The organism is Robertmurraya sp., from assembly GCF_036676585.1.
GTDB lineage: Bacteria > Bacillota > Bacilli > Bacillales > Cytobacillaceae > Robertmurraya_A.
In genome coordinates this window covers 1-56,988 of the sequence record NZ_JAKFCQ010000004.1, presented here as the reverse complement: position 1 = coordinate 56,988, position 56,988 = coordinate 1, and the positions used below count along the sequence as shown (strand labels likewise).

The window sequence follows — 56,988 nt, the reverse complement described above, 5'->3', positions numbered from 1 at the left end:
ACGCAAAGTACTTAACTTAATATTCGTTATATTTAAATTTTAACAATCATGAAAAGGAATGAGAACATGTTTTCAAAAAGTATTACCCATCAAGAAGACTTACAAAAAGCTTTTTCCATTAGAGAAAAGGTTTTTGTTGAGGAACAAGGTGTGCCACTAGAAGAAGAGTTTGATCAGTATGATACTTTAGAGGCAAATTGTGAACATATTTTAGTCTATTATCAAGAAGAGGCCGTAGGTACTGGACGCGTAAGATTTGTCGATCACTTTGGCAAATTAGAAAGAATTTGTATATTAGAAGATTACCGGAAATATGGACTAGGAAAAATAATTATTTCAGCACTGGAAGAGATCGCCCTTGAAAAAGGCATGACACACGCAAAATTGCACGGACAAACACAAGCGGAAGGCTTTTATAAAAAACTGGGCTATCACACCGCCTCCGATGTTTTTATGGAAGCAGACATTCCTCATGTTTTAATGATAAAAAATTTAACAAAATAATTACTTTCAACAAGGAAAAAGCGTATTGCAGTGGTCTAAGCAATACGCTTTCTTATTGACGAGGGGCGAATAAGATAATGGAAGCACCTAGTAAGCAGATTGCAGCGCCTACCCAATCATATAAATCAGGTGTTTTTTTATCCACTCCCCATCCCCACAAAACGGAAAGGACGATAAACACACCTCCATAAGCGGCGTAGACTCTTCCAAAGGACGGGAAAGATTGAAATGCGGCAATCACACCATAAAGAGCTAATGCGATTCCACCAGCTATCCCCCAATACGCAGGTTTCCCCTCTCGTAGCCAAAGCCAGATTAAGTAGCCACCGCCTATTTCAGCTACTCCTGCACATATAAACAAAATGATTGCACTGATGATTGAAACCACTTCCTGTTATCAAGTTAAGAATTAAAAGCAAGTTTAATTGATAATAGTATATCAATTACAACTACGTATTAATAAACACTATGTTTTACTTGTAGTCATTTATGGTTCATTAATCCCTATTAAGTTGAATATAAAGTTATAAAAATAAACTAATAACACTTCTCCCCCTAAATTCATGGTCCCTCGAGTCATAACCACCTCTTTATGACTCCTGTACCTTTAGTTTAGTGAGATTTGGTGTCATAAAATACTTTTTATGACACCTAAACCCTAATTTCAGGAACTATTAAGCTATAAAAACTTTGATACAGGATAAAACTACTCTACCGGAACATACCCCGATCTCTCAACAATTTCCTGCCCCTGCTCTGATTGTATCCATTGAATAAAGTCTCCAAGATGAGGGTTTTGGCTGTTACCTGTAATAGCGAAGAAATTGGCGACAATTGGATACGTTTCGTTCTTAATATTTTCTTTTGTTGGCAGCACTCCATTAACGGCAATATTCTTTATTTTCCCATTCTGCACCATCTCCTCAGAAAAATGTCTGAAAGAGTAACCGATAGCGTTCGGACGGTTTTGATAATTACTCGTTTCCCGAATGATGCCTCCCATACCTGAGACGATATCCTTTGATGGCGGATCCATGATGGGCGTGTCCCCCATAAAATTGATTAACGCTGATTGACTGCCACTTCCTTCTGGCCGTTGGAAGGCTCGGATTTCTTCGTCTTTCCCTCCTACTTCCTTCCAATTGGTGATTTCTCCTGCATAAATTCCTCGAATCTCCTCAACAGATAGCTCTTCCACTGGATTGTCTTTGTGAACGAAAAACACAAATGCTTCTCTTCCAATCGGTGTTAGAGTTAGTTCTACTCCTTGAAGTCTAGCATATTCCATTTGTTCCTCAGACGGGTGAGCCATAAAAACCATATCAACCTTATCATTAACTAAACGCTCGAACGCATAACTCGTTTGAGTTGAAACAACTTCACTTTCATCTAATGAATAATCTTTTTCCGGGTAAACGGCTTGAACAAATCCCGCATAAACCGGATAAAGAGCTGTCGCCCCATCAAGTGTTGGAAGATTTTCCTCAATTTGAAACGTGGAAGCTTCATCTAACGTTACAACCTTTGAATTTTCAACAAACGGAAGAAATTGAGATAAATCTACATCTTGCGTACTTACCACTTCCAGACTTTTTAAATAATATTGATATCCTTCAAAACCGCTCATCGCACATATAGCCAGAGCCAGAAATCCGATTGAGATTCGTTTTACTACCTTTTTCTTCAATTGATCATAAATACCGAGTATCGAGATAACGATCAAACCAAGTACCACAATCGGTGTAAAAATAGGATAAAATTCAGAAGATCTTGAAATTGTTAGAATAATGGTTCCATAGAATCCAATAAATCCAAAAACGAATACAACTACAATCGCTCCAAATAACCTCATAATTCCCTCCAGATTAACAAATAGTGTATTTTTACACTTATTATAACTATATTTCCAATTAAGGGGAAGTGAATTTGGAAAATTTTATAAAAAAATTAAAGACCTTCCAACTAATTGCTGTTGGAAGGTCTTTTACTCCACAATTTTCTTTCTTAAAAGAACTTTAATCTCCTCTGCTGGAAGTGGCTTACTAAAGAAATATCCTTGTGCTAAAAAACAGTTATTTTCTTTTAAGAAGGACATTTGTTGTTCATGTTCTACTCCTTCAGCAATGACTTGAAAACGTAACCGATTGCCAAGCTCGATAATCGTTTTTACAATCTCTTCTCCGTCTTTATTCTGATTGATTTCATCAATGAACGATTTATCAATTTTCAATTTATGAATCGGAAAATGTCTTAAGTAGTTCAGAGAAGAATACCCTGTCCCAAAGTCATCTATTGCAAAATTTACACCTATTTCTTTAATTTCTTTCATAATGCTTAACGCCTGATCAACATTGCTAGTTACACTTTCGGTAATTTCCAGTTCGAGATATTTCGGGGGTAGGTCCGACTCCTCTAGTATCTGATTGACAGAAGCAACAAAGTTTTTCTCTCGAAATTGTAAGGGAGACACATTTACGGCTACACTATCAATCGGTAAACCCATGTCAATCCATTGCTTACACTGAGTACATGCCGTTTTTAATACCCACTTTCCAATCGAGAAAATGAGGCCTGTCTCTTCAGCAAGTGGAATGAATTCTGCAGGAGAGATAAAACCATAATCAGGGTGCTTCCATCGAATCAATGCTTCTAATCCTATGATTTGATTAGATACAAGGTCTACCTGAGGCTGATAATGAAGGCTCAATTCATTATTGGTAATAGCATTTCGCAGCCCAGTTTCTAATTCCATTCTCCATCGATGACTAAGATTCAGAGAAGATGTGTAATATTGATAATTATTTTTTCCATTTTCCTTTGCATTGTACATAGCAATATCCGAATTTTGGATAAGTGCCTCTACATTTTCTCCATCCTTTGGATAAATACTTATTCCGATACTTGTTGATATGAACATTTGTCGGTCTTTAATGACAAAGGGAGAAGCTAACATAAAGATGATTTTTTCTGCTGTTTCAGACACTTTTGACCGTTTATCCGTTTCAAGGACAATAATAAATTCGTCTCCTCCATAACGGAAGATTTTCCCTTCCTCACCAATAGAGTTCGTTAGTCTGGTAGAAACTTTCTGCAATAATAGATCCCCAAAACTATGTCCATACGTATCATTGATCATCTTAAACCGGTCTAAATCCAAAAACATAACAGCAAAGGTTTGCCCTCTCTTTTCGTTTCTTGTTACCGCTTCGCTTAAATGCTCATAAAGAAGATTGCGGTTGGCGATTCCGGTTAATGAATCATAGTATGCTAATAATTCAACTTGTTCCTCTGCCTTTTTTCGCTTCGAAATATCTCTTATGATGACCTGAACGGCTTCTTCCCCTTCATATGTCGTTATAAATGCCATAATATCTGTAAAAATTACTGTTCCATCTAGTTTAAGGATACGATATTCACTAATTTCCGATATGCCCTTTCTCACTTGTTTCATTTTTTCAATAGCCTGGTTTATATCCTCAGGATATATAAAATCTAGGACATCTCTCCCGATGACTTGCTCAGAGTTATGAGCTCCAATTAACTCTACGCCTGCTTGATTCACATAAATGATTTCTCTATTTATATGAATCAATGTTGTTTCAGGAGAAAATTCTACTAGTTTCCGGTACCGTTCTTCACTTTCTAATAAATCTCTTTCGGCTCTATCACGTTCGGTAATGTCTTGAACAATAACGATATAACGGCCTGTATCCTTTTCGTCAGCGATGGACACACCTTTTCCTGCAAGAAGAATGGTTCTACCACTTTTGTTCTTTATTTTAAATTTTATTGGTACATTTTGATTTTTTTGTATATAGCTGTACCTTAATTTTGTTATCTCTTCTTGGCTGAATATTTCTTTTACTGTTTTTCCTATGTAATCCTGTGGGTGATAGCCAACAATAGATTGGAACGATGGAGAAATGTACTCCAATTTACCCTTCCTATCAATCACCAATATTAAATCAGAAGCATTTTCAACAATTAGCCTGTAATATCGCTCATCTTTAATAATATCTTTAATCATTTTTTTCAATAAATTATAAAAAACAAAACCGCTTAAAATGATAAAAACCAAGCCTTTTGACGTATTCATCCATTCAGGAATATAACTTAGGTTCCTTGTGAAAATATAATCGGATAATGAAACCCACAAGGAGCTTATGGTGATATACAAAATGACAAAGTGTAATGCTGCTTTCTTTGCTACTCCCCAATCCTTCCACATGCAGACACCATTTCCCTTCACAAAACCACAACGTATATTTTCTATTATTTGTATTATCTATTTAATAATGCAAAAAACTGGATAGACCTATATAAGGTCCATCCAGCTATAAATTACTTCATCAAAGATTCTGTAAGTTCACTTAATACATTAGCTTCCTCTTCTGTAAACGCTTTGCCACTCTGTGCTTTTACTTGGTTCATAAATGCTTGAAGCTGACCGTTATGAGCAGAGGTGTTTCCTTTTGCTTCTGATTGTTTAGCAGCCATTAATTTTGATTCAAAGGAGTTTAGGTCTTCCGTGCTGCCATTCGCTGTTAGGAATTGACCGGTCAAGCTTGTTAATCGATCATAATCAACAATCACCACAATGTTGATGGATTGATTCGAACGATTTCCAGCTACATCCACTGCTTCTGCAGAGAACGAATAAGAACCTAGTCCAAGCTCATAGGCAGGTTTTGAGATTTTTACATCAGTAAAAGTATCGACTCCTGATAAAGCGTCTTCTGCTTTAGAAGTGATTTCTACCATTTCGTCTACTCCAATTTCGGCTCCGTCCTCAACAGAGAATGTAATGTCTGGACCTGTTTGATCAAGGTTAATCTTAATGGTCTTCTTATCTTCCACATTGCCAGCCTTATCCTTGCTCCAATAGCTAAGAATATGCTTTCCGTCTGTTTCAATAGTTGCTGTGTTCCCTACTTGTGCTTCACCGTCATTGATCGAATAGTATGTGGCTTCCACACCTGATTTGTTATCCTCGGACGTGAACTGTACTGTAACTGGTTTGTTATACCATTCATTTGTTGTGGTCCCTTCCACTTCTGCCGTGGTTTCAGGTGCGATCTTATCCGCTACTTCCACAATACTAATGCTTGGTGCTGGTGGAGTCTTCATTCCATCACCAAGGAAAAAGCTTGTGTGAGGAGGCTGATTGTAACCAACATTCTGCCATGCCACAGATAATCGATATTGTGGATCATGCATAAGCGTGAAAATTCGATGATTCGTTTTTTCCGTTGTCATATACACTCGTAAGGCACTACTGTCATCTGTTCGCCAGATGATTTCTTCACGCCAGTCACCAAATAAATCGGCTTGAAGGGTTGGATTTCCTTTTGTACTGTTATTGGACTGAGTTCCTTCAGCAGTTAACAAATTGACTAATTTATTTTCTTTGTAATCCCATTTATCAATCGTTCCTACGCCTGTCGAAGTTTCCTGATTCCAGCTATGGTCCGCTAATTCACGAAGTAGATCTCCATCCCACCAGATCGCAAAGTTCGAGCTTGGGATATTGTCAGAGATCTTCTCCCCTGTAGATGTATGAAGTCCACCTTCTCTACTATTCCATGCACCGGAAATCGCCCATGCTTCTGTACCGCTGTGTCTAGGATCAATATCGGCAGCAAGTCCTCTACCTGTATCCTGACCTGTTTTAACACCCCAGAGGATTTCTCCTGTTTCAGCATCACGCATATCATAGCCGTACGGGCCGTCTTTATGTTCTTGTACAGCAAATGCTTCAAGACCTGGTCGATCAGGGATTAAATCGCTGACATGTAGCGCATCACCATGCCCTAACCCTGTATTGTATAAGCCTTTACCGTCATCATCGATAACAATTTGACCGTAGACTATTTCATCTTTACCATCTCGGTCCACATCATTGACACTCAGGCTATGATACCCTTGACCAACATAGTTTCGATACTCTTCTTGATTTGTATCAAACGTCCATTGCTTAGTTAATTTTCCGTCTTTAAAGCTGTACGCGGAGAGAACCGTTCTTGTATAATAACCTCTTGCCATCACAATGCTTGGTGTTTCACCATCTAAATAGGCAACAGCTGCAAGGAAACGGTCCACACGGTTACCGTAACTATCTCCCCAAGAAGCCACATCTCCACGAGGTGGTTCATATTCTGTTGTAACAAGTGCCTTCCCTGTTTGCCCTTCAAATACGGTTAAATATTCCGAACCTTGAAGCACATATCCTGTGCTATTTCTGTGGTCAGCATCTGCTCTTCCAATCACATTGCCAACGCCATCAATCGTTCCATCCGCTGTTTTAAAAGCAATTTCAGCCTTACTGTCACCATCAAAGTCATACACTAAAAATGGTGAGTAGTGAGCACCTGCACGGATGTTTTTGCCCAGATCAATTCTCCAAAGTAGCGTTCCATCCAGTTTATAAGCATCCATGTACACATTGCCTGTATAGCCAGCTTGAGAATTATCCTTCGAGTTGGTTGGATCCCACTTTAGAACCAACTCATATTCGCCATCACCATCTAAGTCACCTACACTTGCATCATTTGCACGATACGAATACGGATCTCCAAGTGGTGTTACACCATCTGCTGGTTTTTTCAGAGGAATATCAAAATAGTTATTGCTCCATACTTTGATGTTTCCAGCTACTTTCTTTTCTTTTCCATCAATAACCGATCGGATTTCGTACTTTGAATCGACCGTTCCGTCTTTATCAACCACATTCGTACTAGTCGAAATTGGCTCTTTCGTAATTTTCTTTCCATCTCTGTATACGTTAAAGCTGATCTCTTCTGGATCTGTGCCGAGCATTCTCCAGCTAACAAGAACACCGTCCTCTGTTTTCACGGCTGCCGGAGCACGATCTAAATCTTCCATTTGTCTTTTTAGCTTTGTAACAGCTGGTGTCTCAATGCTTTCAGATAGCTTAGACACTCCACCTGCGTTTACTGCTGCTACTTTATAAAAATAAGGGATGGTTGTTAACACCGTCTCATCTTTAAAAGAATTCTGTTTTGTCTTACCAATAAATTCAAACGTGCCATCTTGTTTCTTTGAACGATAAACATTATAAGAAACCGCACCGTCTGATTGATCCCAGCTAATAGTAAGATCGTTTTTATTCACTTCCCCTACCTTTAGGTTGGCAGGAGCATGTGGCACAGGTTGATTCGGATCAATCATTGACACTTTTAATGGCGTCGAAGGAACCGTTTCCACATTCGCATGATCCACTGTTGTCACTGTGTAGTGATACTCCATTCCAACATCCACTGATTGATCAGTATACGTATTCGTGTTGGAGCTTCCTAATTTTACATAGTCAGCTGCCCCTTCTGTTTTTCGATAAATACTATATTCCTTCGCTTCTTCAACTGTATTCCAAGTGAGTGACACTGAAGGTTGCTCTGGATCAAGGGAAAGTTCGGATACCTTCACTCCTGATGGTGCAGCCAGAATCGGAGTGATTTCAAGTCCATTCACAATTCCTGTTGAACCAGCAAACGAAAAGTTCATTTGGCCGTCTTTAACCGACACTTCAGGCACAATTTTTGTAGTGTAGTTATTTCTAGACGCAGAGATTGATCCATAATCTTGACCTTCTACCGCTAGAGTTGTTCTAGCACTACCTAGCATATCTCCAACATAGACTTTCACAGAGTAAAGTCCATTCGGCACATCCACATTAAATTTCCACCCAACATTAAAATACCCTAGCCAGTCACGAATGAGATCACCGCCTGATGAGCGGTCTCTACCAATCATTCCAGTAGAATCAACAATCCCGTATCCTCTTTCTGGTGTATAAAGGGTAGAAAGGTTAACTCCTGTATATCCTTCGGCAATTACACTTCCAGCAAGACCAAAATCGTACTTCATTGTAGCCGATTTTGTCTTTATGTCTACGCTTTCGGATCTTTCTGACTCACCTTTTCCATTGACAGCAGAAACAACTACTTGATATGTTTTTCCTTCTTCCATCCCAGAAATATTTAAGCTTGATAGAGTAGAAGTTCCAACTAGAAAATAGTCACTATCACCAGCCAGTCTTCTATAAACCTTATAAATATCAGCACCTTCTACTTTATCCCATGTGATTTTCGCTCCCGCATTACTAATGCTGCTAGCGGTTACCCCAGTTGGTTTTTGTGGAACTTCAGCAGGCGGTGCAATGTCTTGGACATACGATGACAATGGAAGATTTAATTCTTTGATTCCACCAGAGACAAGTCGTGCAAGCTGAATGGCCCCGTACTCTTGAAAATGCGTATTATCCTGTGAGCCATTTGGGAATGCTTGATAGATGCCAGGTTCCGTATGTAGGAATACTGATAATGTTCCCTCCGGTCCAATTGAATCATAGTAAGCCACACTTAATGTACTCAAATCTACTAAAGCAACTTCCAATTCCTCTGCAACTTCTTTCATTCCTTGTACATACTCCGGAAAGCTTACATTAAATTTCCCTGTTTGTGCATTAAAATCACGACGGCCTACAGGCGTGATAAGAATTGGAGTCGCTCCACGCTGACGAGCTCCGTTAATATACGTTTTTAAATAGTTTTTATAATCAGGAACCGATGCATAGCGCTCTGGAATACTGATGGTTGCATCGTTGTGTCCAAATTGAACAAGGAAATAATCATCTGGTTTTATTTCCTGAAAGATGGTGTCCAATCTTCCTTCGTTAATAAAAGATTTCGTACTTCTACCTCCGATGGCATGGTTTTTGAACGTCACATCGCTGCTAAAAAAGCGGGAAATCATCTGTCCCCAACCAGCTTCAGGCTTCCAATATTCGTCATAGGTTTGAACCGTTGAATCACCTGCAATGTAGACAGTTGGTACCTCTGCTGCTGTTCGTTTTGGTAGCTTGGAAATAACCATTGCATTTATTTTTGGGTTATCCCCCGTAAGTTCAAAGCTTATTTGGTTATCAACCAATGCAAGGTTAAAGGTACGCTCAATATACTCACCTTTTGCCACGCTCGTATTTTGCACCTTTTGAATATTTTCAGCTTTTACACCCACACTTGTTGCCTCCTCAGAATCTCCAGCAATAACCGTAATGCTGTAGTCTCCTGGCTCGAGGTCCACTTGAAAGGAGGTTCCAATCGCTGAAATAAAATCAGACTTTAATTCATCCGATGTGTTTCGATTCGTTGCGGTTACTTTCGTGACATCTGAAAACCCGAACGTTAATTCCGTTGTATAAGCCGTTTCAGGCGTCACCTGAGTATAACCGCTCAATGTGGGACTGTCCTTCGTACCAAAATCAAATTTCTTCACAATCGATGAATCCTCTTCAGCGGCACTGGTTCCTTGAGGATTAAAAGGAAAACTGCAAATCACCATTAACACACTTAAAACAATAGAAATAATTCCTTTTCCCTTACGCTTTGTAATCAATAAGCTTCCTCCTTCATTTTTCTTATTGATTCTGTCAATCTAGGATGGTTATTTTTCACCTCCACACCAATCTGAAATCGCTTACACGTAGAATTGTATTTATTTTCAGAAAATTATTGTAGCGAAAAAACAGTTCTCTTTGTTTAAAAAACAGATTTCCACATCTTAACCAATAAAAAAGGTAGGTTACAGAAATGTAAAATATACATTTCATTTTATTTGTTCTTCTTGCGAACCTATATGACTGCATTTACCCAATATCGATTGTAAATACTATATGTGGAGGTGAAAATATTGAGTAAAAAGACTGGTAAAAAGATTCATTTTATCCTACTACTAATTGTTTTTGCTGTGTTAATTTGGTCTGCCATTAAACCTATTGGATATGGAATATGGACAATGGAGGTACTCCCTGCGGTTCTTGGTCTCCTTGTTGTGATAGCTATCTATAAAAAATTTCAACTCACGACCCTTTCCTATTTAATCATTGCTATTCTATCCATTTACACGTTTATAGGAGGTCACTATACCTACTCTGAAGTCCCCCTTTTTAATTGGATAAAAGATGATTTTCATTTTGAGAGGAATCACTATGATCGGTTCGGTCATTTCCTTAAGGGACTTTTGATCATTGTTATTAGAGAACTCTTACTCCGAACTTCACCACTATCAAAAGGAAAATGGCTAACTTTTCTAACCTTAAGTGTAGCCCTTGCTATAGCGGCCTTATATGAAATCATTGAATGGCTCGTTTCAGTCATCACGCATGGTGGAAAAGCATCGAAGGATTTTTTAGGTACTCAAGGTGATATATGGGATTCGCAGTGGGATATGTCTCTTACCCTTGCAGGCTCAATCGTTGCTTTGGTTCTCCTTACTAGTATCCATAACAAATACTTGAGGAAAAAGTCGGATGGGTAAATACTCATCTATTTTTTTCCTTTGGTTAAACTATCTAAAGTAAGGAGGACATGAGATGAAGAATAAATTAGAGATGAATATCTTGAAAACTTTACTAGTCATCAGTCTGGGATTGTTCATTAATTTAATAAGAAAACCCCCGATTAAAGATTGGTTACTGGTATTTTTAATTAAGAGTTATTTCGCAACCTTTATTGATAATCTACTTGTAAGAAAAGGATTTCTAAAATATCCGGTGAATCTAATCAGCGGGTTTGATATCAGTGTTTTATTTAGTTATATTCTATTTCCGATTTCATGCGTGTATTTTAACCAAATCACGAAGTCTTCTAGCGTATTTGACATAATAAAAAAATGCCTTTATTTTAGTGTTCCATCCGCCATAGTTGAACACTTTCTTGAAAGAAATACAAAATTAATATCCTATAAAAAATCTTGGAATTCTTTTTATAGTTTTCTGTCTATCGCCTTTAGTTTTCTTATTGTTCGCGGGTTAATGGGGATGATTAGAAATTTATCTAGATCTCAAACGCCTCATGAAAAACTTTAAAATAATTTTAATACTCTTGGAAAAGGAGAAGATATTTATGAAAAAATACTTACTAATCATCATCGTCGTGTTGATGGCCCTTTCTACTTCCTTATTTAGTTCTGAGGTGATAGCAAAGGGAACTGAGAGCAGGCAGAATCAGTGTTATAGTCCTGCATCAGTTAAATTAAAAGAAGATTTACGGAGACTCTGGATTGACCATACAATATGGACAAGAGACTATATAAAAAGTGCCGTAGATAACCTTGAGGATAAGGATAAGGTACTAGCTAGGCTATTGAAAAATCAACAAGATATAGGAAATAGTATAAAACCCTATTATGGGGAGGAAGCAGGAAATAAGCTCGCTGAATTGCTAACAGATCACATTGTCATCGCAGGGAAAATAGTAGACGCAGTAAAGAGCGGGAATGAAACAAATACTAAGAAATACAACGCAGAGTGGTATAAAAACGCAGATGATATTGCCGAGTTTTTAAGTAAAGCAAATCCTAATTGGTCTGTTAAAGAGTTAAGAGATATGTTGTATATGCATTTGAAATTAGTTGCTGATACACTTCAGGCAAGAATGAATAAAAATTGGGATGCTGACATTATTGCTTTTGATAAAGGAGAAGATCATATCATTAAAATGGCTGATGCACTAACTGAAGGCATCATAAAGCAGTTCCCAGATAAGTTTTAACCAAAATCGAGAGGTTTAGGATTACTAAACCTCTTTTTTCATGTGTTTAATAACAGCGACCACTGCATAGTCCAACCGTGATGATGTCTGATTATGTTTAAATACAGAGCAATCTTTGCCCTCGATTTGAAAAAAATTATAGGGTAACAACAATATAAACAGCTGTTCCCCACATGACGATTGCTGAGATTTTATTTAAAACCAATAAGAAGCGACCTGATTGATCAAGCCTTCCTGTCATTCTTCCGACAATTCCTAAGCTAAGGAACCACAACCATGAGACAAGTATACACGAAATGGCAAATGCTATTTTTTCCACACCTAAATAGGCTAAGGAGCTTGTTCCAATCACTCCAATTGTATCTAAAATAGCATGAGGATTTAGTAAAGATACCGACATAGCAAAAATAACTTGTTTTTTCGGAGAAAACGATATTCTACTCTCTCCTTCATTCATAGCTGCTTTACTATTCCAAGTAACAAATCCCATATAAATGAGAAATATAATGCCTGCAATAAGTAAAATCATTCTTAGCCAATCATAGTCCAGAACCACAACGGATACTCCTAAGACGGCTAAAGAAATAAGTAACGTATCACAAATTGCGGCAGTAATAATGACTGGTAACGCCCCTAAAAATCGAGGCTGTGTGGCCCCTTGGTTAAATACAAAAACATTTTGAACACCTAAAGGCAAGATTAATCCAAATGCTAAAATAAAACCATGAATAATTGCTTCAAACATGAAAACTCCTCCTGCTGCTATTTCTTATAGTTTATAAGAAATAGTTGGAAGAGTCTCTACTAAATGGAAAAGTCGAATTCCTAGAATTAAGGAATTCGACTTTTCCATTTTTACTTATTCACATTCTTCAATGCCTTCAACGCTTTTCTTTCCAACCCATTTTCAGACGAAAATTCTACATCCGCTTTAGGTAAAGCATTTTTATTATTCTTAAATTGCTTATCCTTATTTTTCGCCATCTTGTCACCTTCCTTATCTTTGATTGGGAATACGGTTTTAGTTTACTTATTTTTTCCGTACGTATTCTCCTTTGAATAGAAGTGTAAATTTTGTATAAAATATCTTTGTTTAAAGGGAGGTGTTACTATGCCAAATCGTAATGATAACAAGACAAGAAAGATTGAGTCTGAGAGTGCAAAGCGAGGAATGTCGCAAGAGGAATATGCTGCAGAATTAACAAGTAATAAAATGAAGAGCCAGCAGAAAAAGCAAAAGTAACACAAAAAGGCAGGATTTGGTTTCCTGCCTTTTTGCATTATTACAATTTATTAAGCTTAAAATACTTTTAGATTTTCTCTTTCACCCATAAACCGTCGCGCGTACAATAAGCAAATAATTTCCCACGAGTTATTCTTGGTATTCGTATTTCTGCATTTTGTTCTGGATATAATTTTACGAACAAGACTCTATCAAAAGAAACACAGGCAAGAAAGGAAATATAATGGTCCTTGCTCATTTCGTGTTGAATGGTAATGTAATAATCATTTTCAATTTCTTCTATCTTTAACTCATGTGCTTCATCTTCAGGTCTGGCCACTAATGGCTCTATTTTTCTGCCGCAACACGAAACTTCCAATTGTCCTGTACTGTTCATAACGTTCGCGCAATTAGAACACACATAAAATTTAATATGTTTCATATTTCCGACGTTTGGCAAGCTCGGATTTAAATCACCAGTTAATATATTTTCAATTTTTACACCGAAAAGATTTGATAAATCTTCTAGCAATGACACATCCGGGCAACCTAATCCACGCTCCCACTTCGAGATGGTTTTGTCACTAATATTTAAGGCATCAGCAACCTCTTTTTGAGTCATTTCTTTTTCTGTGCGAAGGGTTAATATCAACCTTCCTACTTTTGTACAATCCATTTGATTCACCTCATCTATAAGAATAATTTCAAGCAGAAGAGATATCAATAAACGCTCCGTAGAGTAAAGATCTCCCAATTAATAACATCATTATTTCGAATGGACTTCAATGTAAGCGTGATATAATGTTAGAATACTATACATACAAATACTGGGGTCTTTTCTATGAAATGTTTCTCTACTAAATCCTTGCTTGTGTTTATCTTCGGTCTTTTCGCTTTTATGTATCATCAGCAAATTACTTATGCTTCAAATAGTATTATTGTTATTCCCTCACAGATAAAAGAATTAAATGTGTCAGATATGTTAACTGTTTTTATTGATCAAGAACACTTATCTGAACAAGACATACTAGGTAAACAAAACAAGTTTATTCCGATCGATCAGGCGAAAGTATCCGGGGATATGTCAGATGCCACTTATTGGTTAAAGCTAACCATATCTAGTTCTTCTGCTTTCAATAAAGATCTTTTATTAGAATTGAAAAAACCACATTTAAGCACTGTAACTTTATATTCCTTGGAAAATAAAAAGCTTATGGAAGAAGAAACGATCGGATATAGCCTACCTTATGATAATAGAACGATTAAACATCATAATCTTGTCTTTCCACTTCGTTTATAACCTGAGACGTCTTCAACCTATTTACTCAAAATACAATCAGATAGCTTTTTTCAAGCTCCTGTATCTATTTGGGATCCGAATGCTTTTTCTGCCAGTAATTATGAAATGCAAACACTTCATGGTATTTTCTACGGAATCATGTTGGCCATGATTATTTACAATAGCTTTTTATTTCTCTCTTTAAGAGAAAAAAGTTATTTGTATTATATTTTATTCATTATTGGATTTACCCTGATGCAGTCTATCTGGGATGGATTTGCCTTTCAATGGCTTTGGGGAGATTATCCATGGTGGGCGATGAGGTCGAATTCCTTTTTTATCGTTTGGACATCGCTATTCTCTTTGCAGTTTGCGAAGCACTTTCTTATGCTAAAAACGGACGCACCATTATTATACAAAGTAGTTTCTACTTTTATTATTTTTTGTGCCGTAGCCCTCGTACTTCCTTTTGTACTTAACATTAGAACGGCAACGATGGTTAGTACGATTCTAGCGAGCATAGCGATTATTTTCATTTTGGCAATTGCTTTGAAAGTTAGATTCACTTCTAGAGAATCAAAATATTTCGTTGCTGCATGGTCTCTTTTACTCGTGGGTGTTTTATTAAATATTTGTGCTGCTTATCAGCTTTTACCTTTAAATGCAGTTACGTTGTATGCACCAAAAATAGGGATTTTAGTAGAAGTAATGGTCCTTTCACTAGGGTTAGCTGATAAAATAAAACGCATTACTTTAGAAAAAGAACAAGAAACTAGAAACGTTCAAACTTTTAAGCAATCAGCCATGTATGACCATTTAACCAACTTACTAAATCGTAAGTATTTTTTAGAATCATCCCAAGAAACACTGTCTCTTGCCAAAGGATCCAATCAACAAGTATCACTAATGTTAATAGATATTGATCACTTTAAAAATATTAATGATACGTATGGTCATACCATTGGAGATCAAGCCATTGTATTTGTTGCTAATCAAATTCAAAAAGTTTGTAATAACTGCGGGATCGTCGGTCGATACGGTGGAGAGGAATTTATTGTCTTTTTAAACCAATTAGATCTTCATAGCGCTTCACAAATCGCTGAGGAACTAATTGAGCTTCATCGTAGAGTTCCTTTTATGTTAGAAAACGGTCATTCCATATATTTAACGCTTAGTATCGGTTTATGTAGCAATGATTTTCAAGAGTATAAGAATGTGAATGAAATGATTTTACATGCTGATCATTCGCTGTATTATGCAAAGAATAACGGTAGAGATCAAGTGGCTATTTATGGGTAGAAACTATATGTACGCAAGAGGGATAATCCCCTCTTGCTATTTTTTATTTTGCAAATCTATGATTTCCAATCGTAATCGTTGTTTCACGTGAGAACACCCAGTTACTTGCCGCTGTTTGTGGATTATAAAAGTATAATGAACCTTGTCCCTGTCCTTGGAACGCTAACGCCTCATCAACTGCACGTTTTGATTCTTCATCTGCCGCTTGGTTAATGGTTCCATTTTGAACCGGTGTAAACGCATAATAACCTTGGTCGATTTGATAAACAACCTCACTTACTGTGTTTGGAAAATCTGGGTGGTTCACACGATTTAAAATAACTGTCGCAACAGCTACTTTCCCCGCATAAGATTCCCCTTTTGCTTCCGCACTTACGAGCCTAGCTAATAGATCCTTATCAGCTGCTGATAAAGTAGTTGCCGGAATCACTAGCTTTTCACCTGGATATAAAAGTGATGTCGTTTTGTTATTTTGCTTCATTAACTTAAGAACAGATACACCATACTTAGAACCAATATTCCAGAACGTGTCTCCTTTTTGTACCACATGTGTTTGAGTAGCAGCACCTGCTGCTGTTCCGAATCCAACTAATGTAAATGATAGAGTAGAGATGACTAGTAATTTTTTTAGCATTTTCATAGCTTATACCTCCAATTGCTGTTTTCTCGAACAACTAGTAGATTACCAGATGTAACATACCGTTTCATGAACCAAATTTTCCCTACAACTAGTTATTTTTTCCAACAACAATGGTATCAACGGTTCACAAGCTTTGAAAAGGGTCAAATTTCCAGCATATTTTTATCATTTTTTTCTTGTTTAGTGTGATATTACAAACATATTACTGAATTATGACAAGCTTTTTTGTAAAAAAACACCTGATCCACTCCATTTTGACCTCAAATTTACCTCCAAAAATAAAAAAAGTAGAGCCGACTGACTCTACCTAATTGATATCCTTTAATACCTTCATGATCGCTGCCCAATCTAAGTCTCCCCAGCCTTTTTCAATCGCATAACTGTAGTGAGATTGCGCGAGGGTTGCAATTGGCAACTCCGTTGATACCTCATTTGCTGCATCAATCATTAAATTCACATCCTTTAACCCTAGCTTCAGCTTAAAGCCAGCAGGATCAAACTGTTCATTTACAATCATTTTTCCATATGTATTATAAACTGGTGATGCAAACAGAGAATTAATAATTTCTAAAAACTGCTTTGGTTCAACTCCGTGCTTCTCCACCATAACCAATATTTCTGATAAGGATTCTAACATGGACACAAGTAAGAAGTTATTTCCCAGCTTAGCCACATTCGATAAATACGCTTGATCACCAACAGTGAAAACATCTTGTCCTAACATTTGCAGGATAGGCAATACTTTCTTCCTAGCCTCTTCTGGACCGGCAACAATAAAGCGTAAAGCAGCGGCTGCAGCTGCCTCAGGACGACCTAAAACGGTGGAAGAAACAAAATGTTGACGGGCATGTTCATGATCAGCCGATAGTTTCTTTGCCAAATGCACGCTGATGGTACTGATAGACACATGAATGCCGCCTGGTTGTAACCCTTCAAGTATTCCTTCATCACCAAACACGACGTTCTCCACAGCTGTATCGTCAGAAAGTATGGTAAAGACGATGTCAGTATGACTGGCTGCTTCAGCAGGAGTGTTTGCTATAATGGCTCCTTTTGTGGTTAATTCTTGGCATTTGCTTTTCGTCCGATTGTAAACCACTATTTCATAGCCATTTTTCAAAAGATTTTCTGCCATCGGTAACCCCATACTACCCAAGCCAATAAATCCAACCTTCAATGTCATCACTCCTTATTTTAAAAATTTATTTACTCTTTGAATTAGTTCTTCGATTTCATTTGATGATACGGGCCGGCTGAAATAGTACCCTTGGCCTTCCGAACAGCCTTTATCTAATAAAAAGTCGAACTGTTCCTTCGTCTCAATTCCTTCTGCAATAACATCCATATGTAACTCACGCGCTAATGTAATAACAGCAGAAACGATGGCCGCTTCATTTACATCATGTGGAAGAGAGCTGATAAAAGAACGATCAATTTTTATTTTATTTGCACGAAATTGTTTTAAATACGTCATTGAAGCATAACCTGTCCCAAAATCATCAATTGACACTTTCACTCCAATTTCTTGAAGCTTGCTGACTGCATTTTGAATTAAATATTCATGTTTACTTAACACACTTTCTGTAATTTCAATCTCAATGGATTCGGATGGGAGATCAAATTCTGCGAGTATTGCCTCCACCAAACTAGGGATATCGTTTAAAACAAATTGTCTCACAGATATATTTACTGCAACAGGTAAATGAGTGAGGTTCGACTCCCTCCACTTCTTTAGCTGTAAACACACTTCCCGAAGAACCCATTCTCCTAGCGCACCAATAAATCCACTTTCCTCTGCAAGAGGTATAAATGTGTCAGGACTGATAATCCCCTTCTCTGGATGCTTCCATCTGATGAGTGCTTCTAGTCCAGTGAATTTACCTGTTGCCAACTGAATTTTCGGTTGATATTGTATGAAAAATTGATTTTGCTTGATTGCTTCGCGGAGTTCTCCTTGTAACATAAATAATTCTGTACCGTGCTTCGTGAGGGAATCATTGAACATCTGGATGGATTGTCCATCCTCCCCTTTTACACTATACATCGCGACATCTGCATTCCTAATTAATATGTCCCCTGTATGACCATGGAACGGATACATACTTATCCCAATACTAGCTGATACATAAAACTCTCGGTCATTAATAACAATCGGTTCTTTTATTGCTTGTAATATTTGTTCTGCCACTTCTTTGGGTTGTTTCTCATTCTTCATCTTTTTCAAAAGAATGACAAATTCATCACCACCCATACGGGTTACAATCCCTTTGTTCGGGATATTTGAATGAATCCGCCTTGCTACTTCACTTAAAACCTTATCGCCTACCGCATGTCCGAAAGTATCATTAATAGGCTTAAATCGGTCTAAATCAATAAATAAAATCGCAAACTCATCTTGTCTAGTAATTAATCGGTCGATAACATCCTTTAAAAATCGGATATTCGGAAGATTCGTTAACGTATCATGAGAAGCCAAGTATTGGATTTCCTTTACTTGATTATCCCTTTCAATCGCTAAACCTGTTAAGTAACTGAATACTTTAAGTAATTCGATTTCATAAGATTTTGGTTTCCGTACGTCAGGATGATAGATCGCAAATGTACCGAATAATTCTCCTTTCGACGATAAGATCGGAATGGACCAACAGGAATGCAATTGATAGCTCAAAGGGATCGTCTTCCAGTTGGACCAAGATGGGTCAGTTTCTATATCCGAGACAATAGCTATCTCTTTCGTAAAAGCTGCATGTCCACAAGATGCAAAGTTCAAGCCAACTGGAAATCGGTCGATTTTCTTTAAAAAGCTTTCTGGAAAACTATGTGAATACCCATTACGTAACCAATTCTCACTCTCTTCATAAAACATAATGGAGCAAATACTCTTACTAGATAGTGCCTCCACAGCATTCACAATATTCAAAAAAACATCTGTTAACGGTTCACCTGACGCAATCATTTGTAGGGCCTTATACTGTTTATCACTAATGGCTTGGTATTTTTCTTGCTCAGTAATATTTCTACCTACTACAACTAAACTATCTGCATGTCCGTTCTCATCGTACAGAGGAATCTTTCTCACATGGAACGTATAGTCATTCCCATCCATCCGAAACGATTCTTTTAATTGAAATTCATTTTTACTTAACCACGCTTGATTGTCTGAATGAACACAAATAGGACCATAATTCTCAAACTTTTTGTATTTCTGTGCCAGCTGTTCATCCGTTTTCCCTATATATGCCCCTTCCTCAATTTCAAATAGTTGTAGGGTCTTTTGATTTGCTTCGATCCATCGTCCATTCACATCTTTTACAATTAAATAATCACTACTTGTATGAAACACTTTCTCCAATAAATCGAATTTTTGGTTGCTCATGACATTACCTTCTTCTTTTATATTTCTTTTGAAATGTTAAAGGGGTATGGTCCATACTTTGTGAAATACAGAAAAGACCTACACCCAAAGGGATATAGGTCTTCTGATTATTCCCTTGGCAACTCAGCCATCATAGTTCCTTTAGAACCGTAGATCTGTAGCTTTGCGTCCCCACCTTTCAATGGGTTTGCCTTTTTCAATTATATTTTTTATTTTAGCAAACCCATTATAGAAGATTTGTCGAAAACAGTCGATAAGTATGATAAAAGTCACTGTTTTTTATCAAAAATCATTCTTTATCCCTATTAATTATCTGATTAATATTTTTGCTTAAAAAACATGTTTATCAAATACATTTTAAGGGTATAAATTTTTGGGGAATTGTAAAAGGGGGAACATCTCTTGGAATTTACATATCAAGCTTCTTTTGACTTAAAACACTTTATTGAAGAAAATAAAGATAGATTTAAGAACTCACTTCTTATAGAGGCTGTAAATGTAAAAGGTCGGATAGATGAAATACTAAGAATCGGTAATATCAATTTAGTTTCGAATGCTCAAAAGCTAGTAATCGACATTATCGATGGCAATGAGGATGAACTGAAAGCTTTCGCCAAAAAAGAAGGAATTGTATGGGCTACCCATTCAATTGAATTATCCTTCAAACTGGAATGGGTTCAAGCGATACGACGAACACTTTGGATGTTTATTCAATCGTTTAACACTCTTTCCAACAAATATGAGTTAGATGACTTCTTTCAGCTCGAGCTACAAATCAATAACCGAGTCGACCAGTTTCTGAACACTTTCTTTATAAGTTATTCAAAATACAAAGATTCCCTGATTGTTGCACAAAGACAACTAGTTGAAAATCTATCAGTACCTATTATTCCAATCACTTCTTCTGTATGTATTTTACCTTTAATTGGGACGGTAGACTCCTTCCGAACTGCAATATTAGAAGAAAAGGTTCTAACAGAGATTGGAAGACTTCGTATTCAAACGTTAATCATTGATTTATCCGGAATTGGCGATATGGAACCTGACGTTATCGATCATCTTATGAAGATTATCGACGGTACTTCTATGATGGGTTGCAACTCGATTATCACCGGTTTACGTGCAGAAGTTGTGAAAAAAATGATTCATTTAGATGTTTCAGCATTCTTTAAGAAGACAAAAACATTAGGAACATTGCAACAAGCATTAAGGCAATATTTTGTTCAGTAAAAAAACCAGGGAGTTTATTCCCTGGTTTCTAAATCGCAAATCGATGGTTACCAATTGTTTCAGTCACTTGTCTTGTTAAAATCCATGTATCCGTTGCAATTTCAGGATTATAAAAATATATAGCCTCTGAATCATTCTCCTTGTCAACCAAAGCTTCTTCTACAGCTTCCATTGATTCCTCATCCGCCGGCTTGTTAATCTCACCATTTTGAACAGGAGAAAATGCATACGTACCAGATACCTGCTCGTATACAACTTCTTTTACAGTATCAGGGAATTCCTCATGCTCTACACGGTTAATAATAACCTCTGCAACAGCCACTTTCCCTTCGTACGGCTCACCTTTTGCTTCCGCAGTTACAAGTCGGGCCATCAATTCCTTTTCCTGATCTGTAACATCAATTTCCTTTTCATATAATGTTGGAAATTTATCATGATTTTCTTTCATTAATTCAAGAGCAGAATTATCAGTTTTACTTACTACCTTCCAAGATGTTTCTCCACTTTTCACTGAAAGAGTTTGTTCAGCTGCGCTCGAAGTAGTTTCGAACCCAACCAATGTGAACGATAGAGTAGAGAGAACAAGTAGTTTTTTTAGAATGTTCATAAAAAATACCTCCTTGCTTTCGATAACAAGAAGGTTACCAGATGTAATATACCTGTGCATGTTCCAATTATTGGACAAATTATTTTTGTTGACACAATATATTGATAGACCGGGCTTTAACCACCAATATGATGGGTAGAATTACCAGGTTTACTTAAGAAAATAATGATTGCTTTTTTGTTTATTACATATATTTCAGGAATGTAACATAGGATTTTTCCACCTAAACAATACTCTTAAATCCATTTCCGACGACCTCACTCATATTATGTACACTAATAAAAGCTCGTTTGTCGATTTCATTAATATATTTTTTCAGTGAATGAAACTCGCTTCGTTTTAGAACGATCGTGATGACTTCCTTTTGCTCGTTGCTAAAGGCTCCTTTTGCTTCATGCACGGTGGCGCTACGGCCTAGATTTTCAATAATAAAGTTCTTTATTAAATCGCATTTATAGCTAATAATGACAACTTCCTTCGTTAAGCTAAACTGTTGAATCAAATAGTCAATAACGACGCCTCTTAACACAATTCCAAACAGTGCATATAATCCATTTTCCACACCAAAGGCAACAATCGACAGCAGCACGATGATCATATCGGAAAACAACACGGCTTTACCTATATCAATCGAAAAATACTTATTGAATATCATGCCGATAAGGTCCATTCCTCCGGTTGAAGCTCCCTCTTTCATCACGATGACCAATCCAAGTGCAGCAATTAATACACCGACCATCAGTTGAATCAGCTTATCTTCACTTAGTGGTTCTGCCATTGGAGCAACTTCCCCAAACAACCAAACCATAAACGATAACATAAAGCTGGAGTAAATCGTTTTTAGACCAAAGCTAAAACCGAGAAACATGAAACCTAATCCAAACAGCACCACATTAAAACATAACATTAATAAACCGATCGAAACGTTAGGAAAAAAATGATGCATCACAATCGTCAAACCACCTAAACCTCCGGCAGCGAATTGATTAGGAGCTAGAAAAAAGTGAATATTTATCGCTACTAAAGCAATCCCAACATGTAAATTAAATAAATGATAGGCTTGTTTCACTCTTCTTGACCCCATTCAACGGATAGATCATACGAAATCGGTGTTTCCATCATTTCTTTCACCTGAGACAGATCGTCCGTTTGACCTAAGGACCACATTAGTTTCGGTACGATTGCTTCTTTATTCATATCTCCGGAGACGACCACATTGTACTGACTTACTTTCCGTCCGACTTCATATAAATACAGGTCTCCACCTTCTTCTAAACACTGTGTAGAGATGAGAACCGCAACACCACCTTCTGTTAGTTCTTTTATCTTCGGTAACAAGCTTCGTTCTTCGAAAGGAACTCCACCGTTTCCATAGCTTTCGATAATAATTCCCTTATACAACCCTTTTAAACAATCAAAAATTTCAGGCTTCGTACCAGGATGTAACGTAAGAACGAACACATCTGGGCAAAGACTAACGTCTAGCTTTAATGACTGTATCGTTTGCTCTGGTCTCCAGTAAAATGTTACCTTGTTCTCTCTTACCTGAGCTACGTAAGGATGATTAATACTTTCGAACGCATCAAAGCTTTTCGTTCTCATTTTCACCGCTCTTGTCCCAATAATCACTCGTCCATCAAACACGACATAAACTCCACCTACGTTTTCACAAGCAAAGCAGATGGCGTCGTTGAGATTTTTAATCGCATCTGTTCTTTTGAAACTAATCGGAACTTGAGACCCTGTTACTACAACAGGTTTATTTAAGCCCTGTAGCATATAGGATAAAGCAGAGGATGTATAACCGAGTGTATCAGTTCCATGCGTAATAACAAATCCATCATATTGATCGTAGTTATCTGCAATTTTAGACGCCATTTCAATCCAGTGCTCCGGCTGCATATTCGTGCTGTCTCTATTCATTAAAATTTCACAAGTCACATCAGCAGCTAAGGATACATCCGAAGAATAGCTTAAAAGATCCACTGGGGCTAGTCCTGGAACCAAACCGTCCTTTCCCTCTAACGATGCAATGGTCCCACCAGTTGCGAGCAGTAATATTTTTTTCATGGTATCTCTTCTCCTCTACGTATATGTACGCGAATTGCAATTTATTATAAGCTTATTATAATTAAATCATTAAATAAAGCAATATATGTTTTCAATTCGCGTACATTTTTGTATTCTTGTAATTACTAACATGCTATAATGAACAAAACAAACAGTCACTGGAGGAAGATGAACCGTGTTATCTCGTTTAGTAACTTTGAGGAAAAGTAGAAAGTGGTCGATGCAGGAAACGGCAGATCGTCTAGAAATCGCAAAAAGTACATACGCGGGATATGAGTATGGATATAGAGAGCCATCTTTGCAGGCGTTGTCTGATTTCGCCGATTTATTTGAAACAAGTGTGGACCATATTCTTGGACGAAGTGAGCAATCGTTAGAGTTAACCAAACTAATTGAAAAGGAATCAATCGCACTCACGCTTGACGGAGAATCATTATCGAAGGAAGAACTAATAGATTTTATTGTTTTTACACGTATGAAAAGGGAGATTTCAACAAAGGAAACTTTCATAAAAAAAGAAGCCTGAATCCCCACATTCACGCTTCTCTTCTTATTACACTATTATTTAAAAAAGAATCCTTTAAAAGCAAACGCAATGTTTTGCGGTCTTTCCGCCAAACGACGCATAAAGTAGCCGAACCAATCATCCCCAAACGGAACATACACACGAACTTTGTAGCCTTCCTTTACGAGACTTTGCTGAAGTTCGTTACGAAAACCGTATAAAAATTGGAATTCAAATTGAGTGGTAGGAATGTTTTCTTGTTTGGTAAATTCCTTCACCTTCGCAATGATGTTGTGGTCATGGCTGGCAATCGCCGTGTAGCTTCCACTTTTCAAATGCTCTTTAATGATCGCTATATAGTTCTTGTCCACGTCAGTCTTGTCCTGATAAGCGACTTCTGCAGACTCTTTGTACGCTCCTTTAACAAGACGAAGTGGAACTCCCGCTAATTCTTTCACGTCTTGCTCAGATCGATACAAATACGCTTGAATAACCGTTCCGACATTGTCATACTCTTTGCGTAATTCCTTTAAAATATCAAGTGTAATTTGAGTACGTGTTGAATCCTCCATGTCAATACGAACGAAGTTGTTGTATTGTTTTGCCGTGGAGACGATTTTTCTCATATTGTCTAAGCAAAATTGCTGATCGATGTCTAAGCCTAATTGTGTCATTTTTACTGAGAGATTGCCATCTACTTTTGCAGATGCCATTGCATGTAAAGTTCGAACACAATAATCAGTTGCTTCACTAGCTTCTGCTTTGTTCGATACAAACTCACCAAGATGATCCAGTGTGGCAACGATTCCATTTTGATTTAACTTTTTTACGGCTGCAATCGCTGTTTCAATCGTTTCTCCAGCAACCACCTGGCTTGCCCCAAAGCGAAGACCCCATTTTCGAGCAGCTTTATTCATCGACTTGTTTTGCGACACTTTTAAAAAGAAATTTTTTGAAATCGCCTCTATCATTCTCTTTCTCCCCCATAAACCCTGAGGCTGCACATATGGTTTGTGCAGCCCGAGATAAAATTCGATTAGAACATTTCAGACGTTGTTTTCGCTTGCATGTGTAATACCAGGTAGTCTGGTCCTCCTGCTTTTGAGTCAGTACCTGACATATTGAATCCACCAAATGGCTGATAACCAACGATGGCTCCTGTACACGTACGGTTGAAGTAAAGATTTCCTACGTGGAACTCTTTTCTCGCTCTCTCGATATGGGCACGGTTATTAGAAATAAGAGCCCCTGTTAAACCGTAGTCTGTGTTATTTGCAATCTCCATCATATGGTCGAAGTCACGAGCTTTACAGAACGCCACTACAGGTCCAAAAATCTCTTCTTGCATCAGACGGTCCTTTTCGTTAACATCCGCTACAATGGTTGGTTCGATGAAGTATCCTTTCGAATCATCACCACTTCCACCAGCAGCAATGCGACCTTCTTCTTTTCCTACTGCAATATAGCTCATAATTTTATCGTAAGCTGCTTTATCGATTACTGGTCCCATGTATGTGTTCACATCTTCAGGATTTCCAAGTGATAAAGTCTTTGTTAAAGCAACTGCTTTCTCTAAAACGACGTCGTATACATCCTCATGGATAACGGCACGTGAACCTGCTGAACATTTTTGACCTGAGAAACCAAACGCAGAGTACACGATGGATGTTGCAGCTAAATCTAGATCAGCATCTTTATCTACAACAACTGTGTCTTTTCCACCCATCTCTGCAATCACACGCTTTAACCAAATTTGACCTGGTTGTACTTTAGCAGCACGCTCATAAATACGGCAACCTACTTCACGTGAACCTGTGAAGGAAACGAAACGAGTTTTTGGATGGTCCACTAGGTAGTCACCAATTTCTGCTCCACTTCCGGGAACGAAGTTAAGAACCCCTTCAGGTAGTCCTGCTTCTTCCATTAATTCAACAAACTTAGCTGCCACTACAGGCGTGTTATTAGCTGGCTTTAATAAAACAGAGTTTCCTGCAACGATTGCCGCTACGGTTGTACCAGCCATGATTGCTAATGGGAAGTTAAATGGAGAAATAATGACACCTACACCAAGTGGAATATAATTGTATTGGTTAAATTCTCCGTCACGGCTTTGAACTGGTACACCAGCAGAAAGCTGATTCATTTGTCTTCCGTAAAACTCTAAGAAATCGATTGCTTCAGCTGTATCAGCATCCGCTTCTTTCCACGGCTTTCCTGCTTCTTTTACTAAATAAGCAGAAAATTCATGCTTACGTCGACGCATGATGTTAGCAGCACGGAATAAAACATTGGCACGAGTGGCTGGCTCTACATTCTTCCAAGATTCAAACGCTGTTAACGCCGCTTGCATGGCTTCCTCAGCGATTTCCTTGTTAGCTTTTGATACAATCCCAACTACTTCTTCTTTGTTTGCTGGGTTATACGAAGTGATTTTTGACTCTGTTGTGATCTTCTTTCCGCCAATTGTTAGGGGATATTCTTTTCCCAACTGTGAATTAACTAATTCTAAAGCTTTTTTAAAAGCTTGTTGGTTGTCCTCAAGTGAAAAATTTGTAAATGGTTCATGTTTGTAACTATACATAAACATCCTCCTCTTTGTTTGTATATCATTTTATATGCAAGTAGCGTGCCAACTTGAAAATGTACGAATATGTGAAAATTATGTGTACAGACCATTTACAACATTGTAAAATATGTGTAAAGTCTTTACAGTTTTGTAAACCAAATTAACAGTAGTAAAGGTGATTGTATGATAAATAAAAATATTTTGCTTCATACTCTTTCCCAACCGATTGACGGAGCTATTTATATAGAAGAAATGCAAACCTTTCCCCTTCATGCTCGTTTGTCAGATATTCAAGTTTTAGAAGATATCCTTTTAGTAGATGATACTGGTGCTCCAGCCTCTGTTGTTCCGAAGTCAGCACTTTTCGAAGTTATTTTTCAAGAATGGAAAAACTTGGCCAATGTGTACGAAACACTATTAAAGGCGGTCGATGATGCCATTACAATCGTCGATCATTCGGGGCAGGTAGTCGCCTGGAATCCAAAGGCAGAAGAACTTTATGAAACAGCTGCTGAAGCCATCATCGGATACCCCATTACGAACTTTTTCCAAAAAGAATCGGTCGTATTAATGAAGACATTAACCGACGGTTCTACAGTTACTCGACAATACAACCAACCAAAACAAGATGTACACGTGCTTATTAACTCACTTCCTTTGATGAGTAACGGAGAGATTGTCGGTGGAATTTCGGTAGAACGTAATATTACCGACATCGTAAAACTGAGTGATGAATTAACAACCACTGCTGCGTATATTCAGGATTTGGAAAGTCAAATTGAGCCGAGTGAAATCGACGACCCTTTTTATAAAATTAAAGGTCGCAGTCAAGCCCTGAATACGTCAATAACCCTTGCGAAAAAAGTAGCACGCACAGACGCAACCGTCATGATTACAGGGGAAAGTGGTGTTGGGAAAGAGTTATTTGCACAAGCCATTCATAAAGCGAGTACACGTGCTGAGGGACCCTTTGTGGACTTGAACTGTGGAGCGATCCCTGCTGCCCTTTTTGAAAGTGAACTGTTTGGATATGAAAAAGGAGCATTTACGGGCGCTGTGAAGGAAGGGAAACTTGGAAAAATTGGAGCTGCGAAGAATGGAACATTGTTTTTAGATGAAATTGGCGAGCTCCCACTTGAGTTGCAAGTGAAACTACTTCGCGTATTACAAGAAAAGCAATACTATCGAGTGGGTGGGAATGAACCTATCCCCATTGATGTAAGAATTATCGCTGCGACCAATCGAGATTTAGAGAAGATGGTGGAAGAAGGATTGTTCCGAGAAGATCTGTATTACCGATTAAATGTCGTTGTCGTGCCTCTCCCTCCTTTACGCGAGCGGATCGAGGATTTACCAGAGCTCGTTCAATTATTTTTAAAAGAGTTCTCCGCTAAATACGACAAGCCTGTTCCCGTTGTTGCGCCAGAAGTAATGGTCACATTCATGCATTATCCATGGAACGGGAATATTCGTCAGCTCAAAAACACGGTGGAACGAATGATGATTTTGGCTGATGACAATATCATCACCGTTGCCGAACTGCCTAACGCCCTTTTTAAAAGCAAAGCACAGCCTACCATCAATGTGTTGCGAGAGGAAACGTTTGAGGATGAACGGTCCAAAATATCTCAAGTTCTTCATCAAACATATGGAAATAAATCGGCTGCCGCTAAAATGCTCGGATGGTCTCGTGTGACTTTATATAATAAGATGAAGAAATATGGATTGTAAATTTAGTTTTTTAAGTTAATGACTTTTAGCACCCTATAATATCTAAGCTCGGGTTATAAAAGACTTTTTATGACTCGAAATATCTTTTTTCCTCTCTCTTCGGGTTATAAAACATGCTTTATGACCCGAAGGAGACATTTTTTCCATCTCCACGGGCCATAAGAAGTTTATCTTTTAAATGTAGGACTCAATTCACTCCAAACATCAAATCCATTTCCATCAAGATCATAAAAGACAAAGTTCCTTCCTGCATGACCTCGATTTTCGATGTCGCCAACACGCACACCTTTTTCTACAAGGCCTTGATGTAAGTTCTGTAAGGCATCCATTCCATTCACCTCGAATGTGACAGAAAACCACTTCTCCCCTTTATAATCTAAGAAATTAGAACTTTGATTTTCACTTGCTTTAACTAAGAAAAAACTCTGGTTTGCCAGATTAATAATGGCTTTTTCTGAATCTTGATAACTTAGTTCTGCAGCTAGATTCGTAACGTACCAGTCAGCAGAGTGCTCCACATTTGTTACTGGTATATACGTCGTTCCTACCCTGATTAATGTTTCACTCATTTTTACTCTCCCTTTCGTTTATCCACAAGAGATACTCATTTACCATTGAGGACAATTTATGCTGAAGCTGACGTAACCATTGAGGATCAGACTCAGTTGTTTTTATATCAATTGACCTTGTTAATCTTGCATACATGACTAAACGGTGAAGTCTTTCAAATACAGAAGCTTCCTTAAGAATATTCGTATCAATACTCGTTTCGTTTTCGTAACCCTTAAGAAAACTTTGTACCTCTAGGGAGTCCAGCCGGAAATTTCCGGCATCTCGTAAAGCATATACAATATCTGCAACGTACCAGCTCGTTATACAGTCATCAAAGTCAATGATTCCAATCATATTTTCCGAAAATAATAGATTATCAAGCTCAAAGTCATAATGAATCAGCCCAAAGTTTTCTTTGGTAATTTGCAATTTTTTGATAGAGTTTAGTAGTTCAGAAATTTCCTTTTGAAGTAGTGCATTTGATTCAGGTAAAAATTGTTGAAGCTCGGTCACTTGATCTCTCCAACTCGGTCGAACGGTTAGGTATTCTTGAGGCATTTCTTTACATGCATCATGCAATTTACCAAGCGCATTTCCCCATCGATATATATTCTCTTGAGTGATGTCACCCCATTCTTCATGTCTACCTGGAACCGCTTCGAAAACAACTGCATGAAAAGTGCCTAATTCTGTCTTAACCACTTCAAGCATTTGCCCGTTTTTTGATGGAACTGGCTGAGCTGCATGAATTCCTTTTGTGTGAAGGTATTGAAGAATAGAAAGTTCAGAAGCAATGGTCTCAACTGTTCTCTCGGACGAATCGTTAAACCGAAGAAAAAAATGCTTCCCGTCTTTTTTAAAAATAAAAATAAAATTAGCGCTTGCCCGAATAAAGTAAACGGTACCTTTGTCATAATCCCATCTTTCTAAAATGCTTTCTGCCAATGTACTTTTCCAGTCCTGATCGATTGTGTCCATTATTAATTTCATTGTACTAAGCTTCATCATAGATCGTATCCCGCCTTTATTAGTAGTAAAAGGTCAATAAGCGGGGCAAAAAATAAAGCCAATGAGTATATCTCATCAGCTTCCCATACGTTGTTATTTTTAGAAGCCCCAGTGTCTTCTTCCGATCTAGTGGGGCACTAAAGATATTTTTTGATGCCGTTAGATGATGATAGAAAAAGACACAACCTATTGATTTGATTCCACATTCCACCATCACCCCTCTCATTCCTATAATTGTATTTTAATCAAAAATTTCCCATCTCACAAGAACTTTTTACATCATTGCCTTTTCCTCTGAACAAGGAAAACATTCAATCTCGCCATTAGGAAACACTACCCCATTGAGGAAACCATCCAAGCAAAAAATCTTTTTCCCACATTTCTTACATTTTCCCACTTCTTCGTACATCCCTATCACCTCAAGTCAGCTTAACTTGCACTTAAGATATTTCACATTGGCATAAATCGTAAAGGCTGAACCTAATAAAAATAACACAATCCCTGTGACACTTGTTGGGTATAATAAACTCCACATAATTGAACCGCCCCTTCGTTATTTATATCGTATTAAGATATTATTTTGTATTTTGATTATATCATGTTAAGATATAAATATCAATCAGATGAGAAAGGTTGAAAATAGTTGAGTTCTCTTTTATCGAAAGAAGTATATGAATATTTAGGTGAATTTCGTTACCAACTCCGTAAATTTCTTAAATTTAGTGAGTCAGCAGCCAAAGAACAAGGGATTACTCCTCAACAGCATCAATTAATATTAGCCATTCAAGGGTTCCCTGGAAAAAGTATTGTTACGACAGGCGAGCTAGCAGAAAGACTTCAAATAACTCATCATGCATGTGTTGGACTGATCGATCGCTGTGAGGAAGCTGGTCTTGTTGAAAGAGCGAGTAATCCAGAGGATGGCCGGAGCGTGCTTATTCGTGTGACCACTAAAGGACTAGAGATACTGGAAAAATTATCAGAAATTCATTTAGAGGAAATCAAAAACATACAGCTATTTAAACAACTCACAAAAATGTAGCAGGTGAAAAATGGGTTCATCTGCTTTTTCACTTTTTATTTTGGAAAAATTCTCTTTTTAGGATAGCCATAATATGAAGCGATTCGAACGTTCCTTCTGTCAATAAGCACTCCCTTAACGTCCCTTCCTTAGTAAATCCTTGTTTTTCATATAATTTGACGGCCCGATCGTTCGTCGTTTTCACGTCCAACCAAAGGCGGTTTGCATTTGTTTTTGTAAACACCCAATCTTTTACCAATCGAAACGCTTCCTTCCCGTAGCCTTTTCCTTTTTCGCGAATGGTAATTCTGACTAGTTCAATGCTTTGGTTCGGATTTGTTAGACCAGCCAAAATCAAGTAACCAACAGGAGTATGGCCAGCTTTTTCTTCTATAATGATATGTAAAATGTCGTTAGTAATTAAGGACGAAATGTGTTTTTCAGCTGACCATGGAATAATAAATTTTGCATTTTGTGGGTCTGATTCTAATTCGTCTATAAAATCAAGATCATCTATAGTTGTTTTTCGTAAATGTATAAGAGTGGATGGTTGGAACAAAGAGATCGACCCCCTTTAATTAAAAGTAAGGTTTAGAATCGCTGATAATTACCAGGAATCGCAAATAAAACCTAATAATTGCAAGTAATTCCAAGAATCATTTATAAAATCTCCTAACTTACAGGAACACTCTCATTAAAATATCTAAAAAAAAAACGGTTCAAAATCTTTAATAAATCTCCCTTGCATCCTTAGGTAAGTTCCGAACCCGTTCTAAATACATCATCATGTTCTTATCCTCTATATGTGGGTACTCCACACTCAATACCTCACCCACATCAGCTGCCAAAATCCGAAATAATTCACAGGCAGTAAATAGTGATTCCCACATATGTTTATACTCACTATCGCAATATGTTTTCTTATACATCTCCCAATAACACGTTGGCAAATGTTTTTTATAATACTTCCCAAATTTCCCAGGTGATACTTTAAAGTTGTGCTGACATCCAATCCACCAGTCCACCATTTGATTTAATTCTGACCGAATAACCAATTCAAACATTTGCTTACTATAAGGCAATTCGTCACGCCAAATCCCCTTTGCTACATTTTGAAGACACCACCAAAAATTATTACAACAAGCCAAATATTGTGTTATACGTGGGCGTCTTACATGGTAGTCTTCATCAGATGCTTGTGGAATGATTGGTAAAACTCCATCCTTATCTAATAAAGGCACAGTTAGTGAGTCACTCCCGTAATCCTTGATCATTTCTCCTTGTGTTTGAATACGAAGATCGATTCGATTACCATCTGCAAAAAGCATTAAGTAACCGTATGACTGATTCAAATTCACCTCCCTACCAATGAGTTGGTCATTTCTTTCAGGCTCCTGAATCATAAGCAGTTCCCCGAACACATTAATCCATGTATTTTCTTCAATAAATGGTGCTGTTTCCTCTACAATATAAACGACATCGTGATCTTGGAAAATGTCCTTTGGAACGCGAGGGTTTGTTCTTGATCCGTTCATATAAACTGCACGAATTCGGTTATCCTCTGTTGCCACTCGTAGAATAAGATCAAGCATTTCTTTTTCGCTTCGCATGTTTCACCTCCGTTAGCACTTACAAATCATAAGTGTATTTCCGTCTGGATCTTTAATATTAAAATAATGCCCGTGTTGAATGTCGGAAACGATTTCCACCTGCTTTCCCTTCAAATATTGAAAGGATTCTTTGATATTGTCCGTGTTAAAATGGAACATTGGCGCGGTGAGGACGCGTTCCTCTGAGTAGATTTTGCTATCCAGTACAATTCCTGTTCCCTTCATTGGCAGTACATAGATATGACCATGAAATATTTCTCCATCCAATGGTAAACCTAATACATCACAATACCAATCTCTTGCTTTTTCAATGTCACTAACAGGGATAAATACTGCACCAATCTCATTTTTTATTGGATTTTTCATGGCGTTACCTCCGTTATTTTTATCTAATAATTCTTCCAACCGTGCACATACTACTACCGATACTACATGAAAGTGAGTTGAGAGAAATGTCTCATCAAGGAATGCAAAACAAAAATCAAACTAGAGAAAAAATTGAAAAGCAGGATAAGCGTAATGATGTGGAGTTAGGTGATGATTTTCAAATCGGAAACTCAAAATCACAAAGTCAGAAAAAAAGTGGACGTCAAGCGAACAGAAAATAACCTCATCATTGAGGTTATTTTCATTTCCAGACTTGATCAAGCTTGCTTTTGTAACGTACAATCTCTTGGTCTTCTGTTGTCACTATTCACTCCCTAACTGAATTGTAGGCGCATACATTCTATTCCTTCAAAAAACAAAAGTGTTTCTATGTTTATTATGTTGCTAATCTATTAATATGAAATATATTACAATTATAGCATATCCCTACCATTATTTTTCTTCTGTTGGCAGGATAATTGCCTATTTTATCGAATAATTACCTATTCAAAATAAGGGGGGATGTTAATGAATCCACGTCATGAGGTTTTGTTTACTCAATTGGTAAGCTATCGAAGTGAGGTTTTGGGAGTTTTAAAGGATGTATCGGAAGAACAAGCGGATATCATACCTGCAGGATTTAAGAATAATATTCGTTGGAATCTTGGACATATCTATCTAGACCAGTATCTATGGATCCAAGCGGTTACGAAAGAAAAAGCAGGCGTGCCAGAGCAATTTCAATCATGGTTTGGATATGGATCAAGTCCAGACAGTTTTGAAAAGGACACTCCTTCTTTCCAAGAGTTAAAGGAATTACTAAGAGAACAACCTGTAAAGATCAAAGAAATGTATGGAGAAAGATTAGAGGAAGAATTTCCACCAACTGAAATGGGAATGCATACGATTGAACACGTACTCATTCGTACGATCTTTCATGAAGGCTTACATATGCAAACGATTTTAGATATAAAGAAATTTCTATAAAACATGTAAAGACCGCGACTTTTCCGAAGAAATGTATGCGGTCTTTGTTTAAAATTTTTCATAGCTTACCTACTTTAGGGTATCCATTAGTGATACATAGACATCACTTTCTCTATATCACCAATTAATTGGCTACTTTCCTCTTTTGAAAGACGTATCGGCAATTGATCATAAAGGGTAATGATTTGTCCGTCCTCATTATCCCGATGTAAGTGTAGGTATTGATAAATATTATTAATTTGTGTTTCATTAAGAACCGATTGTGTATCAAAGTTTTTCACTCTTTGTAAAGTAAATTCATTAACAGTAGTATCAAAGACCCCGTCGATAATGGTGCCATTCACAAACATATCTTCACTCCTCAAAGTTCGATACGTTAATATACCCTTAAAATGACCGTCGTATTTTTACAATTTTCGATACCATTCAGCTGCTGCTTCTACTTCATCTGCTGTAAGTTGGTGCCCTCGGTTCTCCCAATGAAGCTCGACTTTTGCATTCGCACCTTCTAATAGCTTTTGAAGCTCTGTTGATTCTTCAGGCGAGCAAATAGGATCATTGGTCCCTGCACCGATAAACACCGATGTTCCTTCCAAATTAGGAAGCTCGATTCCTCTCAGAGGGACCATTGGATGGTGTAACACGGCAGCCTTCAAGGCATTTTCATAATGGAATAACAGACTGGCCGCAATGTTCGCACCATTTGAATATCCAATTGCTACGATATTGTTACGGTCAAAATCGTATTTTTCAGCCGCTTCATCTAGAAAATCATTTAACTCTTTTGTCCGAAAAATTAAATCTTCAATATCAAAAACCCCTTCAGCTAAACGTCTAAAGAATCGGGGCATGCCGTTCTCTAGAATATTTCCTCTCACACTTAACACACCCGCAGAATCGTCAATCATACCAGCTATAGGTAGTAAATCTAATTCATTTCCCCCTGTACCGTGAAGCAATAACAAAGTTGGTTTTTGTGGGTCTTTCCCCTTTTGATAAATATGTTTCATCATTTTTCTCCTTTCAACACTCGAACCTCAACTGGTGGTAACGTATTTTCTAATTCTTCTCTTTTTGACTCTAACCAAGACGGTAACATTAATTTCTTACCAAGTTCTATTTGGGGTTCATCAACAGTAAAGCCTGGCGGGTCAGTGGCTATTTCAAAAAGAATCCCACCTTCTTCATGAAAGTATAGCGCTTGAAAGTAATTTCTATCAAGAATGTCAGTTGGATAATAATCCTTTTCCACTAATAGTTCTCGCCATTTCTGATGTTCCTTTTCATCTCTAGCTCTCCAAGCAAGATGGTGAACGGTTCCAGCACCCATTAAGCCTCGAACGGACGGAGATAATTTAATATCGATTGTATTTCCTAGCTCTCCTTCTGACTGAAACCGTAAATAGTTTTCTTCCTGTCCAATGCATGTTAGTCCGAGAACATTTTCTAATACATCCGCCGTTTTATGAGGTTTCGCAGACAAAAGAATGGCGCCTCCAAATCCTTTTATCGCCACCTCTGCACCAATACCGTTCACATTCCACTCATTTCGGGGACCGTTTGGTCGCTGTACCAATTCAATCTCCAATCCATCGGGATCTTGAAAGCTCAAATAAGTATCTCTAAATCGTTTCGTTTTTACAAAACGAACTCCATACGATTGTAAACGGTCCTCCCAAAAGGAGAAGGAGTTCTCTGGAACAATATAACTTGTGACACCAACCTGTCCGGTTCCAATTCTCCCTTTTAGTTGATGGGCCCAAGGAAAAAAAGTAATTACCGTTCCAGGTTGTCCAGAGTCATTTCCAAAATAGAGATGATACACTTCAGGACGATCAAAATTTATCGTTTTTTTCACAAGCCTTAACCCTAAAACTCCTGCGTAGAAATCTATATTACGCTGAGCGTCATTTACCATGGCTGTTATGTGATGGATGCCTACAGTTTTTAACATGTTTTCCCCACCCGCTTTGTTATTTTGGTCTTTCGATCGAAAAGATGTCACCGATTTTGGCATAATTGATTCCGGCTAGCCGACTTACCGCTCCCAGGGCTCTTGGATCAATCTTCCCTTCGTGATAAATGGCTGGGTCGATGTGAAACTGAACGATTTTTCCAATGATCAAATCACACCCAGGTGTATCTCCTCCACCTAACTCCAGTGACTGCTCTAACGTACACTCGAACCGGATTTTCGCCTCATTTATTCCTGGTACAGCAACTTTCACACTGTTCACTGGAGTGAATTGAACTAGATCAATTTCACTTTCATCCGGCGGAAGAGTTGCTGCAGTTTCGTTTATTTTCTGAACATTTTCTTCATCAACCACATGGATAACAAATTCCTTCGAATGAAGAATGTTTCTTGCTGTATCCTTTTGGTTCCCACCTGATCTCTGTACAGATAAGGAAATCAAAGGAGGATTGGAGGATACAATGTTAAAGTAGCTGAAAGGAGCACCGTTTAGTACTCCCTCTACCGATAATGAGGTAACAAATGCAATCGGTCTTGGGATAATACTACCGATTAACAGCTTGTAATTTTCTCTCTCGGACAATGCTGACGGATTAATGGAAAGCATGTAATCAACCCCCTCGTCTTAATCTAGCTCTCTTACTTCAAACGGAAGCAGAACTTGTTCTATTTGATGACGATGAGTCTCATATTGGCTTGGCAACATGAGCTTTTCTCCCATCGTTTCTACAGACTCATCATGAGCAAACCCTGGAGGATCTGTTGCAATTTCAAATAAGATTTCTCCCTGCTCTCTAAAGTAGATTGCGTTAAAGTAATTTCGATCTTGAACAGGAGTTACGCCATACCCATTTGCTTCCACGTGCTTTTTCCAGTCCAATTGATCGGCATCATCTTCTGCTCTCCACGCGATATGATGAACCGTACCAACACCCATTTGTCCACGCCCGATTGGTGTTCGTTTTAAATCAATAATGTTTCCGATGTCTGCTGTAGACTGGAAACGAACAATATCTCCTTCCTCACCTACCTTTTCAAGCCCCATTACTTTTTCTAACAGGTCTGCTGTTTTGTTCGGTTGAGTCGATAATAGAGTTGCTCCCCCAAATCCCTTAATCGCATACTCTAATGTAATCCCTCCAAATTCCCATCTATTCGGTTCTCCTGCTTCTCTTTCAACTATCTCAAGATGTAAACCATGAGGATCATCAAACTCTAGATAATTTTCACCAAAACGTTCGAGCTTTGTAAACGGGATGTTAAACTTCTCTAATCTTCCTTCCCAAAATTGAATAGCTCCTTTAGGAACTACATAGGAAGTAACACCTACTTGACCATCACCAATTACCCCCTGACGAGCACCAGCCCACGGAAAAAAGGTAATAATGGTTCCTGGTTTTCCACCTTCATTTCCAAAATAGAGGTGATATGTTCCCGGGTCGTCAAAGTTCACCGTTTGTTTGACTAATCGAAGCCCTAACACACCTGAGTAAAAATCCACATTTTCTTGAGGGTGTCCGACAATCGCTGTAATATGATGTATTCCCATACTTTTTTTGACCATTATTAACCACTCCTATTGGTTAGATTATTATTAATATTTATTACCTAAATAAGGATCATCTATTTTATTCATTATATCTCGAAACTGAGATATAACTTTAAATTAATTCGAAATTAAATATCTTGATTTAAAGATATTATAAAATAGATGATTTTATAAGTCAAGAACTTGGAGTAACATAAAAGCCAAAGATGTATCGAACGAATGTCCAAACAACTTTGGCTATTTTGCAAATTTAAACGGAATATCAAACTGTGCAATTAAGAAAATGATAATACATAAAGAAATGATATATGCTGGAAGTGGTTTATTGTGATGTAAAGCAATCACCGAAAACATTACAAGATCAAATAGAAATGAATACAGTAAGGTCCAATCATTTTGATACGAAATTCGGTCAAACATGTGTAAAATCCATTCAACGAATATATAAATTCCGGACCAAACAAATATGTAAAGGATACGTTGGAGCCATTTCTCAGGAAAGTGGGAGAGAAATAAAAATATACTAATAGGCATTGTGCTTATTGCATAAACGATGACAACCATTTCATGACCATAGAGAAAATCAGGATGAAATTTCCACAATGTATTGTCTTGTACGATATATTCATACAGCAAACCACCTGTGGAAATAAATAGCATACTGGGATGATATTCGCGCCAGTTTTTCCCTTTTCCCCACTTCATCGCTGCCAAGATCGTTAGTATCGCAATAGTAACGTGCATACCCACTATCCTCTCAAGTGTTTGTTCACAGTTTAACCTAAAGAAACGCCTTTAATGTACAGATTTTTTGTTTAAACATTAGGTTCCTTAACTGTATAAGAAAGAAAAATACAGGAACAATATTTGAAGAAACATTGAGTAAGGGAGGCAAAATTAGATGAATGTAAATAAAAATCAACCTAACTCTTCTGTAACCAATGATAAACAAGAATTACAAAATAAAAACGAAATGAACACCGAGCAGAACACCTTAGCACAAAAAGATGGTTTCCGATATGATTATGATGATTCTTCAGATGTGTAAAAAGACTGTTTTTCCAGGATTTGAAAAAGGACGTTAAACCATCGATTTTAACGTCCTTTTTCACTAGAAACACAAAAATGAGTTGCCTAAGCAACTCATTTAAAAGATTAATGGGAAGGAAAGAAAATCATTTGCAAAATAAAGATTGCTCCAAAAACATATAAAATGGGATGAACTTCTTTTCCTTTGCCACTTACCAATTTCATTAATGGATAAGTGATGAATCCAATGGAGATTCCGGTTGCAATACTAGCTGTTAAAGGCATCGTGAGAATGATTGCAAACGCAGGAAATGCTTCATCAAAGATCTTCCAATTGATTTTTGATAACCCCTCCATCATATAACAGCCAACGATAATTAATGTAGGAGCCGTTATCGCAGGTAGTGATGAAATCGCAGACACGATTGGCGAAAAGAATAATGCCAAGAAAAACAGAATGGCCACTACCATTGAAGTTAAACCGGAACGTCCACCAGCAGCCACCCCAGTTGATGACTCAATATACGCGCTTGATGGACTTGTTCCTAAGGTTGATCCTATTGTTGTCGCTACCGCATCTGCCATAAGTGCAGATTTTACCTTTGGCAAATTTCCATTTTTCATCAAACCAGCTTGTTCTGCAACCCCAATCATCGTTCCAGTTGTATCAAAAATCGTAACGAGTAAAAAGGCAAAAACAACCGTATACAATCCGTTTGTGAAAACACCCATGATATCAATATCAAAAAAGACAATTGGTGGTGGAGTTGCAACCACTCCATCAAATTTTAAATCTCCTGTAACGTAACCAATCACAGCTGTTACAAGCATTCCAATAAACAATGCACCATTTACTTTACGAGCAATCAAAATAAGAGTTACGAACAATCCGACGATAGATAAAATCGTTACCGGTTGATGAAGATCCCCAAAAGCTACTAAATTATCTGGATTTGCAACGACAATTCCCGCCATTTTTAATCCAATAAAGGCTATGAAAAGACCAATTCCTGATGTAATCCCATATTTTAAAGAAGCTGGAATGGAATGTATTAATGTTTCTCGCAACTTCGTAAAGGATAATAATAGAAATAACACACCTGCTAAAAACACAGCTCCAAAAACAACTTGATAACTAATTCCATGTACAGCTACTACACTTGTAAAATAAGCATTCATCCCCATCCCTGGAGCAATGGCGATAGGATACTTTGCAAAAAGAGCCATGATCAACGTACCGATAACGGCTGAGGCAATCGTCGCCACAAACACTTGATTAAAAGGTACTCCTGCCGCTGAAAGAATCGCAGGGTTTACAAAGATGATATACACCATCGTTAAAAAGGTAGTGATTCCTGCAAGAATCTCTGTTTTTACATTTGTTCCTAATTCCTTTAACTGAAAAAAGCGTTCCATAAATCCTCCTAAAAATTAAAAATTCCTAACTATAAATGGGTAGACTTCTCCTACCCATTCGTAGTTAGGAATTAACGGTTCCTAGTAGAGACTCTTAGACCATATTTCTAAGAATATACGAATGAAAAATCACAACAAAATGTATTATATACGAACTTTTATTATCCGTAAACATTTATTGTTCGTATTTTACTCGTATTTCACAAAAAATCCTTTTAAACTCTTCATAAAAAAAGAGAAAGCTCTCACTTCCTCCTAAAACCACTTCAACTTCCATACATCCTTAAAAAAATCTTCAATGCTTGTTGTTTGTCTATTGTTATAGCTTTTTCTAACCGTTTCTAACAGCCATGCCGGAATGGATTTTCCATCTATTAAACGATAATACTCCTCGTATCCTCTTTTTAAATGCTCCCACCGACCGTCATCTCCAGGTAATAAATATTCAGATACATCGATGATTTTCACTTTGTCATCTTGTAATAGAATATTTTTCAAGTGAATATCACGAGGATTTAAACCCTTCTTTCTTGCGTAAGCTCTCGCTTTATCCACCTCTTGAATCACCTGTAATGGAATATGAATCCCTCGCTGAAGACAATCATAAAGTGTGATGCCTGACTCATAACTTACGACTAGATACCGGTCTCTTGCTTCATAGCAGGTCGAAAAATAAGGAGAAGATCCCAGTTTTTCATACACCTTTGCTTCCATCTGAATTTTTTCTAATTTATCATCAGCAAACAGTTTATATGCATAGGCTGGCGCATGAATATATTGAAAAACAGCTGCATCCGTACCAACACCAATACACTTCAATTCTTTTACATTCCCCTGAATCGAAACGGGTTGATTATTTGGATTCGAAGAAATAGTTATATGGGACAGGAGCTCATCAATAATTTCACATTCTTTTTCCATATTCAGCCCCCTATCTATCTTGAAATCTATTTAGTTAGGGTATCACAATCATTCAAGTTAATAAAATATTATGACCTGTCATATAATGGACAACCCGTTAATAGGTATTTATTATCTTGGAGGTGGTTTGAGTGAACGAAAATAAAAAATTAGCCATTGAGCTTGCAAAAGCATTAATTCAAAATAACCATGTGAAGCCACGATTCAGTCACACAAGAAACAATGACATCGGAGATGAAAACTCAATTGAATACCTAATTGGGGATTCTCGCTATTCGTTTATAGACATTGTCTCCCATTATTTGGACAATATTGAGCGCATTAAGAAGTGGAACTAGTTGCCCCGCTTCCTTACTAAAATATATTCTATAAAAGCACACAAATTCATTAAAGAGGATAAGTTATCCTTTTTTAGTAAAAAAACGAATATTTCAAAAGGAACTCCTAAAAATAGAATGAAAGGATGTGCTTTTATGAAAAATGAGACAGTTATTGCAGAACTAAATGCCCTTCTAAAGGGTACTTACATGGGGATCCGCTCGATGGAGCACTATATTGAAAAAGTCGCTGATGAGGAACTAAGAAGACATTTTCAGTCAATGCAACAGGAAACAAAGCACAATGCCCAAATACTTGCCGAACGGATTCAAAATTTAAGTGGTGTACCAGCTGATAGCGAAGGGATAACAGGAGCCATGCAAGGTTATTTACATCGGATGATGCTCTCAGAGGATCCTAAAGATATCCTTGAGGATGCCTTAAAAGGTGTAGATGATTACGGTGTACACTATTCAGAAGAACTTGTAAGAGGAGATTTAGATCCTGAAAGCAGACAAATCGTTGAAGAAGTCATTGATACAAATCGAAGACATGCTGACTTTTTAAGACAATTACTACAGCAGTAGACCATCTGAATCAGGAGATGGTCTTTTTTTTTAACAAGAGTATCCTTCACTCGTAATTTGATATCATCTGCCACAGCTTTCATAAAACACTAAAACGTGTAGGTGGAGCGGCTCTTCCGACATTTTTAAAGGAACCGGTGACAATTTCAAATCCTTTAGAGTTCGCTCTTGCCTCTACATTTATTTCTTTCATTGCATTGACTAAAATTGCCCCATCAATAAGAAGATTTAGGATTAATACAAATACATTGATCCATAGCCCTCCCTGGGATTCGGCAGGATGTTGAATTAAATGCCTTCCTTCTAAAATCGTTTCATACGCCATAATCGTCACACAATAACTGCAACCATACAAAAAATATTGATCCCACGTCCAAACCCCTTGAATACTTATATCTCCATTAACTTCATCACCTGGAGTATATGGACGGTATGTATGGATGGAAGTAGATTGCCGTAATGGCTTCCATGAGATTGAAGCCAAACGTGAGTTCTTCTTGGAAGAGGCAATCTTACTTGATGAACAAAAACTCACAAATAGTCTTAAACAGTACTTGACTGAAAGCAAGTGAACGTCCTCATTCTTATACTCAACCATTTTCCTTTTCAACCCCTGGTGGATATAGTCCACGTTCGTATAATCCAATGGGAGGGATGATCGGAGGTTTAGCTATGGGAGTACTTGGAGGTCTTCTTTTAAGCGAAATGATGGGAAGTGCAGTAGAGGCCATGGGCTTTGACGATGAAATGGAGGAAGTTGAGGATTTTGATCTTGGAGATATCTTTGGAGGAGACGAAGACTAAATAAATCCTATTGACGTGAATTAAGTTGATATATTATTATATTTTATACAGTCCTTCGAGTTACGACTGTACAATAAGTTATATACTCCAAAGGGGAGTAGCTAACAGTTATGTCGACATTACGTGATTTCAATCACCGGCTTAACTGGCAACGTATTTGTTGTTTGCGAGACCTTTGCCATTCGGTAAAGGAAATATATGAAACCCAGCCTTTATCATTTATGGTAGAGGCTTTTTATTTATTTATAAGGAGGAGAATGACCATCTAAACGCATCACTATCACCTATTATTTACTTTATAAAAGAGGAGAAGATAGTTTAGTTGGACAGTGATTCACACAGGCGTATCTTTATTTGTTAACACTATTTATTACATTAAAACTCTATGTACTTTCAATATTGACCTTAGAAACATATTCGCCACCTAGATTCATAGCTTTACAATCTAATACTGAAAATATAAACACTCAAATAATTAGTTTATCCATAAAATGGAGGGTATCAATTGTTTAATATATTTACTACGCTACTAAAAGCCGGTTCACCTACTGTTGACCTTAAAATTAATCAGCCATTTGCTCAAATCGGCGAGACGATAACTGGTTGTTTTTATCTCCATGGAGGCCGTAAAACTCAAAAAATTAAGAGGCTTGAATGTAGTTTAGTTAAAGAATACGAAGATGGAAGCTTCGATACGGTTGAAGAAGTAACAACCATTTTAATGTCGAAGCAACTAAGTGAAAAGGAAACGCTCGAATTCCCTTTCACTTTTGTGATAACTGATAAATTCCAACCAACCACAAACAATATTACCTATCGATTTCATACAAATCTTGTCTACTCAGATAACCTTTCAAGTAAAGATCATGATGAACTGGTTATTCTTACTTCAGAAGTAGATGATTAATTAAAATAGGGAGGCAATTGCCTCCCTACGTATTTTTTCTGCCTTTTGCAGAATTTTCTTTTGCATGTGCTTCGTGTTCAGCAACGATAGCTTCAGCAGGAATATGGTTATTTTTTTTCGGACGATTCGCTTGTGCACGATGTTTTTTTCCCATGATGATCCCTCCATGCTATATTTTAATTTTATTAAGCATGTGCTTAAATAGGATTGGAAATCCTACAACATATCTTCCCTCAATAAAAATAAAGCATTCATGTAAATTACATAGGAATAAATATCTCATTCATTGCCTGAGATCATATTAAACGCTACTTCTTTTCCATCACTATAAGCTTTCAAATACTCATATTTTTTATTAATATTTACTTTATACAATAACTCATGGTCTAGATCATGATTGGTATAATCAGTGGTAGTTTCTGTGTTATAAATAATCTGTAGTGTATCTCCATTTTCTTCGACATCGAAATCAGTAATATAGACCGCAGCCTCACCCTGTTTTACATTGGCACTATTCAAATACACATAAACTCCCTTTTCGGAATCGAAGTAAACATTTACTCCATTTTCATCCTCGAGATCACTAATAAAAGATTGGATCTCTTGCTTCACATCTTTTTTTTCGACTTGAGAATTAGATAGACTCGAGCTACAGCCGGATAGTAAACCTGATAATGTTAGTATCAATACGATCTTTTTCATGTATACCCCCTTTTTCATCAATCTTAAAGAGTGCGTAAATCAAGATTTACTCGGAAACTTCCTCATACAGTGTTCCATTCGTATCCATAATGACAATCTCAGATTGTACTCGGTTAAGACCAATACCGATAACAGGGTTCTTCTCTTCAGATTGGTTATAGTAGGATCTTATCTTAATTAACGTGGTATGACCTTGTTCCTCTACATCCAAAACCTCTATATCGTTACCTTTCATTTTACCACCAAGAGACAACACAATCCCTTTATTTCCTTCTAAAATGGTAAAAACTTTATAGCCCGTAATTGATAAATCGTTCTGAACTCTTTCTTCATATAAACTGATTGCATCCCCAGAAGAATAGCTTGATTTTTTAATGACCCAGTAGTCTACTTTATTTATAAATGTAAATCCAAAATATAAGACAACAAATAACAGTACACAGGTGTAAACAGATTTTTTCCATAATGAGCTTTTGCCGAAAAATGAAAACAAAAAAGATGTAGATAATATCCCCACGCCTAGTACCCCATACGGCATACCTTCAAATCCTCCAATCAGGAAGATACTTCCCAACAATGTCAAAAAACCAACTATTATTAAGATTAGTACCCTTTTCATATTTTCTATATTCTTCGAAAATAAAAATGTAAGAGCGTAAGTTCCTAGTCCTGTCAACAATCCAATTAGATAAGTATTTACAAACATTCCCCTTCCTCCTGTTCTCTCCCTTATATGTAAAATAATAACATAACCCGCTAAAGGAGGGTAACATTTTTCACTATTTGAAACAATTTTCTCATTTGTATATGTACATTTTACAATAGAACAAAGGACGTTAACCTCAAGATTAACGTCCTTCCTAAAACCTGTTAAATCGTCCACTCCAATAACACCCCGGCGTGAGTTAGTCCTCCACCGAAGCCGTATAATAAAATTTTATCTCCACGTTTTATTTTCCCCTCCGTTACCCCTTTATCCAATGCAAGAGGGATTGTTGCTGCAGAGGTATTCCCGTATTCCACTAAGCTTTTTAGTGTTTTTTCTATCGGAAATTGGCTTCTTTCACAAATGGACTCAATGATTCTAAGATTCGCACTGTGTGGTACAAACCAATCAATTTCTTGTAAGCTTATGTCTGTCTTTTCTAGTACGGACAACATCCCTTTTGGAACCGTATTAACAGCCCATTTATATACTTCTCGCCCATTTTGTGTAATGTTTCCTGTTGCCGTTAGGCTTTCTCCGTTTATACTCTCAGATAAATCTGTACAGTATAAGTTCTTCCCAAGTTCCCCTTGTGAACCTAAATGTGAGGAGAGGAAACTTGGACTATCTTCATTATATTCCACAAGAACTGCTCCCCCACCATCACCAAATAATACGCAAGTCGTTCTATCAGTAAAATCAGTTATTTTTGACATCGTTTCTGCACCAATAACCAAAACCTTTTTATTCAAACCAGCAGTAACTAAACCATTGGCAACGTGTAAACCATAGGTAAACCCTGCGCATGCCGCATTCAGATCAATCGCTCCGGTATGAGGAATTCCGAGCTTAGCTTGGACTAATGCAGCAACACTTGGAGTTTTGAAATCTGGTGTCATGGTACATACAATAATCATATCTACATCATGAACAGTCTTGTTATTTTTTTCGATTAAATTCTCTACCGCTTTTACACAAATATCACTTGTAAACTCTTGTTGGCTTGCTATTCTTCTTTCCTTTATACCAGTGCGTTTGATGATCCATTCATTGTTTGTGTCAACCATCCGCTCTAAATCTTCATTTGTTAGTATTTTCTCTGGTACATACGAACCTACGGCAGTGATTTGTGCTCTCGAGTCGTTCATTCCTTCACCTCATTAATAGATATACATTCATTATAACTAACTAATAGTATCTGGTGCTAACTTTATGTAATTTTAGAGAACTTTTTTCACCATTCTTTCTTGATTAGTAAAAGTGGATTTTCCCGCGAGAAAAGGGTATTCTAGAACAATCGAACTTTTATTTAATTTTATTGAAGGGGATTTATTATGATTGCAAAAACAGAAGAAGATATTAAGGGATTGAAGGAAATCGGGAGAATCGTTTCCTTGATCCGTGAGGAATTGGTGCAAAAGACGGTTCCAGGGATTACTACACAAGAGCTTGATGATATGGCTGGTATTCTTTTTGAAGAGAACGGAGCAATTTCTGCACCTAAGGGTGAATATAATTTTCCTGGCTACACTTGCATAAGTGTGAATGAAGAAGTGGCACATGGAATTCCTGGAAAGCGTGTGATACAAGAAGGAGATATTGTTAACATTGATGTGTCCGGCTCTAAAAATGGCTATTTCGCCGATACAGGTATTTCCTTTGTTGTTGGTGAGGGAGACCCTATTCTTACGAAGATTTGCGAAACAGCAAAAGAAGCATTCGAAATGGGATTGAAGAAAGCAAAACCTGGCTCAAAGAAGAGTGGACTCGGAAAAGCTGTAATGGCTGTAGCCAGAAAGAATGGATTAACGGTTATTAAAAATCTAACTGGTCATGGCATCGGACGGAGAATTCATGAAGCCCCTGATCATATTTATAATTACAATGAAACCTGGGATGATGAACTGTTAAAAGATGGTATGGTCATCGCTTTTGAACCATTCATCTCCACACAAGAAGAGGAAGTGTTCCAAAACGAAGGTGATGACTGGACATACGTCACAGAAAAAAGCTTTGTTGCTCAATGTGAACATACCATCATTCTTACTAAGAATGGACCGATCGTGATTACTCGATAAATTGATATTTCAATCACAATTACGAAAAGGAACTTGCTATTTTCACACAGCAAGTTCCTTTTCGCTATTTATTGATCAATTTATTAATATCCTCTACTGTAGGAAGAGCAGAAATCGCTCCCTTTCCTTCTGTAGTTAATGCCCCACTTGCATTCGCGAATGTAAGAAATTCCTCCGCTTTTGTCTCTAGTAGTTGTTCTAATTCTTCAATACTGGCGTTATTTTCTAAAAGCTTGTATAAGAAGCCACCAATAAAAGCATCTCCAGCACCTGTTGTATCTTGTACATTTGCCTTAAAACCATGAGATTCGTACTTTTTACCATTTACATAAAGTTCTGCACCACTGGCTCCTTTGGTATAAATGATTGCTTTTACCTCTCCTTGAAATAGAGAAGAAATGGCTGTTTCTTCGTCAGCTAACCCAGTAATAAATTCGAGCTCTTCATCCGAAATTTTGACGATATGAGCCTCTGGAATAAATGCCAGAATGGTATTTTTGCATTCTTCTGCATCCTTCCAGAGGGGTAGTCTTACATTGGGATCAAAACTAACAAGGCCGCCTTTTGCTTTCATCGCTCGAATCGCTTTCGTATGCGCCTGCTTCATTGGGCTTTCAACTAAGTCAACCGAACAAAAGTGGAGAATGTCTCCCTTATTAAACCACTCTTCATCAATTTCTGCTTCATCTAACAGTAAATCAGCTGATGGATTACGGTAAAAAGAAAAATCTCTCTCTCCGTCTAGTCGAAGAGAAACAAAGGCAAGACCTGTATTGGCCTCTGTCGTCCTGCTGACCTTATCTGTCTCTACGCCGGCTTCTTCCAACTTTTCTACTAAAAAATCACCGAACGCATCTACTCCAAGCTTAGTAATCATAGAAGAGGATCCACCATATTTGGCAACCGCTGCCGCTACGTTAGCTGGAGCTCCTCCTGGTGCACGTTCAAAAGAAATAACATCCTTTAATGCTTTTCCTTTTTCCAAAGGGATAAAATCAATTAATACTTCTCCGATAGAAAATAACTTCCCCATTTCCCTACCTCTTTCTACTGATTTGTTTGTAATTCCCATTTCTTTGCCTGAAAAGAAACCTTCCCTCCTGTAGCAAAAAAGCGGATTCCTTCACTCTCTCGGCTAGGAAAGATTCTACTGGTAAAAACTTCTTCTCCATCATTAACAAAAATCTCAACTGAGGACACATCAACAAAAATCTGAAGCTTAACTTTCTTGCTGTCCATCGTACATTTTCTCACTGTCCCATAAGACGTGGCAAAGGATGTTCCAGAATGTGTCCGATCGAGGACTAGCTTCTTTTCTATCGTATCATAAGTAATGATTGTTTTTTCATTTTTTCCTGTTCGAAATTCAATCCCAAAGGTTTTTGCATCTTGGTTTTGAAATTCAGTAATTAGCTCATAAGTCGTGCCGGTGAACCCAGCGTAGGATTTACCTTCATCGTGAAGATTATCCTCTATACTTTTTTCATTTTTTCTTAACCCTTGTAATTCTTTTACTGGATTTTGAAGTAGTTTCCCATTTTTTTCGGTTAGCTCTCTTGGTAAGGATAGACAATGAGCCCAACCATGTGAATCCGTAGGATAGTCGATTTCCGGAAGACCAACCCATCCAACTAAGATACGTCTCCCCTTATGATCCTCCATCGTTTGTGGTGCGTAGAAATCAAAGCCACGATCCAGTTCTTGAAACTCTCCGTGGGAAAATAAACCATTCTCCACATCAAGTTGATTTCCTATCAAGTATCCAGATTGGTAAATATTTTGATATAAATCACCATTTGGAGCAATTCCTTGTGGTGAAAAAACTAGAATTCCCTGATCACCCAGTTCAAAATAATCGGGACATTCCCACATATAACCGAATTGAGGAAGCTCTGTTTTCATTTCACCTTTAAAGGACCAACTCAATAAATCATTTGATTGATAAAGGACTATACACCCAGTTTCATTTGTTCTTTGAGCTCCAATCACCATAAAAAACTGATTGTCTTTTTTCCATATTTTCGGATCACGAAAATGATCGGTATATCCTTCTGGTACCTCAGAGAGAACCGGAGGGAGCTTTGTTATTTCTCCATCATGATTCATCACGGCTAAACATTGATATGGATTCCTTCCCCAATCATTATCACGTGTGTTTCCTGTATAAAGTAAATATAACTTCCCCTCATGTTCGATGGCACTCCCTGAGTAAGCACCATGACTATCAAAATAGTCACCTGGCTTGATCCCAATTCCTGCATCTTCCCAGTTCACCAAGTCCTTTGATTTCACATGATACCAATATTTCAACCCGTGAACCGGTCCTAAAGGGAACCATTGATAAAATAAATGATATTCACCGTTAAAGTAGGAAAAACCGTTTGGGTCGTTTAATAATCCTGTATTCGGTTGTATATGAAAAGTTTGTCGCCAGACTGAATTATTCACTCTTTGTTCCAATTCAAGTACTTCTTCCTGGCTTGCTTCTTCCAACGTTCGATATCTTCGTTCTTTTGTCCATTCCATGTTAGTCTTCTCCTTATGCAAACAGAGGGGAATCAAAATCGCGATTCTCCCTCCTCATTTTTCAGTCTTAAGCTGCTTTAAGCCCGTTTTTCTCTTTTTCTTTCTTTTCCTCACGCTTCCCTAATACATAGGTCACAGCAAAGGCTACTGAAAAGGCAATTGCCATACCGATTATATAAGAGATAATGGATCCCGGCTTAATAGAGATAATCCCAGGAAGTCCCGCCGCACCAAGAGCAACAGCTTTTACTTTAAATAGCGTCACAAACGCTGCTCCTACAGCTGATCCGATAATGGCACCGATAAATGGAAAACGCAGCTTTAAATTCACTCCGAACATAGCAGGCTCCGTAATACCGAGTAACGCTGAGATACCTGCTGCTGAAGCAACACCTTTTGTCTTGGCATTTTTCGTAATTAAAAGGACCGCCAGTGTTGATGCACCTTGTGCAATATTTGACATGGCAGCAATAACGAAGATAAAAGAACCGCCTGTTTTAGCCATATCTGCTAGCAGTTGCGTTTCTACTGCAATAAAGCTGTGGTGCATACCTGTGATAACAATTGGCGCATAAAGAAGTCCAAAGATTGCTCCCCCGATAAAACCAGTCGTGTCATACAACCAAATTAAGCCGTCAGTTAGTAAGTTCCCTGCCGAACGAGTTATAGGGCCAACTGCTGTGAATGTTAAAAGACCTGTAACAAATATAGTTAATAATGGCGTTAATAAGTTATCTAATGCAGATGGAATCACTTTGCGTAAACCGTTTTCAATTTTTGCTAAAATAAACGATGCTGCAAGAACTGGTAGAACACTACCCTGATATCCGACCTTTTCGATTTCTAAGCCAAGAATGTTCCAAACCGGAATCGTTCCATTTAACAAAGCATCTCCATAACCATACCCATTCAATAAGTCTGGGTGAACCATCAGCATTCCAAGAGCTGCCCCTAAATACTGATTGCCGCCAAAACGTTTTGTGGCTGAAAATCCAATTAAAATTGGTAAGAAAACAAATGCAGCATTCGCAAACGTATTAATAAGTGCAGCTAAATCAGCAAGTTCAGGCTTTGCTTCAACAAGCGATTTTCCAGCGATAAATAAATCTTGAGCCGTTAATAGATTGTTAATCCCCATCAATAAACCACCAGCTACAATCGCTGGGATAATAGGTACAAAGATATCCGAAAGCATCTTTACAAAACGTTGAAGCGGATTCATTTTCTTTGATCCAGCATCCTTTACGTCGCTCGTAGACATTTCTTCTATATTTGTTAATCTAGTAAACTCTTTATATACTTCATTTACCGTTCCGGAACCAAGGATAATCTGATACTGACCTCCAGTTGAGAACGTTCCCTTTACTACATCCATTTCTTCAAGAACATTTGTATCTACTAAGCTTTCATCCTCTAATACTAGTCGAAGTCTTGTTGCACAATGTGCAGCAGCTGAAACATTTTCCTTGCCGCCAATAGCTTTAAGAATTTCCTCAGCAATTAATGAATAATTCATTGGTATTTCCTCCTTATTCTATTGTGGAACCGATTCCAAATTTGATTAAAAAAAATTTAAGTGGTGGAACCGGTTCCTTTTTTTAATATTATTTCACCGGTTCCTAGGTGTTTATTTTTGGAACCGGTTCCGATAAGTTGATTATAATTCATGTTTTATGAAACTGTCAACGCTTCCACGAGAAATTAATTCAAAATTTGTGTATGTGATTTTTTCTATTTGTTCCCCTTCAATCAATTTAAGCATTTTTTGTGCAGCTATTTTCCCCGCATTTTTAAATTCGTATTTGACAGTCGTGAGGCTTGGATGAATGTACTCTGTTACCTCATATCCACCAAACCCCGTAACAGATAAATCCTTTGGAATATCTAATCCCTTTATAAAGGCTGCTTTACAAGCACCTAGGGCAATATTATCTGTCGCACAGACGATGATCGATGGTTGAAAATCTTCAATAATACATGTCGCTTGCTCGAGAGCCTCACCCATCCCAAACCCTGTTTCATAATATTTAACCTCGCACCCTTCAATACCTGAAACTGCATCTTTGAAGCCATCTCTCCGTTGTACACCTACAGAAATATCTTTTGGTGTTACACCTAAATAAGCTATTTTTCTATGACCTTTCTCTAAAACATGTTTCCCTATTGCTTTTGCTGCTTCGTAATCTTGATGGATAATACTATAAACTTCTTGATGCTGTTGGCCTACGAGAAGGACCGGTATATCAATTTTTTCAAAAGCTTCTAGATGCTTATCGGTTATTTTAGTCGCCAACAAAATAATTCCTGCTACCTTTTGTCTTGCAAAACTGTAAAGACTCTCTATTTCTCTTTCTTCATCTTGACTTGTATTCGAGATGACCATTTGGCATCCAGCTTCTCTGAGTTGTTCATCAATCCCAATAAGTGTTCTTGCAGAAGCAAAAGAATCTAACCGCGGAACAACGGTTCCAATAATACTCGTCTTCTTTGCTTTTAAACTTTGAGCAAACGTATTCGGAACATACCCCGTCTCGTTTATCACTCTCTCTATTTTCAGTTTTGTCGCATCTCCAATCGACCCACCGTTCAAGTAACGCGAAACGGTACTCTTCGCCACACCAGCGATACGAGCAATATCTGCAATTGTTGTCATATTGTCACTCCGTTATAAATTCTTCTATGTAATTATCCTCTTAAGCCGGTAATATTTCAAATTTAGAGCAGGTACTAGTGGAATCGTTGCACTAAATACTTGTATAGGACATGTGATAAATTTCTGGTCCAATTATTTCTTTGCTTGAGTTCTAATTATAGAATAAAGCCACTAAGCACCATACCTATATTAATCACGATATGAAAAATAATAGATGGGTAAATGCTATTTGTTTTTAAGACCATCACTCCATAGAAAAGCCCTCCTACAGAAAAAAAGAGACAAAGAATAAATGGAATGCCTATAATAAGATGCAACAATCCAAAGCCAATACTTGTGACAGCAAGTGCGTAAGATACCGAAACAAATTTAACTAAGCTTGATAATAACATCCCCCGCCAGATCAGTTCCTCAAGTGTAGCGTTAATGAGTGAAAATAAGACACAAAATACGATAAATGAGTTGGTTATAAAAAGTTCTTGTTGTAAAACAAATGGTAGAAAAGCTGCTCCGGAAGAAACAATCACAATGATCATTAAATTGGACAACTTTATGGAGTGAAAAGGTAATTCAATCACGGTACTCCAGCGGGGCATTTGATGATAAAAAAAGATTTTCTTATCACTTACTCGATGAGAAATGTATAATCCCGCTACAATAATCAAAAGCAAACATCTGTTTAAAAGAATCTTCGTCTCTCTTGGAAAATTATATTGTCCTATCACGATATTCATTATCTGATAAATTATTAAACTAACAAGGAAATAGATAAAAAGCGAGCATACAAACCGAGAGTTTCTGAGTTTTATATAAAGAAATAAAAATACAATTAGTATCGAAATCGACCCAAACCACATTTTATAGGAGATTACACAAATCCCCATCAAAAACAAAATAGCCATTAGAATATTTTTCTGCCCTAAAAGAATCGTCATAACCACTCCTACTTTTTATTAATATAATACCATTTAATTCCTTTTATAGGTAAAAAAGTTCCGAGCACACGCGAAACTACATCACCAAAAAAGACATCCCAGTAAATGAGATGTCTTCCTGATAATACTAGCTTCTATTTATAGTTCTTCCCCATTGGAAGCAATAACATTTTTATACCAATCGAACGATTTCTTCTTGCTTCTTGCTAATGTTCCATTGCCGTAATCGTCTTGGTCTACGTAGATGAATCCATAACGTTTAGACATTTCTGACGTACCGGCACTGATTAAATCAATGCAGCCCCAGCTTGTGTAACCAATTAGATCTACGCCCTCTTTGATTGCTTCTTTCATTTGCTCAATATGAGCACGCATATAATCAATACGGTAATCATCGTTGATAGAACCATCTTCTTCTACTTTATCGTAAGCGCCAAGACCATTCTCAACAATAAATAAAGGTACCTGGTAGCGATCGTACATTTTCTTTAATGTAATACGCAAGCCCTTTGGATCGATCTGCCATCCCCAATCCGATGACTCTAAGTAAGGATTTTTTACTCCGCTAAAGAAGTTTCCTTTTTCCTTTTTCTTACCTGGTGCCCCACTAGCAACCATAGACATATAGTAGCTGAATGATAGGAAGTCTACTGTATGTTGTAATAAAATTTCTTCGTCTCCAGGAAGCATGTTAATTTTAATATCATTTTCTTCAAAATAGCTCAACATATAGCTTGGATAATATCCACGAACTTGAACATCAGTGAAGAATAAGTTCATTTGATCTTCTTTTTGTGCTTCTAATACATCATCTGGACTACATGTTTCAGGATATACTTCCATACGAGCTAACATACATCCAATCATAGCATCAGGAATAATTTCATGACATGCTTTAACTGCTCTTGCGCTAGCAACAAATTGATGATGAAGAGCTTGATATACCGTTTGTTCCTTATGCTCCACTTCGTCAATTAAAATTCCGCTTCCGATATACGGAGAAAGTGTAGAAATATTGATTTCATTAAAAGTTAACCAGTATTTTACTTTTCCTTTATAACGATTGAACACTGTTTCTGCATAATGAACAAAGAACTCAACTACACGACGATCTGCCCAACCATTGTAATTTTGTACTAAGCTGAGTGGAATTTCGTAATGTGATAAAGTCACAAGTGGCTCAATTCCATACTTTAATAACTCATCAAATACTTTGTCATAGAAAGCTAGTCCTTCTTCATTTGGCTCTCTATCATCACCGTTTGGAAATATACGAGGCCAAGAGATGGACATACGGAATGTTTTAAAGCCCATTTCTGCAAACAAAGCAATATCTTCTTTGTAACGATGGTAGAAGTCGATTCCACGACGTTTTGGGAAGTTATCTCCGCCTTTACCTGCTAAAAGATCTTCTAGTTCCTTTTTGCTTTTCACGTCCATCTCGATTTCATTTCCACGTTCTTCTTTTGGAACAAATTGAACCATGTCAAAGATCGATAATCCTTTACCACCTTCGTTATATGCACCTTCTAATTGGTTTGCAGCCGTAGCTCCACCCCATAAAAACCCTTCTGGGAATTGATTGTTTTTCATGATTGTTCCTCCTAGCCTGTTCTCTAAAATGTTATTAGTTAGTCTATAGGAATATAGTAATTTTAATTCGTGTGATAGTAAATATTTGTGGAGTATCTAGTTTTTAATAACAGAGGTTGTTATACGTTACAAAGTTGTAACACTATGTTACATTAGTAAAAGTATGATTAAAGAGCAGCGATTTCTAAGGAGAGGTTCCCTTTTATGTTTACAAACGAGGTCATTAAATCATTCAATGAATTAGAAACATCTATATATAATTATGTTTGCCAAAATGGTGAGAAAGTTGCCTATATGAGAATACGTGAATTAGCCGATGAAACACATGTTTCCACAGCGACCATATTACGTTTTTGCCGTAAACTTAATTGCGAAGGTTTTTCAGAGTTTAAAGTTAAGCTTAAAATGCATCTAGGCGAAGAGAAAAAAACAACACTAAAATATTCAGACCATTCAGTAGTTGAGTTTTTCGAGCGAACATTAAATGGAGATTTAGAAGTTAAAATTAAAGAGGCTGCAAAACTGATTGCAGAAGCCGATCATGTTATTTTTATCGGGAGCGGCAGCTCAGGTATTGTTGCTGAATACGGAGCCAGATATTTCTCTAGTTTGGGGAAATTCTCACTTTATATAAAGGATCCTTTCTTACAGCTTCACTCCAAACACCACGATAAAAGCGTGACGATCGCATTATCGGTGTCGGGTGAAAACTTTTTTACGATAGAACACTTGAACCAACTGAAGCAAGAAAAAAGTACCATTATTAGCATTACAAATAATACACGTTCAACGATAGCCAAAATATCTGATGTAAACATTGCATATTACGTGACGGAAGAAATTTATGAAAAAGCCAATATTACCACTCAAGTGCCCGTCGTGTATATTTTAGAATCTCTCGCACGTGAAGTACATAGACAAAGTTAAACCATTATTAAGATTTGGTTTACATCCACCCCTATGCAGCCGTTTCAGGAACGCCTTTTACTGACTTTCGGTCTTCACTTACCTTATGAAGGTCGTTTCAAACTGACTTTTTTCAACTTTTGATCTTCATTATTCTTATGAAGATCATTTCTCTCCGCTCTTTATCAACTTTTGATCTTCATTAGCCCTATGAAGATCACTCCTCTCCATTCTTTATCGACTTTTGATCTTCATCAGCCCTATGAAGATCATTTCTCTCCGCTCTTTATCAACTTTTAATCTTCATCACCTTTTTTCTTATTTAAATTCTCATTACCAAAAATCTTTTCCCTTAAATCAACAAAGTCATAAAAACTAGTCATTCTTTAGTTTGGTAGACTGCTAATACATTAGTAGAGTCTCTTGAGAGATTTTCTTTTTCTATGTTTTAATATGTAAAAAAGAAAATCGAAGGAGTAGTACGATGTTTTTCTATATTTGCATGTCATTATCTATCATTCTAATACCTGGTCCCGATATGATCTTTGTTCTTACACAAAGTATTTCATCAGGTATAAAAGCAGGAGTCCGTACAATTTTAGGTTCCTTAACGGGAACATTTATTCATACCTTACTTGCTGCGTTTGGCTTGTCGATTATCGTTCAAAAATCACCCTTTGTTTTTGAGGTAATTAAATATGGCGGAGCCGTTTATTTACTATTCTTAGCTATTCAATCTTTTCGTGAAAAAAGTGAATCTACTCAATTAGAACCTGATAGTGCTCAGTCAAAGGGCTTTTTTAGAAAAGGTTTTATAACGAATATTGCTAATCCAAAAATGCCTATTTTCTTTTTAACCTTTTTACCACAGTTTGTACATGTAGGTACGGGAGATGAATCGTTTCAAATCTTTTTCTTAGGGATCATCTTCATCATAGAAACCTTTATTGTCTTTTTTATTGTTTCATTATTCTCTTCACGTTTAAGAGACAAATTGAGTGGAAATGCTTTGGTATCTAACATTATTAATTACTTTAAGGGAACTATTTTTGCTGGGTTGGGGATAAAATTGCTTCTTTTAAGTAGGTAGAGAAGAACTTACGGGGTGTTAAGGAGACGGAACACCCCGTTTGCTTTCTTCTGGAAGAGTACCCAATATCGAGATTACCGAACCAATTGCTTGAATCCAACTTCCAGTAAAGATAATTACATCACCAGGCGAATCAGAATCAGAATCAGA

General features: G+C 37.3%; 61 protein-coding genes, 1 pseudogene and 2 riboswitches (1 of these 64 only partly in view). Of the genes and pseudogenes, 23 read left to right on the top strand and 39 right to left on the bottom strand.

The window, feature by feature from the left end; genetic code table 11:
• Together ACGLXV_RS00435 and ACGLXV_RS00430 are read left to right on the top strand one after the other, a co-directional pair.
• Positions 1-15, top strand: the 3' end of a protein-coding gene (locus ACGLXV_RS00435) for an MFS transporter (RefSeq protein ID WP_391557035.1). 1,191 nt of this gene lie to the left of the window's left edge; the window shows 15 of its 1,206 coding nt (coding positions 1,192-1,206); its start codon lies beyond the left edge, outside the window; the stop codon is at positions 13-15.
• 51 nt (positions 16-66) lie between these two features.
• The gene (locus ACGLXV_RS00430) at positions 67-504 is read left to right on the top strand and encodes a GNAT family N-acetyltransferase (RefSeq protein WP_391557034.1); all 438 of its coding nucleotides are present in this window, start codon (positions 67-69) and stop codon (positions 502-504) included.
• A 52-nt stretch (positions 505-556) separates the two neighbouring features.
• Here ACGLXV_RS00430 and ACGLXV_RS00425 read toward each other — a convergent pair whose 3' ends face one another.
• The 4 genes from ACGLXV_RS00425 to ACGLXV_RS00410 all read right to left on the bottom strand — a co-directional run bounded on the left by ACGLXV_RS00425 (position 557) and on the right by ACGLXV_RS00410 (position 9,864).
• Positions 557-883 (bottom strand): YnfA family protein, encoded by a 327-nt coding sequence (locus tag ACGLXV_RS00425; RefSeq protein WP_391557052.1) that lies wholly within the window; start codon positions 881-883, stop codon positions 557-559.
• A 327-nt stretch (positions 884-1,210) separates the two neighbouring features.
• Positions 1,211-2,356, bottom strand: coding sequence for a PstS family phosphate ABC transporter substrate-binding protein (locus ACGLXV_RS00420; protein WP_391557033.1), 1,146 nt, complete (start codon positions 2,354-2,356; stop codon positions 1,211-1,213).
• A gap of 132 nt (positions 2,357-2,488) precedes the next feature.
• Complete coding sequence (locus ACGLXV_RS00415; RefSeq protein ID WP_391557032.1) at positions 2,489-4,732, bottom strand: EAL domain-containing protein; 2,244 nt, start codon at positions 4,730-4,732, stop codon at positions 2,489-2,491.
• Positions 4,733-4,845: 113 nt separating this feature from the next.
• On the bottom strand, positions 4,846-9,864 hold the full coding sequence (locus tag ACGLXV_RS00410; protein ID WP_391557051.1) for a rhamnogalacturonan lyase family protein: 5,019 nt from the start codon (positions 9,862-9,864) through the stop codon (positions 4,846-4,848).
• 348 nt (positions 9,865-10,212) lie between these two features.
• Between ACGLXV_RS00410 and ACGLXV_RS00405 the strand changes: the two genes are divergently transcribed.
• Genes ACGLXV_RS00405 through ACGLXV_RS00395 form a run of 3 tightly spaced genes read left to right on the top strand, consistent with a single transcriptional unit; the run spans position 10,213 to position 12,074 of the window.
• Entirely contained in the window at positions 10,213-10,839 is a 627-nt protein-coding gene (locus tag ACGLXV_RS00405; protein WP_391557031.1) for a DUF2238 domain-containing protein, read from the top strand.
• Between the two features lie 55 nt (positions 10,840-10,894).
• Positions 10,895-11,389: a CBO0543 family protein gene (locus ACGLXV_RS00400; protein WP_391557030.1), complete on the top strand. Its 495-nt coding sequence runs from the start codon at positions 10,895-10,897 to the stop codon at positions 11,387-11,389.
• A 37-nt stretch (positions 11,390-11,426) separates the two neighbouring features.
• On the top strand, positions 11,427-12,074 hold the full coding sequence (locus tag ACGLXV_RS00395) for a glycosyltransferase (protein ID WP_391557029.1): 648 nt from the start codon (positions 11,427-11,429) through the stop codon (positions 12,072-12,074).
• A 136-nt stretch (positions 12,075-12,210) separates the two neighbouring features.
• Here ACGLXV_RS00395 and ACGLXV_RS00390 read toward each other — a convergent pair whose 3' ends face one another.
• On the bottom strand, positions 12,211-12,819 hold the full coding sequence (locus tag ACGLXV_RS00390) for a LysE/ArgO family amino acid transporter (protein WP_391557028.1): 609 nt from the start codon (positions 12,817-12,819) through the stop codon (positions 12,211-12,213).
• A gap of 110 nt (positions 12,820-12,929) precedes the next feature.
• The gene (locus ACGLXV_RS00385) at positions 12,930-13,058 is read right to left on the bottom strand and encodes a hypothetical protein (protein WP_391557027.1); all 129 of its coding nucleotides are present in this window, start codon (positions 13,056-13,058) and stop codon (positions 12,930-12,932) included.
• A gap of 127 nt (positions 13,059-13,185) precedes the next feature.
• On the opposite strand from ACGLXV_RS00385, the gene ACGLXV_RS00380 reads away from it, so the two are divergent.
• Positions 13,186-13,317 (top strand): hypothetical protein, encoded by a 132-nt coding sequence (locus ACGLXV_RS00380; RefSeq protein ID WP_285852229.1) that lies wholly within the window; start codon positions 13,186-13,188, stop codon positions 13,315-13,317.
• Between the two features lie 67 nt (positions 13,318-13,384).
• Here ACGLXV_RS00380 and ACGLXV_RS00375 read toward each other — a convergent pair whose 3' ends face one another.
• Complete coding sequence (locus tag ACGLXV_RS00375; RefSeq protein WP_391557026.1) at positions 13,385-13,972, bottom strand: helix-turn-helix domain-containing protein; 588 nt, start codon at positions 13,970-13,972, stop codon at positions 13,385-13,387.
• Positions 13,973-14,137: 165 nt separating this feature from the next.
• On the opposite strand from ACGLXV_RS00375, the gene ACGLXV_RS00370 reads away from it, so the two are divergent.
• Together ACGLXV_RS00370 and ACGLXV_RS00365 are read left to right on the top strand one after the other, a co-directional pair.
• Complete coding sequence (locus ACGLXV_RS00370; RefSeq protein WP_391557025.1) at positions 14,138-14,596, top strand: 7TMR-DISMED2 domain-containing protein; 459 nt, start codon at positions 14,138-14,140, stop codon at positions 14,594-14,596.
• Between the two features lie 105 nt (positions 14,597-14,701).
• Positions 14,702-15,874 (top strand): sensor domain-containing diguanylate cyclase, encoded by a 1,173-nt coding sequence (locus ACGLXV_RS00365; protein ID WP_391557024.1) that lies wholly within the window; start codon positions 14,702-14,704, stop codon positions 15,872-15,874.
• Between the two features lie 43 nt (positions 15,875-15,917).
• Here the strand turns inward: ACGLXV_RS00365 and ACGLXV_RS00360 are convergent, their stop codons facing one another.
• The 3 genes from ACGLXV_RS00360 to ACGLXV_RS00350 all read right to left on the bottom strand — a co-directional run bounded on the left by ACGLXV_RS00360 (position 15,918) and on the right by ACGLXV_RS00350 (position 19,890).
• Positions 15,918-16,514 (bottom strand): cell wall hydrolase, encoded by a 597-nt coding sequence (locus ACGLXV_RS00360; RefSeq protein WP_391557023.1) that lies wholly within the window; start codon positions 16,512-16,514, stop codon positions 15,918-15,920.
• Between the two features lie 307 nt (positions 16,515-16,821).
• A complete protein-coding gene (locus ACGLXV_RS00355; RefSeq protein ID WP_391557022.1) occupies positions 16,822-17,691 on the bottom strand; it encodes an NAD(P)-dependent oxidoreductase in 870 nt (289 codons plus the stop codon).
• Between the two features lie 12 nt (positions 17,692-17,703).
• Positions 17,704-19,890 carry an EAL domain-containing protein gene (locus tag ACGLXV_RS00350; RefSeq protein WP_391557021.1) on the bottom strand — a complete coding sequence of 729 codons (2,187 nt, stop codon included), beginning with the start codon at positions 19,888-19,890 and terminating at the stop codon, positions 17,704-17,706.
• Positions 19,891-20,004: 114 nt separating this feature from the next.
• Positions 20,005-20,092, bottom strand: a riboswitch (cyclic di-GMP riboswitch).
• Between the two features lie 200 nt (positions 20,093-20,292).
• Between ACGLXV_RS00350 and ACGLXV_RS00345 the strand changes: the two genes are divergently transcribed.
• The gene (locus tag ACGLXV_RS00345; RefSeq protein WP_391557020.1) at positions 20,293-21,120 is read left to right on the top strand and encodes an STAS domain-containing protein; all 828 of its coding nucleotides are present in this window, start codon (positions 20,293-20,295) and stop codon (positions 21,118-21,120) included.
• 28 nt (positions 21,121-21,148) lie between these two features.
• Here the strand turns inward: ACGLXV_RS00345 and ACGLXV_RS00340 are convergent, their stop codons facing one another.
• The 3 genes from ACGLXV_RS00340 to ACGLXV_RS00330 all read right to left on the bottom strand — a co-directional run bounded on the left by ACGLXV_RS00340 (position 21,149) and on the right by ACGLXV_RS00330 (position 23,797).
• Positions 21,149-21,727, bottom strand: coding sequence for a cell wall hydrolase (locus ACGLXV_RS00340; protein ID WP_391557019.1), 579 nt, complete (start codon positions 21,725-21,727; stop codon positions 21,149-21,151).
• A gap of 223 nt (positions 21,728-21,950) precedes the next feature.
• Positions 21,951-22,796, bottom strand: a complete 846-nt coding sequence (locus tag ACGLXV_RS00335) for a YitT family protein (RefSeq protein WP_391557018.1) — start codon at positions 22,794-22,796, stop codon at positions 21,951-21,953.
• Positions 22,793-23,797: an asparaginase gene (locus tag ACGLXV_RS00330; protein ID WP_391557017.1), complete on the bottom strand. Its 1,005-nt coding sequence runs from the start codon at positions 23,795-23,797 to the stop codon at positions 22,793-22,795. Before ACGLXV_RS00330 ends, ACGLXV_RS00335 begins: the two co-directional genes overlap by 4 nt.
• 175 nt (positions 23,798-23,972) lie before the next feature.
• On the opposite strand from ACGLXV_RS00330, the gene ACGLXV_RS00325 reads away from it, so the two are divergent.
• On the top strand, positions 23,973-24,323 hold the full coding sequence (locus ACGLXV_RS00325) for a helix-turn-helix domain-containing protein (RefSeq protein ID WP_391557016.1): 351 nt from the start codon (positions 23,973-23,975) through the stop codon (positions 24,321-24,323).
• A gap of 35 nt (positions 24,324-24,358) precedes the next feature.
• Here ACGLXV_RS00325 and ACGLXV_RS00320 read toward each other — a convergent pair whose 3' ends face one another.
• On the bottom strand, positions 24,359-25,273 hold the full coding sequence (locus ACGLXV_RS00320; RefSeq protein WP_391557015.1) for a proline dehydrogenase family protein: 915 nt from the start codon (positions 25,271-25,273) through the stop codon (positions 24,359-24,361).
• Positions 25,274-25,338: 65 nt separating this feature from the next.
• The gene (pruA, locus tag ACGLXV_RS00315) at positions 25,339-26,883 is read right to left on the bottom strand and encodes an L-glutamate gamma-semialdehyde dehydrogenase (protein WP_391557014.1); all 1,545 of its coding nucleotides are present in this window, start codon (positions 26,881-26,883) and stop codon (positions 25,339-25,341) included.
• Between the two features lie 168 nt (positions 26,884-27,051).
• Between pruA and ACGLXV_RS00310 the strand changes: the two genes are divergently transcribed.
• On the top strand, positions 27,052-28,599 hold the full coding sequence (locus ACGLXV_RS00310; protein ID WP_391557013.1) for a sigma-54 interaction domain-containing protein: 1,548 nt from the start codon (positions 27,052-27,054) through the stop codon (positions 28,597-28,599).
• 167 nt (positions 28,600-28,766) lie between these two features.
• Here the strand turns inward: ACGLXV_RS00310 and ACGLXV_RS00305 are convergent, their stop codons facing one another.
• Positions 28,767-29,168: a VOC family protein gene (locus ACGLXV_RS00305; RefSeq protein ID WP_391557012.1), complete on the bottom strand. Its 402-nt coding sequence runs from the start codon at positions 29,166-29,168 to the stop codon at positions 28,767-28,769.
• On the bottom strand, positions 29,161-30,159 hold the full coding sequence (locus ACGLXV_RS00300; protein ID WP_391557011.1) for a phosphotransferase enzyme family protein: 999 nt from the start codon (positions 30,157-30,159) through the stop codon (positions 29,161-29,163). The genes ACGLXV_RS00305 and ACGLXV_RS00300 overlap by 8 nt, the downstream gene beginning before the upstream one ends.
• A gap of 643 nt (positions 30,160-30,802) precedes the next feature.
• Between ACGLXV_RS00300 and ACGLXV_RS00295 the strand changes: the two genes are divergently transcribed.
• The gene (locus ACGLXV_RS00295; protein WP_391557010.1) at positions 30,803-31,201 is read left to right on the top strand and encodes a MarR family winged helix-turn-helix transcriptional regulator; all 399 of its coding nucleotides are present in this window, start codon (positions 30,803-30,805) and stop codon (positions 31,199-31,201) included.
• Positions 31,202-31,229: 28 nt separating this feature from the next.
• On the opposite strand, the gene ACGLXV_RS00290 is transcribed toward ACGLXV_RS00295, so the two are convergent.
• The 3 genes from ACGLXV_RS00290 to ACGLXV_RS00280 form a co-directional block, all read right to left on the bottom strand.
• Positions 31,230-31,739 (bottom strand): GNAT family N-acetyltransferase, encoded by a 510-nt coding sequence (locus ACGLXV_RS00290; protein WP_391557009.1) that lies wholly within the window; start codon positions 31,737-31,739, stop codon positions 31,230-31,232.
• 169 nt (positions 31,740-31,908) lie between these two features.
• Positions 31,909-32,790, bottom strand: coding sequence for an aminoglycoside 6-adenylyltransferase (locus tag ACGLXV_RS00285; protein WP_391557008.1), 882 nt, complete (start codon positions 32,788-32,790; stop codon positions 31,909-31,911).
• A gap of 12 nt (positions 32,791-32,802) precedes the next feature.
• Positions 32,803-33,156, bottom strand: coding sequence for a VOC family protein (locus tag ACGLXV_RS00280; protein ID WP_391557007.1), 354 nt, complete (start codon positions 33,154-33,156; stop codon positions 32,803-32,805).
• An 86-nt stretch (positions 33,157-33,242) separates the two neighbouring features.
• Here ACGLXV_RS00280 and ACGLXV_RS00275 point away from each other — a divergent pair, with 86 nt between their 5' ends.
• Positions 33,243-33,398: a hypothetical protein gene (locus tag ACGLXV_RS00275; RefSeq protein WP_162927733.1), complete on the top strand. Its 156-nt coding sequence runs from the start codon at positions 33,243-33,245 to the stop codon at positions 33,396-33,398.
• 286 nt (positions 33,399-33,684) lie between these two features.
• Positions 33,685-34,143, top strand: a complete 459-nt coding sequence (locus ACGLXV_RS00270; RefSeq protein WP_391557006.1) for a DinB family protein — start codon at positions 33,685-33,687, stop codon at positions 34,141-34,143.
• 86 nt (positions 34,144-34,229) lie between these two features.
• Here ACGLXV_RS00270 and ACGLXV_RS00265 read toward each other — a convergent pair whose 3' ends face one another.
• The 6 genes from ACGLXV_RS00265 to ACGLXV_RS00240 form a co-directional block, all read right to left on the bottom strand.
• On the bottom strand, positions 34,230-34,493 hold the full coding sequence (locus ACGLXV_RS00265; RefSeq protein ID WP_391557005.1) for a hypothetical protein: 264 nt from the start codon (positions 34,491-34,493) through the stop codon (positions 34,230-34,232).
• Between the two features lie 57 nt (positions 34,494-34,550).
• On the bottom strand, positions 34,551-35,156 hold the full coding sequence (locus tag ACGLXV_RS00260; protein ID WP_205536695.1) for an alpha/beta hydrolase: 606 nt from the start codon (positions 35,154-35,156) through the stop codon (positions 34,551-34,553).
• Entirely contained in the window at positions 35,153-36,097 is a 945-nt protein-coding gene (locus ACGLXV_RS00255; RefSeq protein ID WP_391557004.1) for a ring-cleaving dioxygenase, read from the bottom strand. The genes ACGLXV_RS00260 and ACGLXV_RS00255 overlap by 4 nt, the downstream gene beginning before the upstream one ends.
• A 19-nt stretch (positions 36,098-36,116) precedes the next feature.
• Positions 36,117-36,725: a flavin reductase family protein gene (locus ACGLXV_RS00250; protein WP_391557003.1), complete on the bottom strand. Its 609-nt coding sequence runs from the start codon at positions 36,723-36,725 to the stop codon at positions 36,117-36,119.
• Positions 36,726-36,743: 18 nt separating this feature from the next.
• Positions 36,744-37,682 carry a ring-cleaving dioxygenase gene (locus tag ACGLXV_RS00245; protein ID WP_391557002.1) on the bottom strand — a complete coding sequence of 313 codons (939 nt, stop codon included), beginning with the start codon at positions 37,680-37,682 and terminating at the stop codon, positions 36,744-36,746.
• Between the two features lie 222 nt (positions 37,683-37,904).
• Positions 37,905-38,411 (bottom strand): CBO0543 family protein, encoded by a 507-nt coding sequence (locus ACGLXV_RS00240; RefSeq protein ID WP_391557001.1) that lies wholly within the window; start codon positions 38,409-38,411, stop codon positions 37,905-37,907.
• Positions 38,412-38,568: 157 nt separating this feature from the next.
• Here ACGLXV_RS00240 and ACGLXV_RS00235 point away from each other — a divergent pair, with 157 nt between their 5' ends.
• A complete protein-coding gene (locus ACGLXV_RS00235) occupies positions 38,569-38,715 on the top strand; it encodes a hypothetical protein (protein WP_391557000.1) in 147 nt (48 codons plus the stop codon).
• Positions 38,716-38,822: 107 nt separating this feature from the next.
• Here the strand turns inward: ACGLXV_RS00235 and ACGLXV_RS00230 are convergent, their stop codons facing one another.
• Complete coding sequence (locus tag ACGLXV_RS00230; RefSeq protein ID WP_391556999.1) at positions 38,823-40,112, bottom strand: NCS2 family permease; 1,290 nt, start codon at positions 40,110-40,112, stop codon at positions 38,823-38,825.
• A gap of 41 nt (positions 40,113-40,153) precedes the next feature.
• A riboswitch (purine riboswitch) is annotated at positions 40,154-40,253 on the bottom strand.
• A 114-nt stretch (positions 40,254-40,367) separates the two neighbouring features.
• Positions 40,368-41,033, bottom strand: a complete 666-nt coding sequence (locus ACGLXV_RS00225) for a serine/threonine protein kinase (RefSeq protein ID WP_391556998.1) — start codon at positions 41,031-41,033, stop codon at positions 40,368-40,370.
• A gap of 131 nt (positions 41,034-41,164) precedes the next feature.
• Between ACGLXV_RS00225 and ACGLXV_RS00220 the strand changes: the two genes are divergently transcribed.
• The gene (locus ACGLXV_RS00220; protein ID WP_119707922.1) at positions 41,165-41,371 is read left to right on the top strand and encodes a hypothetical protein; all 207 of its coding nucleotides are present in this window, start codon (positions 41,165-41,167) and stop codon (positions 41,369-41,371) included.
• 135 nt (positions 41,372-41,506) lie between these two features.
• On the top strand, positions 41,507-41,938 hold the full coding sequence (locus ACGLXV_RS00215) for a DUF2383 domain-containing protein (RefSeq protein WP_391556997.1): 432 nt from the start codon (positions 41,507-41,509) through the stop codon (positions 41,936-41,938).
• A 78-nt stretch (positions 41,939-42,016) separates the two neighbouring features.
• Here ACGLXV_RS00215 and ACGLXV_RS00210 read toward each other — a convergent pair.
• Positions 42,017-42,319, bottom strand: a pseudogene (locus tag ACGLXV_RS00210) (cation diffusion facilitator family transporter); the annotation flags it as partial.
• Positions 42,320-42,378: 59 nt separating this feature from the next.
• Between ACGLXV_RS00210 and ACGLXV_RS00205 the strand changes: the two are divergent.
• From ACGLXV_RS00205 to ACGLXV_RS00195, 3 genes are all read left to right on the top strand, one after another.
• A complete protein-coding gene (locus ACGLXV_RS00205; RefSeq protein ID WP_391556996.1) occupies positions 42,379-42,510 on the top strand; it encodes a hypothetical protein in 132 nt (43 codons plus the stop codon).
• 100 nt (positions 42,511-42,610) lie between these two features.
• On the top strand, positions 42,611-42,742 hold the full coding sequence (locus ACGLXV_RS00200; RefSeq protein ID WP_391556995.1) for a hypothetical protein: 132 nt from the start codon (positions 42,611-42,613) through the stop codon (positions 42,740-42,742).
• A 505-nt stretch (positions 42,743-43,247) separates the two neighbouring features.
• Positions 43,248-43,649: a sporulation protein gene (locus ACGLXV_RS00195; protein WP_391556994.1), complete on the top strand. Its 402-nt coding sequence runs from the start codon at positions 43,248-43,250 to the stop codon at positions 43,647-43,649.
• A gap of 25 nt (positions 43,650-43,674) precedes the next feature.
• On the opposite strand, the gene ACGLXV_RS00190 is transcribed toward ACGLXV_RS00195, so the two are convergent.
• The 4 genes from ACGLXV_RS00190 to ACGLXV_RS00175 form a co-directional block, all read right to left on the bottom strand.
• A complete protein-coding gene (locus tag ACGLXV_RS00190; protein ID WP_276131208.1) occupies positions 43,675-43,803 on the bottom strand; it encodes a hypothetical protein in 129 nt (42 codons plus the stop codon).
• A gap of 125 nt (positions 43,804-43,928) precedes the next feature.
• Complete coding sequence (locus tag ACGLXV_RS00185; RefSeq protein WP_391556993.1) at positions 43,929-44,351, bottom strand: hypothetical protein; 423 nt, start codon at positions 44,349-44,351, stop codon at positions 43,929-43,931.
• 46 nt (positions 44,352-44,397) lie between these two features.
• On the bottom strand, positions 44,398-45,057 hold the full coding sequence (locus ACGLXV_RS00180) for a YesK family protein (protein ID WP_391556992.1): 660 nt from the start codon (positions 45,055-45,057) through the stop codon (positions 44,398-44,400).
• A gap of 164 nt (positions 45,058-45,221) precedes the next feature.
• Entirely contained in the window at positions 45,222-46,205 is a 984-nt protein-coding gene (locus tag ACGLXV_RS00175; protein ID WP_391556991.1) for a ketoacyl-ACP synthase III, read from the bottom strand.
• A gap of 186 nt (positions 46,206-46,391) precedes the next feature.
• Here ACGLXV_RS00175 and map point away from each other — a divergent pair, with 186 nt between their 5' ends.
• On the top strand, positions 46,392-47,135 hold the full coding sequence (gene map, locus ACGLXV_RS00170) for a type I methionyl aminopeptidase (protein WP_391556990.1): 744 nt from the start codon (positions 46,392-46,394) through the stop codon (positions 47,133-47,135).
• Positions 47,136-47,199: 64 nt separating this feature from the next.
• Here the strand turns inward: map and ACGLXV_RS00165 are convergent, their stop codons facing one another.
• The 6 genes from ACGLXV_RS00165 to ACGLXV_RS00140 all read right to left on the bottom strand — a co-directional run bounded on the left by ACGLXV_RS00165 (position 47,200) and on the right by ACGLXV_RS00140 (position 54,842).
• The gene (locus ACGLXV_RS00165) at positions 47,200-48,168 is read right to left on the bottom strand and encodes a carbohydrate kinase family protein (RefSeq protein ID WP_391556989.1); all 969 of its coding nucleotides are present in this window, start codon (positions 48,166-48,168) and stop codon (positions 47,200-47,202) included.
• A gap of 14 nt (positions 48,169-48,182) precedes the next feature.
• The gene (locus tag ACGLXV_RS00160) at positions 48,183-49,661 is read right to left on the bottom strand and encodes a glycoside hydrolase family 32 protein (RefSeq protein ID WP_391556988.1); all 1,479 of its coding nucleotides are present in this window, start codon (positions 49,659-49,661) and stop codon (positions 48,183-48,185) included.
• Between the two features lie 67 nt (positions 49,662-49,728).
• Entirely contained in the window at positions 49,729-51,177 is a 1,449-nt protein-coding gene (locus ACGLXV_RS00155; protein ID WP_391556987.1) for a sucrose-specific PTS transporter subunit IIBC, read from the bottom strand.
• 141 nt (positions 51,178-51,318) lie between these two features.
• Entirely contained in the window at positions 51,319-52,314 is a 996-nt protein-coding gene (locus ACGLXV_RS00150; protein ID WP_391556986.1) for a LacI family DNA-binding transcriptional regulator, read from the bottom strand.
• Between the two features lie 155 nt (positions 52,315-52,469).
• A complete protein-coding gene (locus ACGLXV_RS00145; protein WP_391556985.1) occupies positions 52,470-52,979 on the bottom strand; it encodes a CPBP family intramembrane glutamic endopeptidase in 510 nt (169 codons plus the stop codon).
• A gap of 408 nt (positions 52,980-53,387) precedes the next feature.
• Positions 53,388-54,842, bottom strand: coding sequence for a glycoside hydrolase family 1 protein (locus ACGLXV_RS00140; protein WP_119707913.1), 1,455 nt, complete (start codon positions 54,840-54,842; stop codon positions 53,388-53,390).
• Between the two features lie 204 nt (positions 54,843-55,046).
• Here ACGLXV_RS00140 and ACGLXV_RS00135 point away from each other — a divergent pair, with 204 nt between their 5' ends.
• Together ACGLXV_RS00135 and ACGLXV_RS00130 are read left to right on the top strand one after the other, a co-directional pair.
• A complete protein-coding gene (locus ACGLXV_RS00135) occupies positions 55,047-55,769 on the top strand; it encodes a MurR/RpiR family transcriptional regulator (RefSeq protein WP_119707912.1) in 723 nt (240 codons plus the stop codon).
• A gap of 463 nt (positions 55,770-56,232) precedes the next feature.
• Entirely contained in the window at positions 56,233-56,838 is a 606-nt protein-coding gene (locus ACGLXV_RS00130; RefSeq protein WP_119707911.1) for a LysE family translocator, read from the top strand.
• Positions 56,839-56,988: the final 150 nt, after the last annotated feature.

Excerpts from the sequence above, each read along its gene's own strand:
- ACGLXV_RS00140 (WP_119707913.1), bottom strand. The coding sequence starts at position 54,842 with ATGAAAAACAATCAATTCCCAGAAGGGTTTTTATGGGGTGGAGCTACG.
- ACGLXV_RS00305 (WP_391557012.1), bottom strand. The coding sequence starts at position 29,168 with ATGAGTGAAACATTAATCAGGGTAGGAACGACGTATATACCAGTAACA.
- ACGLXV_RS00175 (WP_391556991.1), bottom strand. The coding sequence starts at position 46,205 with ATGAACGACTCGAGAGCACAAATCACTGCCGTAGGTTCGTATGTACCA.
- ACGLXV_RS00165 (WP_391556989.1), bottom strand. The coding sequence starts at position 48,168 with ATGGGGAAGTTATTTTCTATCGGAGAAGTATTAATTGATTTTATCCCT.
- ACGLXV_RS00410 (WP_391557051.1), bottom strand. The coding sequence starts at position 9,864 with ATGGTGATTTGCAGTTTTCCTTTTAATCCTCAAGGAACCAGTGCCGCT.
- ACGLXV_RS00285 (WP_391557008.1), bottom strand. The coding sequence starts at position 32,790 with ATGCGAAGCGAAAAAGAAATGCTTGATCTTATTCTACGAGTGGCAACA.
- ACGLXV_RS00160 (WP_391556988.1), bottom strand. The coding sequence starts at position 49,661 with ATGGAATGGACAAAAGAACGAAGATATCGAACGTTGGAAGAAGCAAGC.
- ACGLXV_RS00260 (WP_205536695.1), bottom strand. The coding sequence starts at position 35,156 with ATGATGAAACATATTTATCAAAAGGGGAAAGACCCACAAAAACCAACT.
- ACGLXV_RS00400 (WP_391557030.1), top strand. The coding sequence starts at position 10,895 with ATGAAGAATAAATTAGAGATGAATATCTTGAAAACTTTACTAGTCATC.
- ACGLXV_RS00270 (WP_391557006.1), top strand. The coding sequence starts at position 33,685 with ATGAATCCACGTCATGAGGTTTTGTTTACTCAATTGGTAAGCTATCGA.
- ACGLXV_RS00320 (WP_391557015.1), bottom strand. The coding sequence starts at position 25,273 with ATGATAGAGGCGATTTCAAAAAATTTCTTTTTAAAAGTGTCGCAAAAC.
- ACGLXV_RS00300 (WP_391557011.1), bottom strand. The coding sequence starts at position 30,159 with ATGATGAAGCTTAGTACAATGAAATTAATAATGGACACAATCGATCAG.
- ACGLXV_RS00385 (WP_391557027.1), bottom strand. The coding sequence starts at position 13,058 with ATGGCGAAAAATAAGGATAAGCAATTTAAGAATAATAAAAATGCTTTA.
- ACGLXV_RS00395 (WP_391557029.1), top strand. The coding sequence starts at position 11,427 with ATGAAAAAATACTTACTAATCATCATCGTCGTGTTGATGGCCCTTTCT.
- pruA (WP_391557014.1), bottom strand. The coding sequence starts at position 26,883 with ATGTATAGTTACAAACATGAACCATTTACAAATTTTTCACTTGAGGAC.
- ACGLXV_RS00180 (WP_391556992.1), bottom strand. The coding sequence starts at position 45,057 with ATGTTTGTAAATACTTATCTAATTGGATTGTTGACAGGACTAGGAACT.
- ACGLXV_RS00430 (WP_391557034.1), top strand. The coding sequence starts at position 67 with ATGTTTTCAAAAAGTATTACCCATCAAGAAGACTTACAAAAAGCTTTT.
- ACGLXV_RS00265 (WP_391557005.1), bottom strand. The coding sequence starts at position 34,493 with ATGTTTGTGAATGGCACCATTATCGACGGGGTCTTTGATACTACTGTT.
- ACGLXV_RS00310 (WP_391557013.1), top strand. The coding sequence starts at position 27,052 with ATGATAAATAAAAATATTTTGCTTCATACTCTTTCCCAACCGATTGAC.
- ACGLXV_RS00215 (WP_391556997.1), top strand. The coding sequence starts at position 41,507 with ATGAAAAATGAGACAGTTATTGCAGAACTAAATGCCCTTCTAAAGGGT.
- ACGLXV_RS00130 (WP_119707911.1), top strand. The coding sequence starts at position 56,233 with ATGTTTTTCTATATTTGCATGTCATTATCTATCATTCTAATACCTGGT.
- ACGLXV_RS00235 (WP_391557000.1), top strand. The coding sequence starts at position 38,569 with ATGAATGTAAATAAAAATCAACCTAACTCTTCTGTAACCAATGATAAA.
- ACGLXV_RS00375 (WP_391557026.1), bottom strand. The coding sequence starts at position 13,972 with ATGGATTGTACAAAAGTAGGAAGGTTGATATTAACCCTTCGCACAGAA.
- ACGLXV_RS00280 (WP_391557007.1), bottom strand. The coding sequence starts at position 33,156 with ATGAAAAATCCAATAAAAAATGAGATTGGTGCAGTATTTATCCCTGTT.
- ACGLXV_RS00365 (WP_391557024.1), top strand. The coding sequence starts at position 14,702 with ATGCAAACACTTCATGGTATTTTCTACGGAATCATGTTGGCCATGATT.
- ACGLXV_RS00230 (WP_391556999.1), bottom strand. The coding sequence starts at position 40,112 with ATGGAACGCTTTTTTCAGTTAAAGGAATTAGGAACAAATGTAAAAACA.
- ACGLXV_RS00255 (WP_391557004.1), bottom strand. The coding sequence starts at position 36,097 with ATGTTAAAAACTGTAGGCATCCATCACATAACAGCCATGGTAAATGAC.
- ACGLXV_RS00225 (WP_391556998.1), bottom strand. The coding sequence starts at position 41,033 with ATGGAAAAAGAATGTGAAATTATTGATGAGCTCCTGTCCCATATAACT.
- ACGLXV_RS00240 (WP_391557001.1), bottom strand. The coding sequence starts at position 38,411 with ATGCACGTTACTATTGCGATACTAACGATCTTGGCAGCGATGAAGTGG.
- ACGLXV_RS00200 (WP_391556995.1), top strand. The coding sequence starts at position 42,611 with ATGGGAGTACTTGGAGGTCTTCTTTTAAGCGAAATGATGGGAAGTGCA.
- ACGLXV_RS00275 (WP_162927733.1), top strand. The coding sequence starts at position 33,243 with ATGTCTCATCAAGGAATGCAAAACAAAAATCAAACTAGAGAAAAAATT.
- ACGLXV_RS00205 (WP_391556996.1), top strand. The coding sequence starts at position 42,379 with ATGGAAGTAGATTGCCGTAATGGCTTCCATGAGATTGAAGCCAAACGT.
- ACGLXV_RS00245 (WP_391557002.1), bottom strand. The coding sequence starts at position 37,682 with ATGGTCAAAAAAAGTATGGGAATACATCATATTACAGCGATTGTCGGA.
- ACGLXV_RS00370 (WP_391557025.1), top strand. The coding sequence starts at position 14,138 with ATGAAATGTTTCTCTACTAAATCCTTGCTTGTGTTTATCTTCGGTCTT.
- ACGLXV_RS00415 (WP_391557032.1), bottom strand. The coding sequence starts at position 4,732 with ATGTGGAAGGATTGGGGAGTAGCAAAGAAAGCAGCATTACACTTTGTC.
- ACGLXV_RS00250 (WP_391557003.1), bottom strand. The coding sequence starts at position 36,725 with ATGCTTTCCATTAATCCGTCAGCATTGTCCGAGAGAGAAAATTACAAG.
- ACGLXV_RS00190 (WP_276131208.1), bottom strand. The coding sequence starts at position 43,803 with ATGGGAAAAAAACATCGTGCACAAGCGAATCGTCCGAAAAAAAATAAC.
- ACGLXV_RS00390 (WP_391557028.1), bottom strand. The coding sequence starts at position 12,819 with ATGTTTGAAGCAATTATTCATGGTTTTATTTTAGCATTTGGATTAATC.
- ACGLXV_RS00380 (WP_285852229.1), top strand. The coding sequence starts at position 13,186 with ATGCCAAATCGTAATGATAACAAGACAAGAAAGATTGAGTCTGAGAGT.
- map (WP_391556990.1), top strand. The coding sequence starts at position 46,392 with ATGATTGCAAAAACAGAAGAAGATATTAAGGGATTGAAGGAAATCGGG.
- ACGLXV_RS00150 (WP_391556986.1), bottom strand. The coding sequence starts at position 52,314 with ATGACAACAATTGCAGATATTGCTCGTATCGCTGGTGTGGCGAAGAGT.
- ACGLXV_RS00340 (WP_391557019.1), bottom strand. The coding sequence starts at position 21,727 with ATGAACATTCTAAAAAAACTACTTGTTCTCTCTACTCTATCGTTCACA.
- ACGLXV_RS00360 (WP_391557023.1), bottom strand. The coding sequence starts at position 16,514 with ATGAAAATGCTAAAAAAATTACTAGTCATCTCTACTCTATCATTTACA.
- ACGLXV_RS00420 (WP_391557033.1), bottom strand. The coding sequence starts at position 2,356 with ATGAGGTTATTTGGAGCGATTGTAGTTGTATTCGTTTTTGGATTTATT.
- ACGLXV_RS00135 (WP_119707912.1), top strand. The coding sequence starts at position 55,047 with ATGTTTACAAACGAGGTCATTAAATCATTCAATGAATTAGAAACATCT.
- ACGLXV_RS00330 (WP_391557017.1), bottom strand. The coding sequence starts at position 23,797 with ATGAAAAAAATATTACTGCTCGCAACTGGTGGGACCATTGCATCGTTA.
- ACGLXV_RS00185 (WP_391556993.1), bottom strand. The coding sequence starts at position 44,351 with ATGAAAAAGATCGTATTGATACTAACATTATCAGGTTTACTATCCGGC.
- ACGLXV_RS00155 (WP_391556987.1), bottom strand. The coding sequence starts at position 51,177 with ATGAATTATTCATTAATTGCTGAGGAAATTCTTAAAGCTATTGGCGGC.
- ACGLXV_RS00350 (WP_391557021.1), bottom strand. The coding sequence starts at position 19,890 with ATGAGCAACCAAAAATTCGATTTATTGGAGAAAGTGTTTCATACAAGT.